At 73.1% G+C, this 54,651-nt stretch carries 60 protein-coding genes and 1 riboswitch (2 of these 61 only partly in view); of the genes, 43 read left to right on the forward strand and 17 right to left on the reverse strand.

The window, feature by feature from the left end; all coding sequences use genetic code 11:
• The 6 genes from aroC to AB0P03_RS00985 form a co-directional block, all read left to right on the forward strand.
• Window positions 1-813, forward strand: the 3' portion of a protein-coding gene (gene aroC, locus AB0P03_RS00960) for a chorismate synthase (RefSeq protein ID WP_350877858.1). 372 nt of this gene lie to the left of the window's left edge; only the last 813 of its 1,185 coding nucleotides appear in the window; the start codon falls outside the window, past its left edge; it ends in the stop codon at window positions 811-813.
• The gene (locus tag AB0P03_RS00965; RefSeq protein ID WP_063346780.1) at window positions 810-1,331 is read left to right on the forward strand and encodes a shikimate kinase; all 522 of its coding nucleotides are present in this window, start codon (window positions 810-812) and stop codon (window positions 1,329-1,331) included. The genes aroC and AB0P03_RS00965 overlap by 4 nt, the downstream gene beginning before the upstream one ends.
• On the forward strand, window positions 1,324-2,433 hold the full coding sequence (gene aroB / locus AB0P03_RS00970; protein ID WP_363583114.1) for a 3-dehydroquinate synthase: 1,110 nt from the start codon (window positions 1,324-1,326) through the stop codon (window positions 2,431-2,433). Before AB0P03_RS00965 ends, aroB begins: the two co-directional genes overlap by 8 nt.
• An 8-nt stretch (window positions 2,434-2,441) precedes the next feature.
• Window positions 2,442-2,870 carry a type II 3-dehydroquinate dehydratase gene (gene aroQ / locus AB0P03_RS00975; protein WP_063350970.1) on the forward strand — a complete coding sequence of 143 codons (429 nt, stop codon included), beginning with the start codon at window positions 2,442-2,444 and terminating at the stop codon, window positions 2,868-2,870.
• 79 nt (window positions 2,871-2,949) lie between these two features.
• Complete coding sequence (locus AB0P03_RS00980; protein WP_363627478.1) at window positions 2,950-3,804, forward strand: AAA family ATPase; 855 nt, start codon at window positions 2,950-2,952, stop codon at window positions 3,802-3,804.
• Window positions 3,805-3,884: 80 nt separating this feature from the next.
• Window positions 3,885-4,694 (forward strand): DNA-formamidopyrimidine glycosylase family protein, encoded by an 810-nt coding sequence (locus tag AB0P03_RS00985; RefSeq protein WP_363583118.1) that lies wholly within the window; start codon window positions 3,885-3,887, stop codon window positions 4,692-4,694.
• Window positions 4,695-4,748: 54 nt separating this feature from the next.
• On the opposite strand, the gene AB0P03_RS00990 is transcribed toward AB0P03_RS00985, so the two are convergent.
• Window positions 4,749-5,132 (reverse strand): metalloregulator ArsR/SmtB family transcription factor, encoded by a 384-nt coding sequence (locus tag AB0P03_RS00990; protein ID WP_363583120.1) that lies wholly within the window; start codon window positions 5,130-5,132, stop codon window positions 4,749-4,751.
• An 81-nt stretch (window positions 5,133-5,213) separates the two neighbouring features.
• Window positions 5,214-5,428, forward strand: a riboswitch (cobalamin riboswitch).
• A 29-nt stretch (window positions 5,429-5,457) separates the two neighbouring features.
• Here AB0P03_RS00990 and AB0P03_RS00995 point away from each other — a divergent pair.
• Window positions 5,458-6,570 (forward strand): HoxN/HupN/NixA family nickel/cobalt transporter, encoded by a 1,113-nt coding sequence (locus tag AB0P03_RS00995; RefSeq protein ID WP_363583272.1) that lies wholly within the window; start codon window positions 5,458-5,460, stop codon window positions 6,568-6,570.
• A 112-nt stretch (window positions 6,571-6,682) separates the two neighbouring features.
• Here AB0P03_RS00995 and rpmG read toward each other — a convergent pair whose 3' ends face one another.
• Window positions 6,683-6,847 (reverse strand): 50S ribosomal protein L33, encoded by a 165-nt coding sequence (gene rpmG, locus AB0P03_RS01000; protein ID WP_363618280.1) that lies wholly within the window; start codon window positions 6,845-6,847, stop codon window positions 6,683-6,685.
• 125 nt (window positions 6,848-6,972) lie between these two features.
• On the opposite strand from rpmG, the gene rpmB reads away from it, so the two are divergent.
• The 10 genes from rpmB (at window position 6,973) to AB0P03_RS01050 (ending at window position 13,593) form a co-directional block, all read left to right on the forward strand.
• Complete coding sequence (gene rpmB, locus AB0P03_RS01005) at window positions 6,973-7,209, forward strand: 50S ribosomal protein L28 (protein WP_363627479.1); 237 nt, start codon at window positions 6,973-6,975, stop codon at window positions 7,207-7,209.
• Window positions 7,209-7,514, forward strand: coding sequence for a 30S ribosomal protein S14 (gene rpsN, locus AB0P03_RS01010; RefSeq protein ID WP_363627480.1), 306 nt, complete (start codon window positions 7,209-7,211; stop codon window positions 7,512-7,514). Before rpmB ends, rpsN begins: the two co-directional genes overlap by 1 nt.
• Window positions 7,511-8,686: a GTP-binding protein gene (locus tag AB0P03_RS01015; protein ID WP_363627481.1), complete on the forward strand. Its 1,176-nt coding sequence runs from the start codon at window positions 7,511-7,513 to the stop codon at window positions 8,684-8,686. Before rpsN ends, AB0P03_RS01015 begins: the two co-directional genes overlap by 4 nt.
• A gap of 12 nt (window positions 8,687-8,698) precedes the next feature.
• Window positions 8,699-8,935, forward strand: a complete 237-nt coding sequence (gene rpsR, locus AB0P03_RS01020; RefSeq protein WP_363583130.1) for a 30S ribosomal protein S18 — start codon at window positions 8,699-8,701, stop codon at window positions 8,933-8,935.
• Window positions 8,936-8,988: 53 nt separating this feature from the next.
• Window positions 8,989-9,162: a 50S ribosomal protein L32 gene (gene rpmF, locus AB0P03_RS01025; RefSeq protein ID WP_063346769.1), complete on the forward strand. Its 174-nt coding sequence runs from the start codon at window positions 8,989-8,991 to the stop codon at window positions 9,160-9,162.
• A 90-nt stretch (window positions 9,163-9,252) separates the two neighbouring features.
• Window positions 9,253-10,359, forward strand: coding sequence for an aminopeptidase P family protein (locus tag AB0P03_RS01030; RefSeq protein ID WP_363627482.1), 1,107 nt, complete (start codon window positions 9,253-9,255; stop codon window positions 10,357-10,359).
• 79 nt (window positions 10,360-10,438) lie between these two features.
• Complete coding sequence (gene efp, locus AB0P03_RS01035; RefSeq protein ID WP_350877845.1) at window positions 10,439-11,002, forward strand: elongation factor P; 564 nt, start codon at window positions 10,439-10,441, stop codon at window positions 11,000-11,002.
• Between the two features lie 4 nt (window positions 11,003-11,006).
• The gene (gene nusB, locus AB0P03_RS01040) at window positions 11,007-11,444 is read left to right on the forward strand and encodes a transcription antitermination factor NusB (RefSeq protein WP_063346766.1); all 438 of its coding nucleotides are present in this window, start codon (window positions 11,007-11,009) and stop codon (window positions 11,442-11,444) included.
• 159 nt (window positions 11,445-11,603) lie between these two features.
• Window positions 11,604-12,431, forward strand: a complete 828-nt coding sequence (locus AB0P03_RS01045) for a thioesterase family protein (protein WP_363583134.1) — start codon at window positions 11,604-11,606, stop codon at window positions 12,429-12,431.
• Window positions 12,432-12,651: 220 nt separating this feature from the next.
• Window positions 12,652-13,593: a hypothetical protein gene (locus AB0P03_RS01050; protein WP_363583136.1), complete on the forward strand. Its 942-nt coding sequence runs from the start codon at window positions 12,652-12,654 to the stop codon at window positions 13,591-13,593.
• A 124-nt stretch (window positions 13,594-13,717) separates the two neighbouring features.
• On the opposite strand, the gene AB0P03_RS01055 is transcribed toward AB0P03_RS01050, so the two are convergent.
• The gene (locus AB0P03_RS01055; protein WP_031072501.1) at window positions 13,718-14,221 is read right to left on the reverse strand and encodes a transcriptional regulator; all 504 of its coding nucleotides are present in this window, start codon (window positions 14,219-14,221) and stop codon (window positions 13,718-13,720) included.
• A 330-nt stretch (window positions 14,222-14,551) separates the two neighbouring features.
• On the opposite strand from AB0P03_RS01055, the gene pyrR reads away from it, so the two are divergent.
• From pyrR to AB0P03_RS01125, 14 genes are all read left to right on the forward strand, one after another.
• Window positions 14,552-15,199 carry a bifunctional pyr operon transcriptional regulator/uracil phosphoribosyltransferase PyrR gene (gene pyrR, locus AB0P03_RS01060; protein ID WP_363583138.1) on the forward strand — a complete coding sequence of 216 codons (648 nt, stop codon included), beginning with the start codon at window positions 14,552-14,554 and terminating at the stop codon, window positions 15,197-15,199.
• Window positions 15,200-15,204: 5 nt separating this feature from the next.
• On the forward strand, window positions 15,205-16,179 hold the full coding sequence (locus tag AB0P03_RS01065; RefSeq protein ID WP_363583140.1) for an aspartate carbamoyltransferase catalytic subunit: 975 nt from the start codon (window positions 15,205-15,207) through the stop codon (window positions 16,177-16,179).
• Window positions 16,176-17,480 (forward strand): dihydroorotase, encoded by a 1,305-nt coding sequence (locus AB0P03_RS01070; RefSeq protein WP_363372726.1) that lies wholly within the window; start codon window positions 16,176-16,178, stop codon window positions 17,478-17,480. Before AB0P03_RS01065 ends, AB0P03_RS01070 begins: the two co-directional genes overlap by 4 nt.
• Complete coding sequence (locus AB0P03_RS01075) at window positions 17,477-18,043, forward strand: hypothetical protein (RefSeq protein ID WP_363583142.1); 567 nt, start codon at window positions 17,477-17,479, stop codon at window positions 18,041-18,043. Before AB0P03_RS01070 ends, AB0P03_RS01075 begins: the two co-directional genes overlap by 4 nt.
• Entirely contained in the window at window positions 18,040-19,257 is a 1,218-nt protein-coding gene (gene carA, locus AB0P03_RS01080; RefSeq protein WP_363583144.1) for a glutamine-hydrolyzing carbamoyl-phosphate synthase small subunit, read from the forward strand. Before AB0P03_RS01075 ends, carA begins: the two co-directional genes overlap by 4 nt.
• A complete protein-coding gene (gene carB / locus AB0P03_RS01085) occupies window positions 19,250-22,558 on the forward strand; it encodes a carbamoyl-phosphate synthase large subunit (protein WP_363583146.1) in 3,309 nt (1,102 codons plus the stop codon). The genes carA and carB overlap by 8 nt, the downstream gene beginning before the upstream one ends.
• A gap of 106 nt (window positions 22,559-22,664) precedes the next feature.
• A complete protein-coding gene (locus AB0P03_RS01090) occupies window positions 22,665-23,780 on the forward strand; it encodes a quinone-dependent dihydroorotate dehydrogenase (RefSeq protein WP_363583148.1) in 1,116 nt (371 codons plus the stop codon).
• A 101-nt stretch (window positions 23,781-23,881) separates the two neighbouring features.
• Complete coding sequence (gene pyrF, locus AB0P03_RS01095; RefSeq protein ID WP_350877835.1) at window positions 23,882-24,715, forward strand: orotidine-5'-phosphate decarboxylase; 834 nt, start codon at window positions 23,882-23,884, stop codon at window positions 24,713-24,715.
• A 365-nt stretch (window positions 24,716-25,080) separates the two neighbouring features.
• Window positions 25,081-25,407: an integration host factor, actinobacterial type gene (gene mihF, locus AB0P03_RS01100; RefSeq protein ID WP_063346755.1), complete on the forward strand. Its 327-nt coding sequence runs from the start codon at window positions 25,081-25,083 to the stop codon at window positions 25,405-25,407.
• Window positions 25,408-25,455: 48 nt separating this feature from the next.
• The gene (gene gmk, locus AB0P03_RS01105) at window positions 25,456-26,013 is read left to right on the forward strand and encodes a guanylate kinase (RefSeq protein WP_350877834.1); all 558 of its coding nucleotides are present in this window, start codon (window positions 25,456-25,458) and stop codon (window positions 26,011-26,013) included.
• A 37-nt stretch (window positions 26,014-26,050) separates the two neighbouring features.
• Complete coding sequence (gene rpoZ / locus AB0P03_RS01110) at window positions 26,051-26,317, forward strand: DNA-directed RNA polymerase subunit omega (RefSeq protein WP_030240625.1); 267 nt, start codon at window positions 26,051-26,053, stop codon at window positions 26,315-26,317.
• A gap of 150 nt (window positions 26,318-26,467) precedes the next feature.
• Window positions 26,468-27,715 carry a bifunctional phosphopantothenoylcysteine decarboxylase/phosphopantothenate--cysteine ligase CoaBC gene (gene coaBC, locus AB0P03_RS01115; RefSeq protein ID WP_363627483.1) on the forward strand — a complete coding sequence of 416 codons (1,248 nt, stop codon included), beginning with the start codon at window positions 26,468-26,470 and terminating at the stop codon, window positions 27,713-27,715.
• A 150-nt stretch (window positions 27,716-27,865) separates the two neighbouring features.
• Window positions 27,866-29,074 carry a methionine adenosyltransferase gene (metK, locus tag AB0P03_RS01120; RefSeq protein WP_350877833.1) on the forward strand — a complete coding sequence of 403 codons (1,209 nt, stop codon included), beginning with the start codon at window positions 27,866-27,868 and terminating at the stop codon, window positions 29,072-29,074.
• 94 nt (window positions 29,075-29,168) lie between these two features.
• Window positions 29,169-31,265, forward strand: coding sequence for a primosomal protein N' (locus AB0P03_RS01125; protein ID WP_363627484.1), 2,097 nt, complete (start codon window positions 29,169-29,171; stop codon window positions 31,263-31,265).
• A gap of 61 nt (window positions 31,266-31,326) precedes the next feature.
• Here AB0P03_RS01125 and AB0P03_RS01130 read toward each other — a convergent pair whose 3' ends face one another.
• Complete coding sequence (locus AB0P03_RS01130; protein ID WP_363627485.1) at window positions 31,327-31,968, reverse strand: hypothetical protein; 642 nt, start codon at window positions 31,966-31,968, stop codon at window positions 31,327-31,329.
• Window positions 31,969-32,256: 288 nt separating this feature from the next.
• Here AB0P03_RS01130 and def point away from each other — a divergent pair, with 288 nt between their 5' ends.
• The 3 genes from def (at window position 32,257) to AB0P03_RS01145 (ending at window position 35,310) form a co-directional block, all read left to right on the forward strand.
• Window positions 32,257-32,802, forward strand: a complete 546-nt coding sequence (gene def, locus AB0P03_RS01135; protein ID WP_363627486.1) for a peptide deformylase — start codon at window positions 32,257-32,259, stop codon at window positions 32,800-32,802.
• A 40-nt stretch (window positions 32,803-32,842) separates the two neighbouring features.
• Window positions 32,843-33,787 (forward strand): methionyl-tRNA formyltransferase, encoded by a 945-nt coding sequence (gene fmt, locus AB0P03_RS01140; RefSeq protein ID WP_363583154.1) that lies wholly within the window; start codon window positions 32,843-32,845, stop codon window positions 33,785-33,787.
• Window positions 33,788-33,876: 89 nt separating this feature from the next.
• Window positions 33,877-35,310: a transcription antitermination factor NusB gene (locus AB0P03_RS01145; protein ID WP_363618305.1), complete on the forward strand. Its 1,434-nt coding sequence runs from the start codon at window positions 33,877-33,879 to the stop codon at window positions 35,308-35,310.
• 60 nt (window positions 35,311-35,370) lie between these two features.
• Here AB0P03_RS01145 and AB0P03_RS01150 read toward each other — a convergent pair whose 3' ends face one another.
• From AB0P03_RS01150 to AB0P03_RS01175, 6 genes are all read right to left on the reverse strand, one after another.
• Window positions 35,371-35,841 (reverse strand): hypothetical protein, encoded by a 471-nt coding sequence (locus AB0P03_RS01150; RefSeq protein WP_363627487.1) that lies wholly within the window; start codon window positions 35,839-35,841, stop codon window positions 35,371-35,373.
• Window positions 35,842-35,977: 136 nt separating this feature from the next.
• A complete protein-coding gene (locus tag AB0P03_RS01155) occupies window positions 35,978-36,310 on the reverse strand; it encodes a sulfurtransferase TusA family protein (protein ID WP_363583160.1) in 333 nt (110 codons plus the stop codon).
• Between the two features lie 160 nt (window positions 36,311-36,470).
• Window positions 36,471-37,016: a MarR family winged helix-turn-helix transcriptional regulator gene (locus tag AB0P03_RS01160; RefSeq protein WP_363627488.1), complete on the reverse strand. Its 546-nt coding sequence runs from the start codon at window positions 37,014-37,016 to the stop codon at window positions 36,471-36,473.
• A gap of 72 nt (window positions 37,017-37,088) precedes the next feature.
• Window positions 37,089-37,442, reverse strand: a complete 354-nt coding sequence (locus AB0P03_RS01165) for a DUF6204 family protein (RefSeq protein ID WP_363583164.1) — start codon at window positions 37,440-37,442, stop codon at window positions 37,089-37,091.
• Window positions 37,443-37,526: 84 nt separating this feature from the next.
• Window positions 37,527-38,228, reverse strand: coding sequence for an alpha/beta hydrolase (locus tag AB0P03_RS01170; protein WP_363627489.1), 702 nt, complete (start codon window positions 38,226-38,228; stop codon window positions 37,527-37,529).
• 191 nt (window positions 38,229-38,419) lie between these two features.
• Window positions 38,420-39,889, reverse strand: a complete 1,470-nt coding sequence (locus tag AB0P03_RS01175; RefSeq protein WP_363627490.1) for a protein kinase — start codon at window positions 39,887-39,889, stop codon at window positions 38,420-38,422.
• A 171-nt stretch (window positions 39,890-40,060) separates the two neighbouring features.
• Here AB0P03_RS01175 and AB0P03_RS01180 point away from each other — a divergent pair, with 171 nt between their 5' ends.
• Both AB0P03_RS01180 and AB0P03_RS01185 read left to right on the forward strand, forming a co-directional pair.
• Window positions 40,061-41,575, forward strand: coding sequence for a PQQ-binding-like beta-propeller repeat protein (locus AB0P03_RS01180; RefSeq protein ID WP_363583170.1), 1,515 nt, complete (start codon window positions 40,061-40,063; stop codon window positions 41,573-41,575).
• Between the two features lie 145 nt (window positions 41,576-41,720).
• On the forward strand, window positions 41,721-42,530 hold the full coding sequence (locus tag AB0P03_RS01185) for an alpha/beta hydrolase (protein WP_363583172.1): 810 nt from the start codon (window positions 41,721-41,723) through the stop codon (window positions 42,528-42,530).
• 64 nt (window positions 42,531-42,594) lie between these two features.
• On the opposite strand, the gene AB0P03_RS01190 is transcribed toward AB0P03_RS01185, so the two are convergent.
• From AB0P03_RS01190 to AB0P03_RS01210, 5 genes are all read right to left on the reverse strand, one after another.
• The gene (locus AB0P03_RS01190; protein ID WP_363627491.1) at window positions 42,595-43,200 is read right to left on the reverse strand and encodes a hypothetical protein; all 606 of its coding nucleotides are present in this window, start codon (window positions 43,198-43,200) and stop codon (window positions 42,595-42,597) included.
• Entirely contained in the window at window positions 43,197-44,339 is a 1,143-nt protein-coding gene (locus tag AB0P03_RS01195; protein WP_363618321.1) for a serine hydrolase domain-containing protein, read from the reverse strand. Before AB0P03_RS01195 ends, AB0P03_RS01190 begins: the two co-directional genes overlap by 4 nt.
• Before the next feature lie 153 nt (window positions 44,340-44,492).
• Window positions 44,493-46,013 (reverse strand): glycosyl hydrolase family 18 protein, encoded by a 1,521-nt coding sequence (locus AB0P03_RS01200; protein ID WP_363627492.1) that lies wholly within the window; start codon window positions 46,011-46,013, stop codon window positions 44,493-44,495.
• A gap of 206 nt (window positions 46,014-46,219) precedes the next feature.
• Window positions 46,220-46,453 (reverse strand): DUF397 domain-containing protein, encoded by a 234-nt coding sequence (locus AB0P03_RS01205; RefSeq protein WP_363627493.1) that lies wholly within the window; start codon window positions 46,451-46,453, stop codon window positions 46,220-46,222.
• On the reverse strand, window positions 46,450-47,310 hold the full coding sequence (locus AB0P03_RS01210; RefSeq protein WP_363583182.1) for a helix-turn-helix transcriptional regulator: 861 nt from the start codon (window positions 47,308-47,310) through the stop codon (window positions 46,450-46,452). The genes AB0P03_RS01205 and AB0P03_RS01210 overlap by 4 nt, the downstream gene beginning before the upstream one ends.
• 178 nt (window positions 47,311-47,488) lie before the next feature.
• On the opposite strand from AB0P03_RS01210, the gene AB0P03_RS01215 reads away from it, so the two are divergent.
• The 4 genes from AB0P03_RS01215 (at window position 47,489) to AB0P03_RS01230 (ending at window position 50,556) form a co-directional block, all read left to right on the forward strand.
• A complete protein-coding gene (locus AB0P03_RS01215) occupies window positions 47,489-47,932 on the forward strand; it encodes an ATP-binding protein (RefSeq protein ID WP_363618340.1) in 444 nt (147 codons plus the stop codon).
• Window positions 47,929-48,120: a hypothetical protein gene (locus AB0P03_RS01220; RefSeq protein WP_350887235.1), complete on the forward strand. Its 192-nt coding sequence runs from the start codon at window positions 47,929-47,931 to the stop codon at window positions 48,118-48,120. Before AB0P03_RS01215 ends, AB0P03_RS01220 begins: the two co-directional genes overlap by 4 nt.
• Before the next feature lie 18 nt (window positions 48,121-48,138).
• Complete coding sequence (locus AB0P03_RS01225) at window positions 48,139-48,879, forward strand: hypothetical protein (protein ID WP_363627494.1); 741 nt, start codon at window positions 48,139-48,141, stop codon at window positions 48,877-48,879.
• A gap of 240 nt (window positions 48,880-49,119) precedes the next feature.
• A complete protein-coding gene (locus AB0P03_RS01230) occupies window positions 49,120-50,556 on the forward strand; it encodes a pyridoxal-phosphate dependent enzyme (protein ID WP_363627495.1) in 1,437 nt (478 codons plus the stop codon).
• A 30-nt stretch (window positions 50,557-50,586) separates the two neighbouring features.
• Here the strand turns inward: AB0P03_RS01230 and AB0P03_RS01235 are convergent, their stop codons facing one another.
• Window positions 50,587-51,321: a TetR/AcrR family transcriptional regulator C-terminal domain-containing protein gene (locus AB0P03_RS01235; protein WP_363583190.1), complete on the reverse strand. Its 735-nt coding sequence runs from the start codon at window positions 51,319-51,321 to the stop codon at window positions 50,587-50,589.
• A 99-nt stretch (window positions 51,322-51,420) separates the two neighbouring features.
• Here AB0P03_RS01235 and AB0P03_RS01240 point away from each other — a divergent pair, with 99 nt between their 5' ends.
• The 3 genes from AB0P03_RS01240 (at window position 51,421) to AB0P03_RS01250 (ending at window position 54,312) form a co-directional block, all read left to right on the forward strand.
• The gene (locus tag AB0P03_RS01240) at window positions 51,421-52,392 is read left to right on the forward strand and encodes an ATP-binding cassette domain-containing protein (protein ID WP_363627496.1); all 972 of its coding nucleotides are present in this window, start codon (window positions 51,421-51,423) and stop codon (window positions 52,390-52,392) included.
• Complete coding sequence (locus tag AB0P03_RS01245) at window positions 52,392-53,213, forward strand: ABC transporter permease (protein ID WP_363583194.1); 822 nt, start codon at window positions 52,392-52,394, stop codon at window positions 53,211-53,213. The genes AB0P03_RS01240 and AB0P03_RS01245 overlap by 1 nt, the downstream gene beginning before the upstream one ends.
• A 112-nt stretch (window positions 53,214-53,325) precedes the next feature.
• Entirely contained in the window at window positions 53,326-54,312 is a 987-nt protein-coding gene (locus AB0P03_RS01250) for an aldo/keto reductase (protein WP_363583196.1), read from the forward strand.
• 70 nt (window positions 54,313-54,382) lie between these two features.
• Here AB0P03_RS01250 and AB0P03_RS01255 read toward each other — a convergent pair whose 3' ends face one another.
• A protein-coding gene (locus AB0P03_RS01255) for a hypothetical protein (RefSeq protein WP_363627497.1) crosses the window boundary here: on the reverse strand, window positions 54,383-54,651 show its end. Its footprint extends 3,955 nt past the window's final position; 269 of the gene's 4,224 nt are visible here — the last part of the coding sequence; its start codon lies off the right edge, out of view — the gene reads right to left on this strand; its stop codon occupies window positions 54,383-54,385.

Raw genomic sequence — 54,651 nt, forward strand, 5'->3', positions numbered from 1 at the left:
AAGTACTCGATCGACGAGGCCCGTCCGATCCTGGAGCGCGCCAGCGCCCGTGAGACGGCCGCCCGGGTCGCGCTCGGTGCCGTCGCCCGCGCGTACCTGAAGGAGACCTGCGGGATCGAGATCGTCAGCCACGTGGTCGAGCTGGCCGCCGCCAAGGCCCCGGCCGGTGTGCTGCCGCTGCCCTCGGACGAGGCGCGGCTGGACGCCGACCCGGTCCGCTGCCTGGACGCCGACGCCTCGAAGGCGATGGTCGCCGAGATCGACCAGGCCCACAAGGACGGCGACACCCTCGGCGGCGTGGTCGAGGTGCTCGCGTACGGCGTGCCGGTGGGTCTGGGCTCGCACGTGCACTGGGACCGCCGGCTGGACGCCCGGCTGGCCGCCGCGCTGATGGGCATCCAGGCGATCAAGGGCGTCGAGGTCGGCGACGGCTTCGAGCTGGCCCGGGTGCCCGGCTCGCAGGCGCACGACGAGATCGTCCCGACCCCCGAGGGCGTCAAGCGCACATCCGGCCGCTCCGGCGGCACCGAGGGCGGCCTGACCACGGGCGAGGTGCTGCGGGTGCGTGCCGCCATGAAGCCGATCGCCACCGTGCCGCGGGCGTTGCAGACCCTGGACGTGCGCACCGGCGAGCCGGCCAAGGCGCACCACCAGCGCTCGGACGTCTGCGCCGTGCCGGCCGCCGGGATCGTCGCCGAGGCGATGGTCGCGCTGGTGCTGGCCGACGCGGTGAACGAGAAGTTCGGCGGTGACCACGTCTCCGAGACCCGCCGCAACGTGCAGGGCTACCTCGACAACCTGATCATCCGATGACCGTTCCGGTCGTTGTGCTGGTCGGCCCGCCCGGCAGTGGCAAGTCCACCGTCGGGCGGGCCCTGGCCGAGCGCCTGGGCGTCGGCTTCCGGGACACCGACGCCGACATCGAGGCGCTGGCCGGCAAGCCCATCCCGGAGATCTTCATCGACGAGGGCGAGCCGCACTTCCGCGAGCTGGAGGTCCGGGCCGTGCGCACGGGCGCCACGGAGCACGACGGCGTGCTGGCACTCGGCGGCGGCGCGGTGATGGCCGAGGCCACCCGCGCCCTGCTGCGCGAGCTGCCGGTCGTCTTCCTGGAGGTCCCGCTGGCGGACGCGGTCAAGCGGGTCGGCCTGGACGCCCCGCGCCCGCTGCTGGCCATCAACCCGCGGGCCCGCTGGCGCGAGCTGATGGAGGCCCGCCGGCCCCTCTACCTGGAGGTGGCCACCGCCGTCGTCGACACCGCCGGCCGCACCCCCGAGCAGGTCGCGGACGCCGTACTGGAAGCACTGGAGCTGAAGACCCCCCATGACTGACCCCATCGTCAGGATTCACGTCGGCGGCAGCGCCGGCCACGACCCGTACGACGTGCTGATCGGGCACCAGCTGCTCGGCGAGCTGTCGGCGCTGATCAGTCCCCCCAGTCTGGGGACAAGAGGCGCCAAGCGGGTCGCGATCATCCACCCCGAGGCGCTGGCCGCCACCGCCGACGCCATCCGCGAGGACCTGCTCGGCGAGGGCTACGAGGCGATCGCGCTCCAGGTGCCCAACGCCGAGGACGCCAAGAGCGCCGAGGTCGCCGCGTACTGCTGGTCGGTGCTCGGGCAGACCGGCTTCACCCGCAGCGACGTCGTCGTCGGCCTCGGCGGCGGCGCCACCACCGACCTGGCCGGCTTCGTCGCCGCGACCTGGCTGCGCGGCGTCCGCTGGATCTCCATGCCCACCACGTTGCTCGGCATGGTCGACGCGGCCGTCGGCGGCAAGACCGGCATCAACATCGCCGAGGGCAAGAACATGGTCGGCGCCTTCCACCCGCCGGTGGGCGTGCTGGCCGACCTCGACACCCTGGCGACCGTGCCCAAGCACGACTACGTCTCCGGCCTCGCCGAGGTCATCAAGTGCGGCTTCATCGCCGACCCGGCCATCCTCGACCTGATCGAGGCCGACCCGGAGGGCGCCAAGACCCCGGACGGCACGCACACCGTCGAGCTGATCCGCCGCGCCATCCAGGTCAAGGCCGACGTGGTCTCCGGGGACCTCAAGGAGTCCGGCCGGCGCGAGATCCTCAACTACGGCCACACCCTCGGCCACGCCATCGAGCGCAACGAGCGCTACAAGTGGCGGCACGGCGCCGCGATCTCCATCGGCATGGTCTTCGCCGCCGAACTCGGCCGCCTGGCGGGCCGGTTGGACGACGAGACGGCCGACCGGCACCGCACCGTGCTGGCCTCCGTCGGCCTGCCGCTGCGCTACCAGGCGGACGCCTGGCCGAAGCTGCTGGACGCCATGAAGATCGACAAGAAGTCGCGCGGCGACCTGATCCGCTTCATCGTCCTGGACGGCCTCGGCAAGACCTCCGTCCTGGAGGGCCCCGACCCGTCCCTGCTGGTCGCCGCCTACGCGGAGGTCTCGGCGTGACCAGGGTCATGGTGCTCAACGGCCCCAACCTCGGGCGGCTCGGCAGCCGCGAGCCGGACGTCTACGGCGCCACCTCCTACGCCGGGCTGGTCGAGCGCTGCACCGCGCTCGGCAAGGAGTTCGGCTTCGAGGTCGAGGTGCACGAGACCAACTCCGAGCAGCAGATGGTGGAGTGGCTGCACGAGGCGGCCGACGGCAAGGTGCCCGTGGTGATCAACCCGGGCGCGTTCACGCACTACTCGTACGCGATGCGGGACGCCGCCTCGCAGCGCACCGCGCCGCTGATCGAGGTGCACATCTCCAACCCGTACGCCCGGGAGACCTTCCGGCACACCTCGGTGATCGCCGCGGTGGCCTCCGGCACCATCGCGGGGTTCGGGCTCGGCTCGTACGAGCTGGCCCTGCGCGCCCTGGCCGAGCAACTCACCACGCGCTGACGCCTGGTCAGCGGCCCGGCGGCGGACTGTGCCCGCCGCCGGGCCGCCGTGTAGTCTCCCCGCTGAGAGGTGTCGGGAGGTGACCGTGACGCAGTACGCCGGGGGTGGGCAGGTCCCGCCGCGTCCCGTCGCTCCGCCGGGGCCGCAGCCGTCGGGGGCCGCCGCGCCGCCGCCGGTGCCGCCCGCTCCGGCTCCTGTTCCCGCCGCCGCGCCGCCGGTTCCGGCCGCTCCGGTGCCGCCCGCTCCTGTTGCCGCGCCCGCCCCGGCCGCACCCGCGCCCGGCGCGCCGGTCCCCGTCGGGTCCACCGGGCACTTCGTGCTGCCCTCCGGCACGCCCGTGCAACTCCCCGCCCACCCGCCGCAGCGGCACGCGCCCACCAGTCCGATTGCCGTCCTGCTGATCGGCCCGGCCGGGGCCGGCAAGACCACCGTCGCCCGGTACTGGGCCGAGCGCCGGCCCAGCCCGACCGCGCACATCAGCCTGGACGACGTCCGCGAGTGGGTGCAGTCCGGCTTCGCCAACCCGCAGTCCGGCTGGAACAACGCCTCCGAGGCGCAGTACCGGCTGGCCCGCCGCACCTGCGGCTTCGCCTGCCGCAACTACCTCGCCAACGGCATCTCCTGCATCATCGACGACGCCGTCTTCCCGGACCGCCCGGCCATCGGCCTCGGCGGCTGGAAGCGGCACATCGGCCCCGGCATGATCCCGGTCGTGCTGCTGCCCAGCCTGGACTCCGTGCTGCACCGCAACGCCCGGCGCGGCGGCACCCGGCGGCTCGGTGACGAGGAGGTGGCGCGGATCCACGGCCGGATGGCCGGCTGGTACAACTCCGGGCTGCCGATCATCGACAACTCGTACCTGGACGTGGCCGGCACCGCCGCCGAGCTGGACCGCGTCATCCTGGCCCGGCTGATGGGCATGCCGGTGCGCTGACCTGCGACGATCCGGCGGTGTCGGTGCCGGCTGCGATGATGTGCGGGTCCTGTCGAACCACCCCGGGGGAGCTGACGCCCGTGCCGGAAGGCCACATCATCCACCGCCTCGCCGCCGAGAACCGGAAGGCCTTCGGCGGCCGCCCGGTCGAGGTGTCCAGCCCGCAGGGCCGGTTCGCCGACGAGGCCAAGGCCATCGACGGGCAGCTGCTCACCGCGGCCGAAGCCGTCGGCAAGCACCTGTTCCTCGGCTTCGAGGAGGGCGCCTGGGTGCACGTCCACCTCGGCCTCTACGGCGGCTTCGCCTTCGGTACCGGGCCCGCGCCCGAGCCGGTCGGCCTGGTCCGGCTGCGGCTGGCCAACGACGACGGCTACGCGGACCTGCGCGGCCCCAACACCTGCGCGCTGGTCACCGGCGCGGAGAAGGACGCCGTCGCCGCCCGGCTGGGCCCCGACCCGCTGCGCGCCGACGCCGACCCGCAGGCCGCCTGGCGCCGGATATCGGCCAGCCGGACGACCGTCGCCGCGCTGCTGATGGACCAGAAGGTGCTGGCCGGGGTGGGCAACGTCTACCGGGCCGAGGTGCTGTTCCGCCACGGGATCAACCCGCACCGCGCCGGCCGCGACCTCACCCGGGGCGAGTGGGACGCGATCTGGGCCGACCTGGTCGCCCTGATGCACGAGGGCGTCGGCGCGGGCCGGATCGACACCGTCCGTCCCGAGCACACCCCCGAGGCGATGGGCCGCCCGCCGCGCGTCGACGACCACGGCGGCGAGGTGTACGTCTACCGGCGGGCCGCGATGCCCTGCCTGGTCTGTGGCACCGAGGTCCGGACGGAGCAGCACGCCGCGCGCAACCTCTTCTGGTGCCCCGCCTGCCAGGCGGCCTGACCGCGTTCGAGGGTTGCTCCGGCCGGGCCCCGGCGCGTCCTCCGGAGGAGCCGGTCAGACGACGGCCGCGCTGGGCTCGTGGTGTTCGGCGGCGGCGCACGCGTCGAGGAGGGGGCGCAGGGCCTCGTCCACGAGCCGGTAGCGCACGATCCGCCCGTCCTTGTCCCCGGTGACCACGCCCGCGGTGCGGAGCAGCCGCAGGGCCTGGGACACGGCGGGGTCGCGCATGCCGGTGGCGACGGCGAGGTCGGAGACGGCGAGCGGGCCGGCCCGGTGGAGGGCGAGCAGGAGGGCGAGCCGCCCGGGGTCGGCGAGCAGGGAGAACCGCTCGGCCCAGGTGCGGACGTGCGCGGGGTCGCCGATCGCGGCGATGGCCTCGCAGACCCGGTGTCCGTCGATGGTGCGGTGGCCCGCGCGGTCGGCCGGTACGAGATGCATGCGCACATTGTTGCAGGAGGGGGCCTGTGATCCTGGACACCTGCGCAGGTGCGCAGCCTTGCAAGGGTGGGTCCTGGCCCCTACGGTGTTCCCCGCCGTGGTGCTCGGGAAGACCGGTGACGGATCCTCAGGGGTCCCAGTCCGGAGCGGCCCTCGCCACTGTGATCGGGCCATCGTGATCGTCGACGATGGAGAGACGTCCGTACCCACGACGCCACTGGGAGCCTCGCGCACCTGGGAAGGCGGGTACGGGACCCCCGTAAGCCAGGAGACCGGCCACGGCATCTCACGAAGTGTTTCCACGAGGTGCTGGAGCGTGACCCGAATGACCCTGCCCGAAACCGCCGCCGCCGAGGCGCCGGCGACACCGTCCGTGCTGCCCACGTTCCGCTGGAAGCGCGAGGACACCGTCCGCACGGCCGGGTTGATGGGGGTGATCCTGGCCATGCACGTGGTGGCCTTCGGGACGCTCGTCTTCCTGGTCGCGCCCCACAACTACGCGGTCGGCACCCAGGTCTTCGGGGTGGGCCTCGGGATCACCGCGTACACCCTCGGCATGCGGCACGCCTTCGACGCCGACCACATCGCGGTGATCGACAACACCACCCGCAAGCTGATGGCGGACGGCAAGCGGCCGGTCTCGGTCGGCTTCTGGTTCGCCCTCGGGCACTCCTCGATGGTGGTGCTGATGGCCGCCCTGGTGGCGGGCGGCGCGCAGCTGGCCAGCACGCTGATGGACGACGACTCGGCCACCCACAAGTGGCTCGGGATGGTCGGCACGACGGCCTCCGGCGCGTTCCTCTACCTGATCGGCGCGCTCAACCTGGCCGCGCTGCTCGGCATACTCAAGGTGTTCCGGGCGATGCGGGCCGGGTCGTACGACGAGGCGCAGCTGGAGGAGCACCTCAACTCGCGCGGCTTCATGGCCCGGGTGCTGAACCGGGCGACCCGGTCGATCACCCGGCCCGGGCAGATGTTCCCGGTGGGCATGGTGCTGGGGCTGGGCTTCGACACCGCGACCGAGGTCACCCTGATGGTGATGGCCGGGTCGGGCGCGGCGGCCGGGCTGCCCTGGTACGCGATCGTCTGCCTGCCGCTGCTGTTCGCGGCCGGGATGAGCCTGTTCGACACCCTGGACGGGACGTTCATGAACTTCGCGTACCAGTGGGCCTTCGCGAACCCGGTCCGGAAGGTGTACTACAACCTGACGATCACTGGGCTGTCGATCGCGGTGGCCTTCGTCATCGGCACCATCGAACTGGTCGGCGTGCTGCACGAGAAGCTCGATCTGACCGACCCGGTCACCGGCTGGATCGCGGGCATCTCGCTGGACAACGTCGGCTACGCGATCGCCGGGCTGTTCGTGGTGGTCTGGGCCGCGGCGATCGCCTACTGGAAGCTGGCCCGGGTGGAGAAGCGCTGGGTGGCCGCCGAGTAGCGACGGCTGCGATCAGCGACGGCAGCGATCAGCGACGGCGCCTCCCCCGGGATCCCGGGGGAGGCGCCGTTTCGTCGCTGCGGGCCGGTGCCGGTCGTCGGGCGGGCGGGGTTCAGCGCTCTTCGCGGAAGTCGACGTGCCGGCGCGCGACCGGGTCGTACTTGCGCAGGACCATCCGGTCCGGGTCGTTGCGGCGGTTCTTGCGGGTCACGTACGTGTAGCCGGTGCCGGCGGTGGAGCGGAGCTTGATGACGGGGCGCAGTTCGCTGCGGGCCATGGGTGTCCTCCCGGGTTGGCGGGGTGTTCGGGGCTGGGGCGAAACCGTACACCGAAATGGAAGTCATTTTCATCTGGTGTAACGTGGGCTCCGTCCCGCCCATTCCCGGACGCCAGGGAGCACCCATGTCCGCCCACTGCCAACTCACCGGCCGCCAACCCGGATTCGGCAACGCGATCTCGCACTCGCACCGCCGCACCCGCCGCCGCTTCGACCCCAACATCCAGCACAAGCGCTACTGGCTGCCCGGTGAGGGCCGGTACGTCCGGCTCGCCCTCAGCGCCAAGGGCATCCGCACCATCGACACGATCGGCATCGAGGCCGCCGTCGCCCGCATCCGCGCCCGAGGGGGGAAGGTCTGATGGCCAAGCAGAGCAAGATCGCCAAGAACGAGCAGCGCCGCGCCGTCGTGTCCCGGTACGCCGAGCGCCGCGCCGAGCTCAAGCGGATCACCGCCCACCCCGGCACCGCCCCCGCCGAACGCGCGGACGCCCAGGCCGAACTCGCCCGCCAGCCCCGCGACGCCAGCGCCACCCGGATCCGCAACCGCGACGCCGTCGACGGCCGCCCCCGTGGCTACCTGCGCGCCTTCGGCCTCTCCCGGGTCAACCTCCGCGTCCACGCCCACGCCGGCCACCTGCCCGGCGTCCGCAAGGCCAGCTGGTGAGCGGCGTGGACGGGATCAAACTGCCCGTGGTGGTCGTCGCCGGACTGCACGCCGACGAACGCCGCGCCGCCGTCCGGGAGTTGGCGGCGGCAGCGGTGGACGCGGTGGTCCTCCACCATGACCTGCGGGAGGCCTCGCAGGGCGTCGTCCGCCGTGAACTGCGCGACGCGGGAGGCGGGTTCGACGTCGCCGACGTCCCGCTGGTGAACGACTGCCCCTGCTGCGCCCTGCGCGAGGACCTGCTGCCGCGACTGCTGCGGATCGCCGACGAAGGCCGGTACGGGCTCGCGATCGTCGAACTGTGGGGCGGTAGCGACCCGCACCCGGCCGTCGAGGTGATCGCCGGGGGAGAGGCGGACGGCCGCCACCTGGAGGACGCCGTCGAACTCGCGGGCGTGGTCACGGCCGTCGACCCGGACCGGCTGATCGGCGAACTCTCCGTCTCCGACGACCTGGTGGAGCACGGCGAGCACACCGCCGTCCAGGACCAGCGGACCCGCGCGGAGGCGCTCGCCCACCAGGTCGAGTACGCCACCACCCTCGCCGTCCCGCGGGCGACGGCGCACGCGCCCGGGCTCGCGTTGCTCCGCCAGCTCCACCCCACCGCCCGGGTCGTCCGGCTCGGCACCGGGGCGCTCACCCGGGCCGCCCTCGGCGGCTTCGACGTCGCCGCCGCCCGCGACCGGGTCAACCCGGCGATCGCGCTGCTCCCGCAGGAGAGAGACGAGGCCGGCGTCACCACGCTGGTCTGGGAGCGCCGACGCCCGCTGCACCCCGAGCGGCTGCACCGGGCGCTGGAACTGCTCGTCCCCGCCGCCCAGCGCAGCCGCGGCCGCTTCTGGCTGGCCAACCGGCCCGACCTGATGCTCGCCTGGGACGCCGCCGGGGCCAACCTCGCCGTCGAGGAGTGCGGCCCCTGGCTCACCTCCCTGCCCGACGCCGCCTGGGAGCTCTACCCGCCCGCCCGCCGGGCCGCCGCCGCCCTCGACTGGCACCCTCTGCACGGCGACCGGGTGCAGCAGCTCAGCTTCACCGCGGAGGGCCTCGACGTCGACGGCGTCACCGGGCTGCTCGACTCCTGTCTGCTCACCGACGCCGAACTCGCGGCGGGCGAACCCGGCTGGAAGGCCCTGCCGGACGCCTTCCGGGACCTGCTCGACCCCGTTCACTGAGGAGCCGTCACTGTGCGTAAGCGACCGAACCCGCCCAAGGCCCGGCCGAACCCGTTGTTCACGGCCGGCATCGAGTACATCGACTACAAGGACACCGACCTGCTGCGGCGCTTCGTCTCCGACCGCGGCAAGATCCGGAGCCGCCGCGTCACCCGGCTCACCGTCCAGCAGCAGCGCGCCGTGGCCAGGGCCGTCAAGAACGCCCGCGAGATGGCCCTCCTCCCGTACGCCGCCGGCACCACCCGGTAACCGGACCACCGCCACCACCGTCACCACCGTCACCACCCGACAAGGAGCCCCCGATGGCCGTCCCCAAGCGCAAGACGTCCCGCAGCAACACCCGGCACCGCCGGGCCCAGTGGAAGGGCAAGGCCCCGAAGCTCGTCCCGATCACCCTCAACGGCCGCGAACTGCTCGTCCCCCAGAACCTGGTCCCCGCCTACCGCCGCGGCCTGATCGACCCGGAGGGGGCGTAGCGACCACGGAGGGGGCGTGCGGGGGTGGGGGCGCGCCCTGTCGGGGGTGCTCGGCGGGCGGATCGGAGTGGGGGTTCGTAGGCTCGACGCATGTCTGATGCGTACGCGGGTCGGCGGGAGCGGGTGAGGGAGCACTGCAGTGCGGCCGGGGCCGATGCGGCGCTGATCACCCGGGCGGCGAACGTGCGGTATCTGACGGGCTGCGCGCCCTGCGGGGCGACGCTGCTGCTGACCCGGGAGCGGGTGCTGCTGGCAGTGCCGGACGATCTGCCGGCGGACGACACCGGGGAACACCTGATCGCGCCGGACGTCACCCAGGTACCGGTGGCGGCCTCGGCGGACACCGCCCTGGCGGCGGCCGCCGCCGCCGTGCGACTGGGCGTGGCGGACCTGGCGGTGGAGGAGCACGACCTGACCGTCAGCCGCCACCGCGCGGTGGCGGGCCTGGCGGAGGGGGCCCGGCTGGCCGACCTGGGGCAGGTGGTCGAGCGGCTGCGGGTGGTCAAGGACGAGCACGAGATCGCCGACCTGCGGATCGCCGCCGAGATCGCCGACCAGGCGCTCGGCGAACTGCTGGAGTCGATCCTGGTCGGCCGCACCGAACGGCACCTGGCGATGGAGCTGGAACGCCGGATGATCGACCACGGCGCGGACCGGGCGGCCTACCCGGTGTCCGTCGGCACCGGCAGCCACTCCGGCCAGCCCGCCCACCAGCCGACCGACCGCCGGGTGGAGGAGGGCGACTTCCTCACCGTGGTGATGGGCGCCCAGTACCGGGGCTACGGCGTCTCCACCGCCCGGACCTTCGTGATCGGCGCCGCCCCCGCGCCCTGGCAGGTGGAGCTGCACCGGCTGGTGTTCCGGGCCCAGCGGGCCGCCCGGGAGGCGCTCGGGCCGGGCGTGGAGCAGTGCGTGCCCGACCGGGCCGCGCGGCAGATCCTGGAGGCGGCCGGCCACACCGAGACCTCCCCGCACCCGGTGGGCCACGGCATCGGGCTGGAGATCCGGGAGGCGCCGCGCCTCGGCCTGTCGGACATGGGTAAACTGGACAGCCGCGTGCCGGTCACCGTCGGCCCAGGGGTCCACCTCCCGGGCAAGGGCGGTGTCCGGATCGAGGACACGCTCGTGGTGCGTCCCCCAGAGGAGGGCGGGCCCGAGCTGCTCACCATCACCACCAAGGAGCTCCTCGCCCTGTGACCGCGGCCGCCCGTCGGCCGTCGGCGGCAGGACGCAAGCCTTGGTTCCTTGACAGCTATATCCAGGAGTAAGTGCGCCCGTGGCTTCCACGAACGATCTCAAGAACGGCATGGTCCTCAAGCTGGAGGGCGGCAAGCTCTGGTCCGTCGTCGAGTTCCAGCACGTCAAGCCCGGCAAGGGCCCGGCCTTCGTGCGCACGAAGCTCAAGGAGGTCCTGACCGGCAAGGTCGTCGACAAGACCTTCAACGCCGGCACCAAGGTCGAGACCGCCAACGTCGACAAGCGCGGCATGCAGTTCTCGTACAAGGACGGCGAGAACTTCGTGTTCATGGACACGGACACCTACGACCAGATCGTGGTCGAGCCGGCCGTCGTCGGCGACGCCTCCAAGTACCTGCTGGAGGGCTTCGAGGCCCTGGTCGCCATGTACGAGGGCTCCCCGCTGTACATCGAGCTCCCGGCCTCCGTCGAGCTGCTGATCTCCCACACCGAGCCGGGCGTCCAGGGCGACCGCTCCACCGGCGGCTCCAAGCCGGCCACGCTGGAGACCGGTGCCGAGATCGCCGTGCCGCTCTTCATCGTCACCGGTGAGAAGATCAAGGTCGACACCCGCGACGGCAGCTACCTCGGCCGGGTGAAGTAAGTCCGTGTCGGCCGCACGTAGCAAGGCCCGCACCCGGGCCTTCCAGATCCTCTTCGAGGCCGACCACCGCGGGGTCGACCCGCAGCGGGTCCTCGCGGACTGGGTGGCCCGCGCCCGCGAGCCGAAGCCCGACGAGGGCACCCCGCAGGTCGGCGAGTACACCATGGAGCTGATCGAGGGGTACGTCCAGCACGCTCGCCGGATCGACGACCTGATCTCGCAGTACGCGGTGGGCTGGACCCTCGACCGGATGCCGATCGTGGACCGCAACGTCCTGCGGCTCGGCGCCTACGAGCTGATCTGGGAGGACGGCGTCCCGGACGCCGTCGTCCTGGACGAGGCCGTGGAGATCGCCAAGGAGTTCTCCACGGACGACTCCCCGGCCTTCGTCAACGGCCTGCTCGCCCGCTTCCTGGAGCTGAAGCCGAGCATCCGCCGGTAGGTCCCGACCACCGGCGGTGGTGAGACCCGCAGAACGGCCGCTGGACCCGGATTCCGGGTCCGGCGGCCGTCGCGCGTTTCACCCGGGCGGCGTAAGGTGGTGCCCTACTCGCCAGTAACTTGGCGTTCGGAAACCCGCAGTGAAGGGCAGGCCACCCCCATGACCACCGCGACCCGCAGCGAGTTCGACCAGGGCATCGCCCTGACCCGGCACCCTGACGAGCCCGGCCGCTACGAGGCCGAACTCGGTGCCGGCTGGCAGATCGGCGGCGGGGTCAACGGCGGGCTGCTGCTCGCCGTCGCCGGACACGCGCTGTCGCTGGAGCACGGCGACCACCCCGACCCGGTGTCGATCAGTGGTTACTACCTGTCCGCCTCCACGCCCGGCCCGGCCACCGTCCGCACCGAGGTGCTGCGCACCGGCCGCGGGCTCTCCACCGGCACCGCCTCGCTCAGCCAGGACGGCGTGGAGCGGCTGCGGGTGGTCGCCAGCCACGGCGACCTCTCCACCGCCGACGGCGAGGTGCGCACCAGCGCCGTGCCGCCGCAGCTGCCGCCGCCGGACCAGTGCGTCGGCGTCGAGCACGCGCCCCGGGAGCTGATCGCCCAGGCCGAGCTGCTGGAGCGCTTCGACCTGCGGCTGGACCCGGCCACCATCGGCTGGGCGCTCGGGCAGCCGTCCGGCAACGGGCGGATCCAGGGCTGGTTCCGGCTCGCCGACGGCCGCGATCCCGACCCGCTGCTGCTCCTGCTGGTCGCCGACGCGCTGCCGCCGGTGACCTTCGACCTGGGCCTGCCCGGGTGGGCCCCGACCGTCGAACTGACCGTCCACCTGCGGGCCAGGCCGGTCCCGGGCTGGCTGCGGGTCACCCACGCCACCCGCAACGTGGCCGGCGGGTACTTCGAGGAGGACGCCGAGGTCTGGGACGAGTCCGGCCGCCTGGTCGCGCAGTCCCGCCAGCTCGCCCGGGTGCCGCGGACGGCGTGAATCACATCGTCTTACCGTCGGTTACATTCCTGTGACACGCCGTACGTGTGCGGCGCGCGCGGATGGGGAGATAGACGGTCAGCGGCGAGCCGGCCGCTGACCGTCACCCGCCGACGGTACCCGTCGATGTCAGGAGCCATCCCGTGAGCGAGCGCAGCGAGCGAACCACCGAGAGGCGCGCAGGGGCGCAGGCCCGTGCCGAGCGCAGCGAGGTGGGCGCATGAGCCGCAACGGCCGCGCCCGCCGCAACTCCGACTGCACCGCCGGCGGCCCGCGACCCACGGTGCGGGCGCCGCACCAGCGGCGGCGGGTCGAGGGGGCCGAGCAGGCGTTCGTCATCGGGATCCTGACCAGCGCGGCCGACTTCGCCCGGGCCCGTGCCTGGGGGCTGTCGAACGCCGCCGACCACGAGCACTACCTGGCCGAGACCGCCGAGCTGCTGGCCGACGCCCTGGAGCGCTTCGACACCGTGCGGGCCCGGATGTTCCACCCGCAGGACTTCGCGGAGTTCTGCGTGCTGCACGGGCTGGACCCGGCCGAGCCGCTCGCCCGCGACCGCTACCTGGTCAATCCGCCGTTGCAGACCCAGCTGTTGGCCTATCAGGGCGAGGAACTGGCCGGGGACTTCGTGCCGCGCCTGGTCCGGGCCCGGGAGAACGGGCTGACGCTCTGCCACGCCGACCTGCTGCTGGACGGCGGCCTGTCCGGGGCCGCGGGCGAGGTCGACGAGGAGCACGCCCGCTGGGTGCGCGCCGCCCGCCAGCGCGGCGCCGAGGTGTTCCGCCGGATGCTGGTCGGCGCGGGCGCCGGGGTGTACGAGCTGCGGCTGCGGGTGGACGCGCCGGGCGGGCGGCTGACCGCGGCGGCCCGGGTGCTGCAGTGGGAGGACGGCGTGGTCCGGATCAACGACGAGGACCTGGAGCTGGTCTGCGCGGTGCTGTGCGCCGGATTGGCGCTGGAGCTGCCGGGGGTGGCGGTGCTGCACGGCTCGCAGGGCTCGGTGGCGGCGGGCGGTGCCCGTGGCGGAGCCGCCGACGAGCACTTCCTGCCGGCCTCCTGGGCCTGGTCGAGCGGCGGGCAGGACTGGGCGCCGGCTGCCGGGCCGGTGCGGCTGGACGGCGTGGCGGCGCAGCCCGGCTACAGCCTGGGGACGGTCTGCTGAGCCGGCCGTGGACGCGCGACGGCGCGGCCCCCGGGATGCGGGGTGCCGCGCCGTGACGTTTCTGCACGGCCCGGGGCGTGGCCCGGACCGCGGACCGAGCCGGCGGGAGCCGGTGCGGCGAGCGTCAGCTCGCCTCCTCCTCGCGCACCGCGCGGCGCGCGTCGGGGTTCAGCACGCCCCAGGAGATCAGCTGCTCGGTGAGGATCGACGGCGACTGGTCGTAGATGACCGCCAGGGTGCGCAGGTCGTCCTGGCGGATCGACAGCACCTTGCCGTTGTAGTCGCCGCGCTGGCTCTGGATCGTCGCCGCGTAGCGCTGCAGCGGGCCGGCCTTCTCGGACGGGACCTGGGTCAGTCTCTCCAGGTCGAGCACCAGGCGCGGCGGCGGCTCGGCCGCGCCGCCGGGGGTGCCGCCGGGCAGCAGCTCCTGCACCGGGACGCCGTAGAACTCCGCCAGCTCGGCCAGCCGCTGCACGGTGACCGCACGGTCGCCGCGCTCGTACGAGCCGACGACGACTGCCTTCCAGCGCCCCTGGGACTTCTCCTCGACACCGTGCAGGGAGAGACCCTGCTGAGTGCGGATCGCTCGGAGCTTGCCTCCGAGTTGCTTCGCGTAGTCGCTGGACATTGATCTCCCCGGACGAGATTGCTTCGCGTTCAGTGGTGGGTCACGGACGATTGCCGACGCCGTTACCGGTGGGTTCGACGTCCGTCTCGTAACTCACTGTGAGGTTACGTAGAGTAAGGTAGCTGCGTCAAGCCGAATGGGGCAGTCGTGCGAATGGCCCGCATCCGCGGCGCGTCCGGGGCGTGAACCCGGCGAAGCGGAATGGTGCGTGTCCGGTTGCCTCCCGGCCCGCTGCTAGGATGGCTCGAAGCCCGCGCCCGGTCGGCGGGGGCAGTCCCAGACATCCTTTAAGGCCCGTCCAGTGAGGCGGGGAAGGAGGTCCGCTTCGGCATGACCACACACCAAGATTCGACGCCGCGACCGCCGCACCAGGTGCTGGACGGCACGGACATCGCCCGGGTCGTCACCCGGATAGCGCACGAGATCGTCGAGCGCGCCAAGGGCGCAGAGGACGTCGTGCTGCTCGGCATCCACACCAGGGGCGTCCACCTCGCCCGCCGCCTGCACGGCCGGCTGGCCCAGATCACCGGGCGCGAGATCCCGCTCGGGGCCCTGGACATCACCATGTACCGGGACGACCTGCGGCTCAAGCCCGCCCGCGCCCTGGAGCACACCGAGATCCCGTCCGGCGGCATCGACGGCAAGCTCGTCATCCTCGTCGACGACGTGCTCTTCTCCGGCCGCACCATCCGGGCCGCGCTCGACGCGCTGAACGACATCGGCCGCCCGCGCGCCGTCCAGCTCGCCGTCCTGGTCGACCGCGGCCACCGCGAGCTGCCGATCCGGGCCGACTACGTGGGCAAGAACCTCCCCACCTCGCTGCGCGAGGCCGTGCAGGTGCGCCTGTCCGACAGCGACGGCGTGGACGCCGTGCTGGTCGGCGACCGCGACTACACCGATGCGTCGCGCTCCGCGCGCGATGAACAGGGTTCGCAGGCCCTGGCCTCCCAGCCGTCCGAACCGCACCTTTCGGAGTAACCCGCGTGAAGCGCCACCTCGTCTCCGCCGCCGATCTCACCCGCGACGACGCGCTGCTGATCCTGGACACCGCCGAGGAGCTGGCCCAGCTCTCCGGACGGGCCGTCAAGAAGCTGCCCACGCTGCGCGGCCGGACCGTCGTCAACCTCTTCTTCGAGGACTCGACCCGCACCAAGACCTCCTTCGAGGTCGCCGAGAAGCGGCTCTCCGCCGACGTCATCAACTTCTCCGCCAAGGGCTCCTCCGTCTCCAAGGGCGAGAGCCTCAAGGACACCGCGCTCACCCTCCAGGCGATGGGCGCCGACGCGGTCGTCGTCCGGCACCACGCCTCGGGCGCGCCGGCCCGTCTCGCCCAGTCCGACTGGCTGCACGGCAGTGTGATCAACGCCGGTGACGGCACCCACGAGCACCCCACCCAGGCGCTGCTCGACGCCTTCACCATGCGCCGCCACCTCAACGCCGGGCTGGGCCACGACCTCGCCGGGCGCCGGGTGACCATCGTCGGCGACATCCTGCACAGCCGGGTCGCCCGTTCCAACGTGCACCTGCTGACCACCCTCGGTGCCCAGGTGACCTTCGTCGCCCCGCCGACGCTGCTGCCGATCGGCATCGAGAACTGGCCCTGCGAGGTCAGCTACGACCTGGACCGCGTGCTCCCCAAGACGGACGCGGTGATGATGCTGCGGGTGCAGCGCGAGCGGATGAACGCCGCGTTCTTCCCGACCGAGCGCGAGTACAGCCGCCGCTACGGTCTGAACGGCACCCGGATGTCCCAGCTGCCCGAGCACGCCATCGTGATGCACCCCGGCCCGATGGTGCGCGGCATGGAGATCACCGCCGAGGTCGCCGACTCGCCGCGCTGCACCGTGGTCGAGCAGGTCGCCAACGGCGTGTCGGTCCGGATGGCCGTCCTGTACCTGCTGCTCGGGGGAGCCACCCTCAACGACGCCCGCACCGACTCCGTGGAGACCGCTCAGTGACCACCTACCTGATCCGCAACGCCCAGATCCTCGGCGGTGCCCCGCAGGACCTCCACCTCGCCGACGGTGTGATCAAGGCGATCGGCACCGACCTGGCGGTCGAGGCGGACATCGAGATCGACGCCGGCGGCCTGATCGTGCTGCCCGGTCTCGTCGACCTGCACACCCACCTGCGCGAGCCCGGCCGCGAGGACGCCGAGACCGTGCTCACCGGCACCCGGGCCGCCGCGATGGGCGGCTTCACCGCCGTGCACGCGATGGCCAACACCACCCCGGTGGCCGACACCGCCGGCGTGGTCGAGCAGGTCTGGCGGCTCGGCCAGGAGGCCGGCTACTGCGACGTGCAGCCGGTCGGCGCCGTCACCGTCGGCCTGGAGGGCAACAAGCTCGCCGAGCTGGGCGCGATGCACGAGTCCGCCGCGAACGTGCGGGTCTTCTCCGACGACGGCAAGTGCGTGGACGACGCGGTGCTGATGCGCCGCGCCCTGGAGTACGTCAAGGCCTTCGACGGCGTCGTCGCCCAGCACGCCCAGGAGCCGCGGCTCACCGAGGGCGCCCAGATGAACGAGGGCCAGGTCTCCGGCGAGCTCGGGCTCGGCGGCTGGCCGGCCGTCGCCGAGGAGTCGATCATCGCGCGGGACGTGCTGCTCGCCGCGCACGTCGGCTCCCGGCTGCACGTCTGCCACGTCTCCACCGCCGGTTCGGTCGAGATCATCCGCTGGGCCAAGGCCAAGGGCTGGGACGTCACCGCCGAGGTCACCCCGCACCACCTGCTGCTCACCGACGAGCTGGTCCGCTCCTACGACCCGGTCTACAAGGTCAACCCGCCGCTGCGCACCGCCGAGGACGTCCAGGCGCTGCGCAAGGCGCTCGCGGACGGCACCATCGACGCCGTCGCCACCGACCACGCGCCGCACCCGGACGAGGACAAGGACTGCGAGTGGGCCGTCGCCGCGATGGGCATGGTCGGCCTGGAGACCGCGCTGTCGGTCGTGCAGCAGACCATGGTGGACACCGGCCTGCTGAACTGGGAGGGCGTCGCCGACCGCATGTCGCACCGCCCGGCCCGGATCGGCCGTCTCGCCGGACAGGGCCGTCCCGTCTCGGTCGGTGAGCCGGCCAACCTGGTGCTGTTCGATCCCGCGTACCGTGGTGCCGTGAACCCGGACAGCTTCGCCACCCGTAGCCGCAACACCCCCTACAAGGGCCTTGACCTGCCCGGACGGGTGCACGCCACCTTCCTGCGCGGGCGCGCCACCGTGCTGGCCGGCGAGCTGGCCGAGCAGGGTGGGGCGGCGTGACCGGCCCGGCCGCGCTCGCCCAGGAGCAGGCCAAGGTCACCAACTGGCCCGGGTACATCGGCTGGGCCGTCGGCCTGCTGATCGTCATCGGGCTCGTCTACTGGCTGATGCGGCAGGGCTGGAACTGGCGGCGCACCCTCCAGTCCGGCATCCCGCCGCTGCCCGCCGTGCCGGCCGGCGCCGGGCGGACCATCCTGGAGACCAGCGGGCGGTACCACGGCTCCACCACCGCCGGGAACTGGCTCGACCGCGTCGTCGCGCACGGCCTGGGCACCCGCAGCCGCGCCGACCTCACCCTCGGCGAGGACGGCCTGCTGGTGCGGCGCCCCGGTGACGTCGACCTCTGGATCCCGGCCGGACACCTGACCGGTGCCCGCACGGACTCCGGGATCGCCGGCAAGGTCGTCCCGGCCGGGCTGCTCGTCGTCACCTGGACGCACGAGGGCACCGAGCTGGACTCGGGCTTCCGGGCCGACCACCCGGACGAGCACGCCGCCTGGGTCGAGGCGATCGCCCAACTCGCAACACGTACGAAGACGAAGACGGAAGAGGCCGCTCAATGACCGCACCTGCCCCCACCACGCAGCGCCGACGGCGGGAGCGCACCCCCGCCGTGCTCGTCCTGGAGGACGGCCGGACCTTCCGCGGCGAGGCCTACGGCGCGACCGGCGAGACCTTCGGCGAGGCCGTCTTCAACACCGGCATGTCCGGCTACCAGGAGACCCTCACCGACCCGTCGTACCACCGCCAGGTGGTCGTGATGACCGCCCCGCAGATCGGCAACACCGGCTGGAACGACGAGGACGACGAGTCCAAGCGGATCTGGGTCGCCGGGTACGTCGTGCGCGACCCCGCCCGGGTGGCGTCGAACTGGCGCTCCACCCGCTCGCTGGACGAGGAGCTCGTCCGCCAGGGCGTCGTCGGCATCAGCGGCATCGACACCCGGGCGCTCACCCGCCACCTGCGCGAGCGCGGCGCGATGCGCTGCGGCATCTTCTCCGGCGAGGCGCTGACCGACCAGGCCGAACTGCTCGCCCGGGTGCAGCGGTCGCCCGAGATGAAGGGCGCCGACCTGTGCGCCGAGGTGGCCACCACCGAGGCGTACGTCGTGCCCGCGATCGGTCCCGGCGGCGAAGCCCTGCCCATCGGCACTGCGGAGTTCACCGTCGCCGCGCTGGACCTCGGCATCAAGGGGATGACCCCGCAGCGGATGGCCGAGCGCGGCATCGAGGTGCACGTGCTGCCGGCCAACTCCACCCTGGAGGACCTCTACGCGGTCCAGCCGGACGGCGTGTTCTTCTCCAACGGCCCGGGCGACCCGGCCACCGCCGACCACCAGGTCGCCGTCGCGCAGGGCGTGCTGGAGCGCGGGACCCCGTTCTTCGGGATCTGCTTCGGCAACCAGATCCTCGGCCGCGCGCTGGGCTTCGGCACCTACAAGCTCAAGTACGGCCACCGCGGCATCAACCAGCCGGTGCAGGACCGCACCACCGGCAAGGTCGAGGTGACCGCGCACAACCACGGCTTCGCCGTGGACGCACCGCTGGACCGGGTGAGCGACACCCCCTTCGGGCGGGTCGAGGTCTCCCACGTCTGCCTCAACGACGACGTGGTCGAGGGCCTCCAGGCGCTCGACGTCCCCGCCTTCAGCGTGCAGTACCACCCCGAAGCGGCGGCCGGCCCGCACGACGCGGCCTACCTCTTCGACCGGTTCGTCGAGCTCATGCGAGGCGACGACAAGCACAGCGTGAAGCTCATGGAGGGCCAGCGTGCCTAAGCGCACTGACATCAAGTCCGTCCTGGTGATCGGGTCCGGCCCGATCGTGATCGGCCAGGCCGCCGAGTTCGACTACTCGGGCACGCAGGCCTGCCGCGTCCTCAAGGCCGAGGGCCTGCGGGTCGTGCTGGTCAACTCCAACCCGGCCACGATCATGACCGACCCGGAGATCGCCGACGCCACCTACGTCGAGCCGATCACCCCGGAGTTCGTCGAGCGGATCATCGCCAAGGAGCGCCCCGACGCGCTGCTGCCGACCCTCGGCGGGCAGACCGCGCTCAACACCGCGATCTCCCTGCACTCGGCCGGCACGCTGGAGAAGTACGGCGTCGAGCTGATCGGCGCCGACGTGGTGGCGATCAACAAGGGCGAGGACCGCCAGCTGTTCAAGGGCGTCGTCGAGGCGGTCAACGCCAAGATCGGCCACGGCGAGTCCGCCCGCTCGGTCATCTGCCACTCGATGGACGACGTGCTGGCCGGCGTCGACACGCTCGGCGGCTACCCGGTCGTCGTGCGCCCCTCCTTCACCATGGGCGGCGCCGGCTCCGGCTTCGCCCACGACGAGGAGGACCTGCGCCGCATCGCCGGCCAGGGCCTGGCCCTCTCGCCGACCACCGAGGTGCTCCTGGAGGAGTCCATCCTCGGCTGGAAGGAGTACGAGCTGGAGCTGATGCGCGACAAGAACGACAACGTCGTGGTCGTCTGCTCCATCGAGAACTTCGACCCGATGGGCGTGCACACCGGTGACTCGATCACCGTCGCCCCGGCGATGACCCTCACCGACCGTGAGTACCAGATCCTGCGCGACATCGGCATCGCCGTGATCCGCGAGGTCGGCGTCGACACCGGCGGCTGCAACATCCAGTTCGCCGTCAACCCCGACGACGGCCGGGTCATCGTCATCGAGATGAACCCGCGGGTGTCGCGCTCCTCCGCGCTGGCCTCGAAGGCGACCGGCTTCCCGATCGCCAAGATCGCCGCCAAGCTGGCCGTCGGCTACACGCTCGACGAGATCCCCAACGACATCACCGAGCAGACCCCGGCCTCCTTCGAGCCGGCCCTCGACTACGTCGTGGTGAAGGTTCCCCGGTTCGCGTTCGAGAAGTTCCCGAGCGCCGACGCCACGCTGACCACCACCATGAAGTCGGTCGGCGAGGCCATGGCCATGGGCCGCAACTTCCCCGAGGCGCTGCAGAAGGCGCTGCGCTCGCTGGAGAAGAAGGGCTCCCAGTTCTCCTGGACCGGCCCGGTCGGTGACAAGGCCGAGCTGCTGGTCAAGGCGGTCGTGCCGACCGACGGCCGGATCAACACCGTGATGCAGGCCATCCGGGCCGGCGCCACCCCGGAGGAGGTGTTCGAGGCCACCAAGATCGACCCGTGGTTCGTCGACCAGCTCTTCCTGCTCGACGAGATCGCCGGCGAGCTGACCGAGGCCGCCGAGCTCACCCCCGAGCTGCTGCGCCACGCCAAGCGGCACGGCTTCTCCGACCAGCAGATCGGCGAGATCCGCGGCCTGAAGCCGGACGTCGTCCGCGAGGTCCGGCACGCGCTCGGCATCCGCCCGGTGTTCAAGACCGTCGACACCTGCGCCGCCGAGTTCGCCGCCAAGACCCCGTACTTCTACTCGTCCTACGACGAGGAGAACGAGGTCGCCCCGCGCACCAAGCCGGCCGTGATCATCCTCGGCTCCGGCCCGAACCGCATCGGCCAGGGCATCGAGTTCGACTACTCCTGCGTGCACGCCTCCTTCGCGCTGGCCGACGCCGGGTACGAGACCGTGATGGTCAACTGCAACCCGGAGACCGTCTCCACCGACTACGACACCTCCGACCGGCTCTACTTCGAGCCGCTCACCCTGGAGGACGTGCTGGAGATCGTCCACGCCGAGCAGCAGGCCGGCCCGCTGGCCGGCGTGATCGTCCAGCTCGGCGGCCAGACCCCGCTCGGCCTGGCCCAGGCGCTCAAGGACAACGGCGTGCCGATCGTCGGCACCCAGCCCGAGGCGATCGACCTCGCCGAGGAGCGCGGCGCCTTCGGCCGCGTGCTGCGCGACGCCGGCCTGCCCGCCCCCAAGCACGGCACCGCCTTCTCCTTCGCCGAGGCCAAGGCCATCGCCGACGAGATCGGCTACCCGGTGCTCGCCCGCCCGTCGTACGTGCTCGGCGGCCGCGGCATGGAGATCGTCTACGACGAGGCCTCGCTCGCCTCCTACCTGGAGCGCCACGCCGGCCTGATCTCCGAGCACCCGGTGCTCATCGACCGCTTCCTCGACGACGCGGTGGAGATCGACGTCGACGCGCTCTACGACGGCACCGAGCTCTACCTCGGCGGCGTCATGGAGCACATCGAGGAGGCCGGCATCCACTCCGGCGACTCCGCCTGCGCGCTGCCCCCGATCACCCTCGGCGGCTACGACATCAAGCGCCTGCGCACCTCCACCGAGGCCATCGCGCGCGGCGTCGGCGTCCGCGGCCTGATCAACATCCAGTTCGCACTGGCCGGGGACATCCTGTACGTGCTGGAGGCCAACCCGCGCGCCTCCCGCACCGTGCCGTTCACCTCCAAGGCGACCGCCGTGCCGCTGGCCAAGGCCGCCGCCCGGATCTCGCTCGGCGCCACCATCGCCGAACTGCGGGCCGAGGGCCTGCTCCCGGCCGAGGGCGACGGCGGCACGCTGCCGGCCGACGCGCCGATCGCGGTCAAGGAGGCCGTGATGCCGTGGAGCCGCTTCCGCGACATCCACGGCCGCGGCGTGGACACCGTGCTCGGTCCGGAGATGCGCTCGACCGGCGAGGTCATGGGCATCGACAAGGTCTTCGGCACGGCCTACGCCAAGGCCCAGGCCGGCGCCTACGGCGCGCTGCCGACCAAGGGCAAGGTCTTCGTCTCGGTCGCCAACCGTGACAAGCGCAACCTGGTCTTCCCGGCCCGCGCGCTGGTCGGCCTCGGCTTCGAGGTGCTCGCCACCGCCGGCACCGCCGAGGTGCTGCACCGCGGCGGCATCCCGTCCACGCTGGTGCGCAAGCACAGCGAGGGCGAGGGCCCCAACGGCGAGCGGACCATCGTCCAGCTGATCCACGACGGTGAGGTCGACCTCATCATCAACACGCCGTACGGCACCGGCGGGCGCCTCGACGGCTACGAGATCCGCACCGCCGCCGTGTCCCGCGGCGTGCCCTGCCTGACCACGGTCCAGGCGATGGGCGCGGCCGTCCAGGGCATGGACGCGCTGCTGCGCGACGAGGTCGGGGTGATGTCGCTCCAGGAGCACGCCGCGCTGATCAACGCCGGCCGCAAGTAGCACCACCGCAGTGGGGGGCACCGAGGCCGGCCGGGTGCCCCCCACTTCCATGCCCTGATCCGGGTGCTCACGCCCAGATCCGGGCCCTGATCCGGGAGTTGGGTTTTTGTACAAGCTGCTGTTCGACCTCGTCTTCAAGAAGATGGACCCCGAGAAGGCCCACCACCTCGCCTTCTTCTGGATCCGGCTCGCCTCCTCGGTGCCCGGCCTGCGCACGCTGGTGCGGCTGGTGCTCGCCCCGCGTGACCGGGCGCTGCACACCACCGCCCTCGGCCTCGACCTGCCGGGGCCGTTCGGCCTGGCGGCCGGCTTCGACAAGAACGGCGTCGGCATCGACGGCCTGGCGATGCTCGGCTTCGACTACGTCGAGATCGGCACCATCACCGGCGAGCCCCAGCCGGGCAACCCGACGCCCCGGCTGTTCCGCCTGGTCGAGGACCGCGCGCTGATCAACCGGATGGGCTTCAACAACCAGGGCTCGGCCCGGGTCGCCGCGCGCCTCGCCGCCCGCCCGCACACCAGCTCCACCCCGGTGATCGGCGTCAACATCGGCAAGACCAAGGTGGTCGAGGAGGCCGACGCCGTCGCCGACTACGTCAAGTCCACCGAGCGGCTGGCCAAGTACGCCGACTACCTGGTCGTCAACGTCAGTTCGCCGAACACCCCCGGGCTGCGCAACCTCCAGGCCGTGGACCACCTGCGCCCGCTGCTCTCCGCCGTCCGCGAGGCCGCCGACCGCACCACCGCGCACCACGTCCCGCTGCTGGTCAAGATCGCCCCCGACCTGGCCGACGAGGACGTCGACGCGGTCGCCGACCTCGCCCTGGAACTGGGCCTGGACGGCATCATCGCCACCAACACCACGATCGGCCGCGAGGGCCTGCGCGCCGACGCCGCCCGGGTCGAGGAGATCGGCATGGGCGGCCTGTCCGGCGCCCCGCTCAAGGCCCGCGCCCTGGAGGTGCTCCAGCGCCTGCGCGCCCGGACCGGGGGCCGGCTGACGCTGGTCTCGGTCGGCGGCGTCGAGACCGCCGAGGACGCCTGGCAGCGGATCGTCCACGGCGCGGACCTCGTCCAGGGCTACAGCGCCTTCATCTACGAGGGCCCGTTCTGGTGCCGCCGGATCCACCGGGGCCTCTCCGCCCGGATCCGGGCCGCGGGCTTCCGCGACCTGGCCGCCGCCGTCGGCAGTGCCGTCGACGGCACCAGGGCCGCCTCCTGAACCACCGTGCGGCCCCGGCTCGTACGACGCCCCGTACGAGCCGCGCACGACCTCCCGTACGGCCTCCGTGCGGCCTCCCCACGACCTTCCGGAAGGACGACATGACCCTCGCCCCGTTCGGCGCCCGGCTGCGCCAGGCCCTCGACACCCGCGGCCAGCTCTGCGTCGGCATCGACCCGCACGCCTCCCTGCTCGCCGCCTGGGGGCTCGGCGACGACCTTGCCGGCCTGGAGACCTTCAGCCGCACCGTCGTCGAGGCGCTGGCCGACCGGGTGGCCGTGCTCAAGCCGCAGGCCGCCTTCTTCGAGCGCTTCGGCAGCAAGGGTGTCGCGGTGCTGGAGAAGTCCGTCGAGGAGGCCAGGGCGGCCGGCGCGCTGGTCCTGATGGACGCCAAGCGCGGCGACATCGGTTCCACCATGGCCGCCTACGCGGAGGCCTTCCTGTCGCCCGGCAGCCCGCTGTTCTCGGACGCCGTCACGGTCAGCCCGTACCTGGGCTTCGGCTCGCTGCGCCCGGCCCTCGACCTGGCCCGCGCGCAGGGCTGCGGCGTGTTCGCGCTGGCGCTCACCTCCAACCCGGAGGGCCACGAGGTGCAGCGGGCGGTCGGCGCGGACGGCGAGTCGGTCGCGGCCTCGGTGCTGCGGCAGCTGGCGGCGGAGAACGGCGACGCCGCCCCGCTGGGCTCCTTCGGCGCGGTCGTCGGCGCGACGCTCGCCGACGCGGGCGTGGAACTGGCCATCAACGGCCCGCTGCTGGCCCCCGGGATCGGCGCCCAGGGCGCGACGATGGCCGACCTGCCGCGGGTGTTCGGCGCCGCGGTGATCAACGTGGTGCCGAGCGTCAGCCGGGACGTGCTCAAGCACGGTCCGTCGGTGGCGGCCCTGCGCTCGGCGGCCGAGCGGTTCGTCGGCGAGTACGCGGACGCGGTGAAGTAGCGGCGATCGAGGGCGCGAGCGCGTAGCGGGGCGATGACCCTGCGCAGTGTGCGCAGCCCGGCGAGGGTCCCCGGACCTCCCCGGAGTTGACGTGAGCGCCGTCACATTGGCGGTGTCAAAGTTTCGCAATCGCGGTCATTTTGCCCTGGAAAGTCCTGGTCGGCCTTGGCTGACCAGGACTTTTCGTGTTCTTTTCCTGACGTGGCGCCGCAATCCGGGTAGTGTCCGGCGATAGGTCATCGGCGAGCCGCGAAACCCGTAGCTCCCGCAGGTCAAGGGCCCTCTGGTTCCCCTTGCGGACGGTGTCCTGGGATCCAAACCAGTCATAGCTCAATCCCTTCCTTCCACACCCTGAGGTGAACGGCGTGGCTCTTCCGCCCCTTACCCCTGAACAGCGCACCGCCGCGCTCGCCAAGGCCGCCGAGGCTCGCCGGGAGCGCGCCGAGGTCAAGAACCGGCTCAAGCACTCCGGCGCCTCCCTGCACGAGGTGATCAAGGCCGGAAAGGCCGAGAACGACGTCATCGGCAAGATGAAGGTCTCCGCACTGCTGGAGTCCCTTCCCGGCGTCGGCAAGGTCCGTGCCAAGCAGATCATGGAACGCCTCGGCATCAGCGAGAGCCGGCGCGTCCGCGGCCTCGGTACGAACCAGATCGCCTCCCTGGAGCGGGAGTTCGGCGGCGGTGCCGCCTGACCGTGCCCCGTGGTCCCGGGACCGTCCGCGATCCGGGATAATCGGTGCATGAGTGAGCGTCCGCGGCTGACCGTGCTCTCCGGCCCTTCGGGGGTCGGCAAGAGCACGGTCGTCGCTCATATGAGGAAGCAGCACCCCGAGGTCTGGCTCTCGGTGTCGGCGACGACCCGGCACCCGAGGCCGGGCGAGCAGAACGGGGTCCAGTACCACTTCGTCGACAACGACGAGTTCGACAAGCTGATCGCCAACGGCGAGCTGCTGGAGTGGGCCGTCTTCGCCGGCAACCGCTACGGCACCCCGCGCTCGGCGGTGCTGGAGAAGCTGGAGCGCGGCGAGCCCGTCCTGCTGGAGATCGACCTCCAGGGCGCCCGCCAGGTGCGCGAGTCGATGCCCGAGGCGCAGCTGGTCTTCCTGGCCCCGCCGAGCTGGGACGAGCTGGTCCGACGGCTGACCGGTCGGGGCACGGAGTCGCAGGACGTGATCGCGAAGCGGCTGGAGGCGGCCAAGGTCGAGCTCGCGGCCGAGCCCGAGTTCGACACGACCCTTGTCAACACCTCCGTCGAGCAGGTAGCGGCCGAACTGCTAGCCTTGCTCGGTGTAGCCTGACCTGTCTGTCTTTTCCACCCTTTCGGAAGGTTTTCGCGTGTCCTCTTCCATGACCGCGCCCGAGGGCATCATCAACCCGCCGATCGACGAGCTGCTTGAGGCCACCGACTCCAAGTACAGCCTCGTGATCTACGCCGCCAAGCGCGCGCGCCAGATCAACGCGTACTACTCCCAGCTCGGTGAGGGCCTGCTCGAGTACGTCGGCCCGCTGGTCGACACCCACGTGCACGAGAAGCCGCTGTCGATCGCGCTGCGCGAGATCAACGCGGGCATGCTGACCGCCGAGGCGATCGAAGCCGCCTGAGGCGGTCTCCGAAGCTTGTGGAAGGGCCCGGCGGAATCGTTTCCGCCGGGCCCTTCGGCGTTCCCGGGGGCTGTGGGATCGACCACGGTGCGCGCGGTGGCTGAGGGGCCGTAGGGTGTGCACGTCCCAGGAGTGGAGGAGAGCGGGAGTATGAGCGCGACTTCGGACCGGAGCGGGTCGGCGGACGCGCCGCGCGTCGCCCTCGGCGTCAGCGGCGGCATCGCCGCCTACAAGGCGTGCGAGCTGCTCCGCCGGTTCACCGAGTCCGGCCACCAGGTCACCGTGGTGCCCACCGAGGCCGCGCTGCACTTCGTCGGCGAGGCCACCTGGGCCGCGCTCTCCGGCCGCCCGGCCGCCACCGAGACCTGGGAGCGCGTGCACGAGGTGCCGCACGTGCGGATCGGCCAGCAGGCCGACCTGGTCGTGGTCGCCCCCGCCACCGCCGACCTGATCGCCAAGGCCGCCCACGGCCTCGCCGACGACCTGCTCACCAACACCCTGCTCACCGCCCGCTGTCCGGTCGTCCTGGCGCCCGCCATGCACACCGAGATGTGGGAGCACCCCGCCACCCGGGACAACGTCGCCACGCTGCGCCGCCGGGGCGTGATCGTGCTGGAGCCGGCCGTCGGGCGGCTCACCGGCAAGGACACCGGCAAGGGACGGCTGCCCGAGCCGTCCGTGATCTTCGACGCCTGCCGGGCCGTGCTGCGCCGGGGCGGGGCCGCCCCGACCGACCTGGCGGGCCGACACGTGGTGGTCTCGGCCGGCGGCACCCGCGAGCCGCTGGACCCGGTGCGCTTCCTGGGCAACCGCTCCTCCGGCAAGCAGGGCTACGCGCTCGCCGTGACGGCCGCGGCCCGTGGGGCGCGCGTGACGTTGGTCTCGGCCAACGCGGAGCTCGCCGACCCGGCCGGGGTCGACGTGGTGCACGTCTCGACCGCGCTGGAGCTGCGCGAGGCGGCGCTGAAGGCGGCCGCGTCGGCCGACGCCGTGGTCATGGCCGCGGCCGTGGCGGACTTCCGGCCCGCCGAGTACGCCAGCGGCAAGATCAAGAAGGTCGAGGGGGTCGAGCCGGCGCCGGTCGCCCTCGTCCGCAACCCCGACGTCCTGGCCGAGCTGGCGGCGCACCGCGCCCGTTCGGGCCAACTCGTGGTGGGTTTCGCGGCGGAGACCGACGACGTGCTCGCCAACGGCCGCGCCAAGCTCGCCCGCAAGGGCTGCGACCTGTTGGTCGTCAACGAGGTGGGCAACGGCAAGGCCTTCGGGACGGACGTCAACGAGGCCGTGGTACTGGGCTCGGACGGCAGTGAGACGGCCGTTCCGGTGGGCCCGAAGGAGGCGTTGGCGGACGTGGTCTGGGACCTGGTCGTGAAGCGGCTGGAAACGATCGGCGGCTGATCAAGCCCTGCTGGAGATCGGTCGCGATTTCCGGAAGCGGGTGACGTTCGGCGGAGGCATCCCGTTAGACTCCAGGAATCAAGTCTTTCCGGATGTCCCCGGTTCGCCGGGGGCCTTCAGTCAGCAGCCGCTGCAACCCCAGGGAGCGCTGTGTCTCGCCGCCTGTTCACCTCGGAGTCCGTCACCGAGGGACACCCCGACAAGATCGCTGACCAGATCAGCGACACCATCCTTGACGCTCTCCTCCGGGAGGACCCGACCTCCCGGGTCGCCGTGGAGACGCTCATCACCACCGGCCAGGTGCACGTGGCCGGCGAGGTGACCACCAAGGCGTACGCGCCGATCGCCCAGCTCGTCCGGGACAAGATCCTGGAGATCGGCTACGACAGCTCCAAGAAGGGCTTCGACGGCGCCTCCTGCGGCGTGTCGGTGTCCATCGGCGCGCAGTCGCCCGACATCGCCCAGGGCGTCGACACCGCGTACGAGGCTCGGGTCGAAGGCGACGAGGACGACCTGGACAAGCAGGGCGCCGGCGACCAGGGCCTGATGTTCGGCTACGCGTCCGACGAGACGCCCGAGCTGATGCCGCTGCCGATCACCCTCGCGCACCGCCTCTCGCGCCGCCTGACCGAGGTCCGCAAGAACGGGACCATCCCGTACCTGCGCCCCGACGGCAAGACCCAGGTCACCATCGAGTACGACGGCGACAAGGCCGTCCGCCTCGACACCGTGGTGGTCTCCACCCAGCACGCCAGTGACATCGACCTGGAGTCGCTGCTCACCCCGGACATCCGCGAGTTCGTGGTCGAGCCCGAGCTGAAGGCGCTCGCCGAGCAGGGCATCAAGCTGGTCACCGAGGGCTACCGCCTGCTGGTGAACCCGACCGGCCGCTTCGAGATCGGCGGCCCGATGGGCGACGCCGGCCTCACCGGCCGCAAGATCATCATCGACACCTACGGCGGCATGGCCCGCCACGGTGGCGGCGCCTTCTCCGGCAAGGACCCGTCCAAGGTCGACCGCTCGGCCGCGTACGCGATGCGCTGGGTGGCGAAGAACATCGTCGCCGCCGGCCTCGCCCGCCGCGCCGAGGTGCAGGTCGCGTACGCGATCGGCAAGGCCGAGCCCGTGGGCCTGTTCGTCGAGACCTTCGGCACCGAGACCGTGCCGGTGCTGACCATCCAGAAGGCCGTCACCGACGTCTTCGACCTGCGCCCGGCCGCGATCATCCGCGACCTGGACCTGCTGCGCCCGATCTACTCCCAGACCGCGGCGTACGGCCACTTCGGCCGTGAGCTGCCCGAGTTCACCTGGGAGCGCACCGACCGGGTGGAGCAGCTGAAGGCGGCCGTGAAGGACTGAACGGCCTGATCGTCCGGAAGCGGCGCCTACCCCCGGGCGGGGTGGGCGCCGCTTCTGTGCGTTCTGTCGGTGTGACCTGGTAGTACTGGGAGCGATGAGCAGCACAGGGGAGACGGAGAACACGGAGAACGGGGCCGAGCCGGAGCAGCTGGCGTTCATCCGGGAGACGGTCAAGCGGGCCAAACCCCGGACGTGGCGCGGCGCCAAGCGGGCCGAGCACCTGCCGGTGGCCCGGGTCGTGGTGGACAAGGGCGTGCTCACCATCGACAAGTTCTTCGACTACGAGGTGCCGGCCGCGATGGCCGAGGAGGCCCGCCCGGGCGCCCGGGTGCGGGTGCGCTTCGGCGCGCGCGTGGTGAAGGGCCAGCGCGAGGGCGGGGAGCTGCACGACGGGTTCATCGTCGCCCGGCTGGAGAAGAGCGACTTCCCCGGCCCGCTCGCCCCGCTCGCCCAGGTGCTGTCGCCCGAGCCCGTGCTCACCCCCCAGCTGCTCCGGCTCTGCCGGACCGTCGCCGACCGCTACGCCGGCACCCTCGCCGACGTCCTCCAACTGGCCGTCCCGCCCCGCCACGCCAAGGCCGAGGCCGAGGCCTCGCCGCCGGCGCTCCCGCGCCCCCCGGCCCCCGCCCCCGGGGGCTGGCAGCGCTACCCGGCCGGGCCCGACTTCCTCGCCGCGCTGGCCGACGGCGGCTCGCCGCGCGCCGTCTGGGCGGCGCTGCCCGGCCCCGGCTGGCCGTACGAGATCGCGCGCGCCGTCGCCGCCACGCTGGCGGGCGGGCGCGGCGCGCTCGTCGTGCTGCCCGAGGGGCGGTCGGTGGCCCGGGTCGACCAGGCGCTCACCGAACTGCTCGGCGCGGGGCGGCACGTGGCCCTGGAGGCCGACCTCGGCCCGCGCGAGCGCTACCGGCGCTGGCTGGCGGTGAGCCGCGGCTCGGTGCACGCCGTGATCGGCACCCGCGCCACCATGTTCGCGCCGGTGCGCGACCTCGGGCTGGTCGTCGTCTGGTCCGACGGCGACAACAGCCACAGCGACCCGCGCGCCCCGCACCCGCACGTGCGCGAGGTCGCGCTGCTGCGCGCCGCCGACGAGGGCGCGGCCGTGCTGCTCGGCGGCCACGCCGTCACGGTGGAGGGCGCGCAGCTGGTCAGCACCGGGTGGGCCCGCCCGCTGACCGCCGACCGGGAGACCGTGCGCCGGATCGCGCCGCGGGTGCGGACCGTCACCGACCAGGACCAGCACCGCGATGGCGCCGCCCAGGCCGCCCGGCTGCCCTCGGTGGCCTGGGAGGCCGCCCGGGAGTCGCTGGCCGCCGGGCGCCCGGTGCTCATCCAGGTGCCCCGGCGCGGCTACGTGCCCCGGCTGTCCTGCGGGCGCTGCCGCACCCCCGCCCGGTGCCGGCGGTGCGAGGGCCCGCTGGAGGCGCCCGCGGCCGACGCCGCGCTGAACTGCGGCTGGTGCGGGGAGGCGGAGACGGACTGGCACTGCCCCGAGTGCGGCTCGTTCCGGCTGCGAGCCCAGGTGGTCGGCGCCCGGCGCACGGCGGAGGAACTGGGCAAGGCGTTCCCGCGCATCCCGGTGCGCACCTCCGGGCGGGACGCGGTGCTGGCCACCGTCCCGGACGAGCCGTCGCTGGTGATCTCCACGCCCGGTGCGGAGCCGGTGGTGGACGGTGGTACCGGGTACGGGGCCGCGCTGCTGCTGGACGGCTGGGCGCTGCTCGGCCGGCCCGACCTGCGGGCCGGGGAGGAGACGCTGCGGCTCTGGTTGACGGCCGCCTCGCTGGTCCGGTCCGCCGAGGAGGGCGGCTCGGTGGTCGTGGTCGCCGAGCCGTCGGCGCGGCCGGTGCAGGCCCTGGTCCGCTGGGACCCGCTGGGCCACGCCGGGCTGGAACGCGACGAGCGGGCGCAGCTGCACTTCCCGCCGGTGTCGCGGATGGCGTCGGTCAGCGGCAGCCCGGCGGCCGTGGCCGACCTGCTGGGGCTGATCCGGCTGCCCTCGGAGGCGGACGTGCTCGGGCCGGTACCGGCCCCGGCCCTGCGCGGGGAGGAACAGGAGCGCGCGCTGCTGAGGGTGCCGCCCGGGCAGGGGGCGGCGCTGGCGGCGGCCCTCAAGGCGGCGCAGATCGCGCGGATCGCGCTGCGGACGCCGGAGGCGGTACGGGTGCGGGTGGATCCGACCGACATCGGGTGAGGCCGGCGGGGGCGGGGTGAGTGGCCACCCCGCCCCGGATGGCGCTGGTCGGACGGCGGCGTCAGCCGCGCAGCGGGATGCCGGTGCGGTCGACCGGGGTGCGCTCGGGGGTGGTGCGGTCGACCGGGGGGCGGTCGAGGTTGCCGCGCTCCGGGGTGGTGCGGTCGAGCGCGGTGCGCTCCAGGGTGCCGCGCTCCAGGGCGGTGCGGTCGAGGCTGCTGCGGTCCAGGCCGCCCTGGCGGGCCGCCGGGACGGTCGCCGCCAGGCCGCCGGACGGCGCGGCGGGCAGCTCCTCCGAGCGGTCCGGGCGGCTCTGGCCCGGGACGGCGCCGCTGGCGGCGAGGAGTTCGCTGGTCGGGCGGCGCATCCCGTACCGGCGGTGCACGGCCTGCTTGGTGACCCCGAGGGCCGAGCCCACCGAGTCCCAGGAGAAGCCCAGCGCCCGGTCGAACTCGACCGCCGCCGCGACCAGGGTCTCCACGCTCTCCCTCAGCTCCTGCGCCAGGCGCACGGTCGGCGCGGGCGCCCGCCCGTACACGACGAAGCCGGCCGACGTGCTGGGCCGGCGCGGACGGTAGACGTTGCCCAACTGGGCGGTGAGCGTCCGCAGCGCGTCGACCTGCCGCCTCACCCGCTCGATGTCCCGCACCAGCAGGTGCAGGCTCGCCCGCGCCCGGGCGTCGTGGTTGATCTGCTCGGCCATGGCCTACGTGCCACCTTCCGTACGGTTCGGCTCGGCCGGGGCGCGGTGTCCCGTGCGCCCGGCCCCGGTCAATCTCACTTGACCAACGCCGAAGCGGGGGCCGGGGTAACGCCGCCGGGCACACTCGGGATATGCCAGAAGCCGGTGCCGGGGTGGGGGAGGGGCGTTCGGGGCGGTGTGAGGAGCCGGGTGAGGGCATGGGCGGCGGGCGCGGTGCGTTGCATAGACTTGCCGGGAACCCGTAGTTGCCCGCAGCCCCGCACCCTCGACGGACAGGAGCCCGTACCCGTGGCGATCCAGCCGATCCGGCTCTTCGGAGACCCCGTCCTGCGGGCCACCGCCCAGCCGGTGACCACGTTCGACAAGGAACTGCGCACCCTGGTCGGCGACCTCACCGAAACCATGCTCGACGCCCCCGGCGCCGGCCTCGCCGCGCCCCAACTCGGCGTCTCCCTGCGGGTGTTCACCTACCACGTGGACGGTGTCACCGGGCACCTGATCAACCCGGACCTGTCGCTGACCGAGGAGGAGCAGGACGGCCCCGAGGGCTGCCTCTCGCTGCCCGGACTGCGCTACGACACCAAGCGCGCCTACGGCGTGGTCGCCAAGGGCTTCACCATGTACGGGGATCCGGTCACCCTGGAGGGCACCCAGCTGCTCGCCCGCTGCATCCAGCACGAGACCGACCACCTCGACGGCATCATCTTCATCGACCGGCTCGACCGCGAGCAGCGCAAGGCCGCGCTGAAGGCGATCCGTGACACCGACTGGGGCGGCGCGCCCGCGCCGGTCGTCAAGGTCTCCCCGCACAGCACGTTCGGCGCCGCGCGCTGAACCCTCTGATCTCCAACGTTCTTTTGCAGAAAGGCACTTGATGCGTCTCGTCTTCGCCGGCACCCCCGAGGTCGCCGTTCCCGCCCTGGACGCCCTGCTCGCCTCCGACCGGCACGAGGTCGTCGCGGTGGTCACCCGCCCCGACGCCCCCGCCGGGCGAGGGCGCAAGCTGGTCGCCAGCCCCGTCGCCCAGCGCGCCGAGGAGGCCGGGATCGAGGTCCTCAAGCCGGCGAAGCCCAGCGACCCGGAGTTCGTCGCCCGGCTCACCGAACTCGCCCCCGACTGCTGCCCGGTGGTCGCCTACGGCGCGCTCCTGCGCCCCGGCACCCTGGAGATCCCCAAGCACGGCTGGGTCAACCTGCACTTCTCGCTGCTGCCCGCCTGGCGCGGCGCGGCCCCCGTCCAGCACGCCGTGCTGGCCGGCGACGAGGTCACCGGCGCGGCCACCTTCCTGATCGAGCAGGGCCTGGACTCCGGTCCGGTCTACGGCGTGATCACCGAGGAGATCCGCCCGACCGACACCAGCGGCGAACTGCTCACCCGCCTCTCGGTGTCCGGCGCGCGCCTGCTCACCGCCACCATGGACGGCATCGAGGACGGCTCCCTGCACGCCCTCCCGCAGCCGGCCGAGGGCGTCACGCTCGCCCCGAAGATCACCGTCGAGGACGCGCGCGTCGAGTGGAGCCACCCCGCCCTGCGGATCGACCGCGTGGTGCGCGGCTGCGCCCCGGCGCCCGGCGCCTGGACGGAGTTCCGCGGCGAGCGGCTGAAGATCACCGGGCCGGTGAAGCTGCTGACCGACTCGTCCGCCCTGGCGCCCGGGGAGCTGGCCGTGGTCGGCAAGAACAGCGTGCGGGTCGGGACGGGCAGCCACGAGGTCGAACTCGGGGAGGTCCGCCCGCAGGGGAAGAAGGAGATGCGGGCGGCGGACTGGGCGCGCGGGGCGCGGCTGGAGTCCGGGGAGCGCTTCGGCTCCGAGGGCTGAGGCTCAGGTTTAGCGTTACTGTTCGTCCAATAACCACTGATAATCCTCTGATAACCACCGATAACCACCGCAGCACCTTGAGGCATCCTGTGACCACCCCCAGCGCCCAGCGCGCCCCCCGCCCGCACCGCCGCCCGAAGAAGGACCCGGCCCGGATCGTCGCGTTCCGCGCGCTGCGCGCCGTCGACGAGCGCGACGCGTACGCCAACCTGATCCTGCCGTCGCTGCTCCGCGAAGCCGAGCAGAAGGGCATGGACCGGCGCGACGCCGCCCTCGCCACCGAGCTCGTCTACGGCACCCTGCGCCTTCAGGGCACCTACGACGCGATCATCGCCGCCTGCATCGACCGGCCGCTCGGCAAGGTCGACCCGCCGGTCCTGGACGTGCTCTCGCTCGGCGCCCACCAGCTGCTCACCACCCGCATCCCCAGCCACGCGGCGGTCTCGGCCACCGTCGAGCTGGCCCGGGTGGTGCTCGGCGACGGCAAGGCCAAGTTCGTCAACGCCGTCCTGCGCCGGATCAGCGCCCACGACCTGGACGCCTGGATCGAGAAGGTCGCCCCGCCGTACGAGAAGGACGCCGAGGACCACCTCGCCGTCGTCCACTCGCACCCGCGCTGGGTCGTCTCCGCGCTCTGGGACTCGCTCGGCCGCTGGCAGCCCGACGCCTCCGGGCGCAGCGCCCTGGAGGACCTGCTGCGCGCCGACAACGCCCGGCCCGAGGTGACCCTTGTCGCCCGCCCCGGCCGGGTCGACGTCGGCGAACTCGCCGACGCGCTGCCCGAGGCCGAGCCCGGCCGCTGGTCCCCGTTCGCGCTGCGGCTCGCCGAAGGCGGCGACCCGGGCTCGCTGGAGGCCGTCCGGGACAACCGGGCGGGCGTCCAGGACGAAGGCAGCCAGCTGGTCGCCCTCGCCCTGGCCAACGCCCCGCTGGACGGCCCGGACCGGCTCTGGCTGGACGGCTGTGCCGGCCCCGGCGGCAAGGCCGCGCTGCTCGCGGCGCTGGCCGCCGAACGCGGCGCCGGGCTGGTCGCGAGCGAGAAGCAGCCGCACCGCGCGCGGCTGGTCGCCCGGGCGCTGGAGGGCAACCCCGGCCCGTACACGGTGATCACCGCGGACGGCACCCGCCCGGCCTGGCGCTCCGGAGGCTTCGACCGGGTGCTGGTCGACGTGCCGTGCTCCGGCCTGGGCGCCCTGCGCCGCCGCCCGGAGGCGCGCTGGCGCCGCCGCCCCGCCGACGTCGCGGCCTTCGGCCCGCTCCAGCGGGACCTGCTGCGCTCGGCGATCGACGCCACCCGGGTCGGCGGGGTGGTCGGGTACGCGACCTGCTCGCCGCACCTCGCGGAGACCCGGGCCGTCGTGGACGACGTGCTGCGGGCCGAGGGCGGCCGGGTCGAGTGGATCGACGCGCGCCCGCTGCTGCCGGGCGTCCCCGCGCTCGGGGACGGGCCGGACGTGCAGCTCTGGCCGCACCTGCACGGGACGGACGCGATGTACCTGGCGCTGCTGCGGCGGACGGCGTGATCCGGTGATCCGGTGATCCCGTGATCCGGTGATCCGGGGGGACTGGGGAGGGCGGTGCGCTCAGCCGGGTGAGGGGGGCTGCGGCCGGGCGGGCGTGGGCCCGGGGAGGTCGGTGAGGAGGGCGTGGGCCTGGGCGCGGAGGCGGTCGACCGGGGGGTCCTCGCAGATCACCTCCAGGCCGAGCCCGCTCGCCTGCCCGAAGTGGTAGTACGACTGGTAGGCGAGGTAGGGGCGGTGGCCGTCGGTGGGGTCCAGCCCGACGGCGAGCGTCGCGAAGTGGGTGCGCTCGTTCTCGGTGCGCTCGAACTCCGTCCGGGAGAGCCGCCATTCGAACTCGTACGGCTCCGGATCGGACGGCAGGTCCAGCAGCGCCTGGGCGAGCCGGCGGACGTCGTCCGGCCCGGCGAACGGGAGCGACTCGGACCCGCGGGGCGCGGCGGCGAGCAGCTCCCAGCCGTCGCCGTTGCGGCTGACGGACAGTGCCCACTCGCCGTCCTGGTCGTGCCAGTGGCAGCTGAGGATCGGATCCATGGTGGTCAACCTCCCTGTGAGGCTTGGCCGTTCGGCTCTCCCCATCGTGGCACACCGGACCGCCGAAGGGAGCCGGGCGGCCGGCGGTGGGCGGGGGCGCGCGGGGCTTTCGGGCCGAGGGCGGGGGCCGGGGTGGTCAGTCGGTGGCCGGGGTCGGCGCGGGGTGCCAGGGGCGGTCGGCGCGGGTCGGGCGGGCCGCGGCGGTGAGGCGCAGGGCGTACACCTCGCGGTCGGTGGCCGGGTGCGGGACGGGGCCGAGGTAGTCGTGGCCGGTCAGGTGGCACCAGGCGGGCAGGTCGAGGGGGGCGGCGGGGTCGGTGGTGTGGATGTGCACCACCGCGCCGGCGGGCAGGTCGGCGATCCGGGCGCGCAGTCGCAGCAGCAGTTGGACGCAGAGCAGGCCGGTGCCGTCGACGGTCAGGTCGGGGGCGGGTTCCTGGCCGGGCTGCTGTCCGGGGGTGTGGGTCATGGGGTTGCTGCCCTTCGCGGTGGTGCGGCGGTGCCGGGGTGCAGGGGTGCAGGGGTGCAGGGGTGCCGGGCTCAGCCTAGGCGCCGGGACGGTGCGGTACGCGGCGCCGTTCGGGATCTGGCGGTTTCGTAGTCCGACAGTCCGACAGTTCAACGGTCCGTTAGTCGCGGGCTGTGGCCGCCCCCGGCCGCTGGTCGGGGGCGGTGCCGCCGAGGCGGGTGAGCAGGACGGCGAGGCGGTCGAGGTCGTCGGGGCTCCACTGGTCGGCCGCGAAGAGGTCGGCGGCGACCTTCCGGGCCGTGTACAGCATCTCGGCGAGCCGGTCGCGGCCGGTCGGCGTCAGGGCCGCGTAGGCGACCCGGGCGTCGCGGGCTGCCGCCTCCCGGCTCACCAGGCCGATCCGCTCCAGCGGTGCCAGCCCGCGGGTGACGCCCGAGGCGGTGAGGCCGAGGGCCTCGGCGAGGTCGACCCGGCGCATCCGGCCGCCGGGGGCGTGGCCGAGGTGGAGCAGCAGGGTGAAGTCGGACAGGCTCACGCCGTGCAGGCCGCCGAGGCTCGCGTCGAAGCGCTTGGCCACGGCTGCCTGGGCGCGGACCAGCCGCAGGGCGGTGTCCAGCGGGTCGGGCCGGGTGCCCGGGTCGGCCTGCGGGTCGGCCGGTGGGTCGGCCGGTGGGTTCGTGTGCGGGTCGGCGTGCGGATCTGTCATTGCTACCTCCTTGACTACTCAAGCATACCGGTGCGGCGAGCCGTCAAGGAGGTAGCGGGAGGGGGGAGGGGGCTAGCCGGCGTTGGCGGCGCGGCGCTGCCGCTTGCCGAGCGGTGCCTGCGAGAGGTCCTCGGCCTGGGACCGCAGGTTCTTGTAGCCGTAGCCGCGCTCGGCCAGCCAGGCCCGTGCCGCCTGCTCGGCCCGCTCGGCCGCCGCCAGGATGTCCTCCTCCGCCTCGCCCGAGTCGAGGAAGCGGAAGGTGAAGGCGGCCCGCGCGCCGAGGTCGTAGCTGAGGTGTCCCTCGCGGGTGAAGGCCGCGCGCAGCACGTCGTGTTCGGGCGCGCGGGCGAGGAGTTCGGCGTGCTGCTCGACGCTGAGGTCGTCGAAGACGCCGCGCACCATGATGCGGAAGGTTCGAGTGGTCATCCCCCGACCATAGGCAGGACGGACGGCCGACCGCCAACCCGATTTCGTGCCGCTCGCTGGTCGACAGTGGGTTCCCGGGCGGACCTAGGCGCGTCTGCCGGGCAGGCGGGTGCAGACGGTGCCGGAGGCGAGCGGGGCCGGTTCGGCCTTGAGGGCGTCGAGGGTGAAGTCCGTGGTGAGGGCGCTGATGTCGGCGGTCTGCCGGATGAGGTAGTGGTTGGCGCCGGGGGCTTCGTAGCGGGCGAGGTCGGGGACGACCGGGCGGGCCCGCAGGGCGTATTCGAGGGACTGGTTGGCGTTGGCGGCGCTGTGGTCGCCGGTGCCGTGGACGATCAGGACGCGTCGGCCGGCGAGGTGGTCGACGGGGTCGCCGCTGGGCAGCCAGGGCGCGATGCCGGCGACGCCGACGACGTTCGGGTGCCCGGCGCACCAGAAGGCGGCGCGCCCGCCGAGGGAGTTGCCGATGAGGACGACGGGTACGTCGCCGTAGCGGCGGGCGAGTTCTTCGAGGGCCCAGCGGGTGTCGACGGCGGTGTCGGCGTCGGCGCCGTTCCAGCCGCTGTAGCGGTAGCGCAGCAGGTGGACGGCGAGGCCGTGCGGGCGGCCGCGGTCGGCGAGTTCGGCGGTGAGGTCGCGCAGGCCCAGTTCGGCGACCTTCAGCGGTCCGCGCCGGCTGCGCAGGAACCCGCCGGGCAGTAGCAGGGCGACGCCGTCGACCCGCCCCGTCCCGTCGTCGCCGAGTCGTGGGGTCAGTTGTGCGGTGCGCGGCCGCTGCGCCTGGAACACGCGAAATCCCTCCCTGGTGTCTACCCGCGGATTCTACGGTTCCGTGGGCGGGTCGCGGTGCGGGTGCAGGGGCCGCAGGGCCCAGCCGGTGGCGCAGGGGTGGTGCCCCCGTGGGCCCGGCCTGGCGGGCGGGGGGAGGGCGTTGGGTGGGCGGGCCAACTCGCCTGCGGGTGCGAGGCGTTGGGGCGAGGTCAGGAGCGGCGGCCCGGCTGGTCGCCGCCGCCGGTGGAGCGGCTCCGGCCGGAGAGCAGTTCCTGCATGCTCGGGAGCTTCCGGCGCTGCGAGCCGGTCTGCGAGCCGGTCTGCGGGCCGCTCTGAGAGCCGGCCGGCGCGCCGGCGGGCTGGGCGATCGAGCGGCGGGGTTCGGGGGCCGGGCCGAGGCCGGCCTTGGCGGCCGCGTCGGCGAGGAAGTCGGAGGCCTGGCGGCGGGCGTTGTCGACCGTGCGGCGCAGGCTCTCGGCGTCGTTGCGCAGCTTGTCGGTCTGCCGGCGCAGCAGGTCGGTGCGCTGTTCGGCCTCGGTGAGCTGCTTGAGGCTGGCCGCCGCCCGGGCGGCGGCCTCCCGTTCGAGCTCCTCGCCACGTTGCTGGGCTTCGGCGACGATCTGTTGTGCCCGGGCCTCGGCGCGGGCCCGCTGGTCGGCGAGGTCCTGATCGAGCCGGCGGCGCCGCTGGGCGATGCTGGTCTCGAATTGCAGCGCGACCTGGGCGGCCTGGTCGCGGGTGCGCTGGAACAGCGCGTCCGCTTCCTGCCGGCGGGCGAGGACGTACGGGTCCTCCTCGGCGGCGGGGACGTCCCGGACGGTGGCGTGGTAGCCGGCCGGGGGCCGTTCGGCCTGCTCGGCGAGGTGGAGCAGGCGTTCGGCGACCTGGTCGGCGTGCGGCGGCCGTCGGTCGGGGTCCTTGGCGAGCAGTTCGAGGACGAGGGTGTCGACGTCGGCGGGCAGACCGGGCCGCAGGGTGCCGGGGGCGGCCGGGTGGACCTCGCCGTGCTGGCGGATGAGTTCGTAGAGGGTGCCGCGGAACGGCGTGCGGCCGGTGAGGAGTTCGTACAGGAGGCAGCCGAAGGCGTAGAGGTCGGAGCGGGCGTCGAGGCCGCCGCTGTCGAAGCGTTCGGGGGCCATGTAGGCGGGTGTGCCGACGATGACGTTGGTGCTGGTGATGCCGTCGTCGGCGGTGCCGACCCGGGCGATGCCGAAGTCGACGACCTTGACCTCCCCGGACGACTGGATCATCACGTTGGCCGGCTTGACGTCCCGGTGGACGACGCCGGCCCGGTGGGCGGTGGCGAGGGCCTGGGAGATCTGGACGGCCCAGGTGAGGGCCTGGCGCAGGGGCAGCGGTCCGTCGCCGAGGTGGCGGCTGAGCGGGGCGCCGTCGAGCAGTTCCATGACCAGGAAGTAGAGCGGCCGGCCGGCCTCGTCGTGCCGGCCGAAGTCGTGCACGGTGACGATGGACGGGTGGTTGAGCGCGCCGGCGGTGGCCACCTCGCGGACGAACCGGGCCGCGTCCTTGGGGGTGTTGTTGCTGCCAGGGAGCATCACCTTGACGGCGACGAGCCGTTGGATCCGCGCGTCGCGGGCCTTCCAGACCGCGCCGAAGGCGCCCTCGCCGATCTGCTCGACCAGCTCGTACCGCCCGTCGAGTACGTCGCCCGGCTGCATCCCCGCCCCTTTCACGCCCCCGGTGCCGCGCCCCGGCCCCCGGGTCAACCTACCGTCCGTCGCCGGGGCCGGGAGTTTTCCGTTGTCTTTGTTCAGGATCGAGCCAGGCTCTGCGATCATCCGATGATCGTCGTTCGTGCGTGGGCGGCGCTTGACGGGGGAGTGACCGACATGGCCGAGGGGCCCGTGGACAGTGCCGCCGGGGCCGGGCGGGCCCGCAGGTCCGTCCGCCTCGCCAGGGGCGGGTTCGCCATGGACAAGGAGGCCTGGATGGTGGTCTCCGGCGGGGTGCTGGGGGCCATGTTCGCGAGCATGGGCCTGGCCGTGCTGATCGGGCCGTCCCAGGGGTACGGCGGCGAGAGCCTCGACATCATGGGCATCGTCAGCATCCTCGGCCTGATGCCCTGCGGGGCCGGCCTGCTGTGGGCGCTGCTCCACCCCCGGCGCGGCTTCCCCGCGGTCGCCGTCGGGATCCTGTTCGGGCTTGCCGCGTTCGTCTCCTTCGCCGGGACCGGCCTCAACGACGCCTGGGAGGCGCCGCTGGACCGGCCGTCGTCGATCCGCGCCGTCGGCAGCTGGACCAGCGGGGACGTGGTGGTGCGGGTCCGGCCCGACCAGGTGGTGGCCTACCGCGGCACCACCGGGCAGGTCGCGTGGCGGTGGACGCCGCCGGGCGAGGACTCCGTCTGCGCCATGAGCCGCGGGACGGGCCACGGCCTCGGACTGCTCGGCCACTCCCCGCACGACCGGCCGTGCGCGGCGGTGACGGCGCTCAACCTCGCCGACGGCAAGGCCGCCTGGACCGCCGCGGCGGACGCGCCCGGCCGCGTCGGGGACACGGCGGCGCCCGATCTGCTCGCCGTCGCCGGGGACGAGGCCGTCCTCCAGGAGCGGACCGGCTGGCGCGCGGTGCACCTGGCCGACGGGCGCGCTTCCTGGCGCGGCGACGCGGACGCCGGCTGCTCGCCGTTGCAGGTGGCGGGCGGGGCGGCGGAGGTGGTGACGGTCGCGCAGTGCGGCGACGCCGCGCCGGTGCTGCGGTCGCTGGCCCCGGCGGACGGGCGGGAGCGGACCCGGGTCGCCCTGCCGGTCACGGGCGGGCTGAAGGACGTCGCGGTGGTCTCCACCGAGCCCCTCGCGGTCTGGGTCGACGCGCAGGGCGAGCGCGGGACGCACGCCGTGCTCAGCTTCGACGGGGCGGGGCGGCAGCGGGCGTCGATCCCGGTCGCGGGGGACGAGTACGACCTCGACGTCATGCTGGGCGGCGCCCACGCGTACGACGCGTTCGCCGCCCGCCCGCTGTTCGGCGGGGTGGTCGTCGGCGACCAGCTGATCGTCCCCGGCGAGAAGCCGGACGACGTCCGGATCAGCGGGGGGAAGAACCCCAGCCGCATCGCCACCGGGCGCCTGGTCGCCTACTCGCTCGCCGACGGCGGTAAGCGCTGGACGTCCGGGCTGGACGACCAGGTGACGGGGCTGCTGGTGGACGGCGCGTCGGTGTGGGCGCTGACCCGGGACAAGCTGACCCGGGTCGACGCCGCGACCGGGCGGAAGAGCAGTGAACTGGACGTCAACGACTCCAAGTCCGTCCACCCGGTGGACCTGTCGGTCTCCGGGCCCGGCCGGTTCACGGTGGTGGCGGAGGACGGCACGCGGGACGAGCCGCCGGCTCGGGGCATGGGCTGAGCCGGCTCGGGGCATGGGCTGAGCCTGCGGGGCGCTTGATCGCCCGTTGTTCGTCACGCTCGGTCACGGCCACGGCCCGGGGGTGCCGCCCCGAGCGGCTGTGTCAGGCTGGTGGGGGAGCACCGCCGAGATCGGGAGGCTCGTGATGGCCGAGATCAGGGTGAACGGGGTGTCGCTGCACTACGAGGCCCGTGGCGAGGGGCCCGGCGTCGTCCTGGTGCACGGCTCGTGGAGCGACGCCGACAGCTGGGCGCGCGTGATGCCGGGCCTGGCCGAGTCGACCACCGTCGTCGCCTACGACCGGCGGGGCCACAGCCGCAGTGAGGACCCGCTCACCCAGGGTTCGGTCCACGAGGACGCGGCCGACCTGGCCGGGCTGATCGACGGGCTCGGACTCGCGCCGGCGTTCGTCTGCGGGAACTCGTACGGTTCGCTGATCACGCTGCGGCTCGCCGCCGCCCGGCCCGACCTGCTGCGGGGGATCGCCGTGCACGAGCCGCCCGGCGCCGGCATCCTGCTCGCCGACCCCGAGCTGAGGCCGGTCGCCACCGCGCTCGCCGACCGGATCACCGCCGTCCGGGAGCTGCTGGAGCAGGCCGAGTCGGCCGCGGCGGCGGAGCTGTTCGTGGAGACGGTCACCTTCGGGCCGGGGGCCTGGGCACAGCTGCCCGCGCCGGTGCGGCACACGTACGTGCGCAACGCGCCGACCTACCTGGACGAGCTGCGGGACCCGGACGCCCTGGACCTCGACCTGAACGCGTTGGCCCGCTTCACGGAACCGGCTCTACTCACGCAGAGTGACAACAGTCCGCCGATGTACGGCGAGGTGCTGGACATCATCGACCTCACCCTGTCGAAGGTGGAACGACACCTGTACCGGGGTGCCGGTCACGCACCGCACCTGTCGCAGCCGGAGGAATGGGTGCGGGTGGTGCTGCCGCGCGCCCTGGCGTGAGCCCCCACTCCGGGAGCGCGCCCGGCCCGTTGCGCGCTGGGGCGTAACGGGCCGACCGCACGCGTCAGTTGGGCGAGGCGCCCCAGCCGTCGTCCGGGAGGGTGCGGTCCGGCTCGGGGCAGTCGGTGTGGTCGTAGCCCCACAGCAGGGCCTTGTTCAGCACCCAGTCGTCTGGCGGCGGCGCGTCATCATGGCCCTCGGGGGCCGCGTGGCCGTCGCGGGCCTGGTGACCGTCGCGGTCGGTGAGGACGAACGCCACCCGGACCTCCTCGGCCACCGCCACCTCCAGGGTGCGCTGGTCGGGGACGTTCTCGTACGTCACGGTCTCCCAGCGGCAGCCGGCGGCGGTCAGCGCGGCGATCAGGGCCGACTCGGTGACGTGCGTGTCGAGCGTCAGCAACCCGCCACCGGCCAGCGGGAGTTCGAGTTCGCCGTGCCACACGGGCAGGGACAGCGACTGGAGCCGGCGGCAGTGGCAGAACACCGTCTGCACGTCGCCCCAGCTGAAGCCGTGCGGCCAGCGGGACTCGCGGTGGATCCGCCCGCCGTCCCAGGGATCGCCGTAGTGGGCGGCGAGTTCGGGCAGCGAGGCGTTGTAGCGCAGCCCGTCCGGACCGTCCAGGCCGCCGGTGGTCGCCAGCGCGGTGAGCCGCGCGAGGAAGTCCGTCACCCCAGGCACCCGCGCACCGCCTCGATCAGCCGGTTGGCGCGGGCGTCGCCGTGGCCGATCATCCGGTTGGCGACGTAGCCGAAGCCGACGCCGAACTCGTCGTCCCCGAAGGCGAACTGGCCGCCCGCGCCGTCGTTGCCGAAGCTGCGCGCGCCCAGCAGCGGGCGGAAGGCGGGGGAGTCGAGCAGCAGGCCGGAACCCCAGCGGGCGCCCATGTCGAAGCCCAGGAAGCCCGCGCCGGAGGAGACTTCGCGCACCGCGTCGGTGACGGTCTCGTGCGAGAGCAGGCGCGGGCCGCCGTCCAGGCCGGTGGCGGCGGCCGCGTACAGCCCCGCCAGCCCGGTGGCGGAGGCGACCGCGCCCGCGCCGGGCAGCTCGATCGCGTGCAGGGCCGGGTCGTTCCAGCCGTGCGGCACGTCCAGACCGGGGAAGACCAGGGCGCCGTTCATCGTCACGATCCGGGTCAGCAGGTGCTCCGGGCCGGGCATCGGACGGCGGCCCTCCGCCTCCACCAGCCGGGCCAGGCGCGGGAGTTCGCTCTCCGGCAGGCCGATCCGGACCGGCAGGCCGAGCGGTTCGGCGATCTCCTTGCGGAGGAACTCGCCCGGCGTGAGCCCGGTGATCCGGCGGATCACCTCGCCGACCGCGAAGCCCAGGACGTGGCCGTGGTACTCGTAGGCCGTGCCGGGCTCCCAGAGCGGCTCCTGGGCCTCGATCGCGCGGACGACGGGAGCCCAGCCGGCGATCTCCTCGAAGGAGAGCACCGCGTCCAGGGCCGGGATGCCCGCGCGGTGGCCGAGGACCATGCGGGTGGTGATGTCCTGCTTGCCGTGGCGGGCGAACTCGGGCCAGTAGCGGGCGATCGGCGCGTCGAGGTCGAGGCGGCCCTGCTGGGCGAGCAGGTGGGCGCTGATGCTCACCGCGCCCTTGGCGCAGGAGAAGACCGGGACGAGGGTGTCCTGCGTCCAGGCCCGGCCGGTGCGTTCGTCGGCCGTCCCGCCCCACAGCTCGACCACCTTGCGGCCGCCGGAGAACACCGTGACGGCGGCGCCGAGTTCGGGGAACTCGTCGAAGTTGCGGGCGAAGACGTCCGCCACGGCGCCGAACCGTTCGTCGGTCCAGCCCTGGTACTGCTGCATGGTGTTCCGCCCCGTTCCTTCGTTCACGTGGAGCCGCTGGCCCCAAGATCGTCGACCGGACCACGGTACGGCGTCGGGGCGGTCGGCACGACCGGTTTCCCACCCGGGCGGCGGTGGGGAGCCGGCGCCCGGGCGGTGGTCCGTCGCCCGCCGTCAGCTGCGGCCGGTGACGTAGAGGGGCTTCATGTCGACGACCGTCGCGGTGACGGTGTGCCCCAGGCCCTCGCGGGCGGCGTTGGTGAGCACGCCGGGGTCGGCCTCGGCGTGCTCGGCGAACAGGCCGCCGAGGCCCCGGGCGCGGGCGTACTCGGCCTTGGCGCGGACGGAGCGCGGGGTGTCGAGGGAGAGGAAGACGCCGGTGCTCGGGTTGTGGAGGTAGTCGGCGTCGGCGGAGATGTCCGTGTACAGCTCGAAGCCGTTGCGGCCCTCGCCCTGCTCCAGGTCGAGGTAGTTGCGCAGCACGTCGGCGTAGGTGCTCGTGCCGGGGGCGAAGGAGCCGACCGTCTGGCCCGACGCGGTGTCGTACGTGCCGCGCAGGGGCGAGCTGCGGGTGAGCCGGGCCCGCTTGGCGTTGCGGGTGGTGGTGGCGTAGCCGAGGTGGATGCGGTGCGGGGCCACGCCGGCGTGCTCGATCAGGTGGGTGACGGCGTTGTCGACGCAGTCCGTCTGGCTGCTGCTCGGGTCGCGGCGAAGCGAGGTGTGGTGCCCGAGCCCGGCGGACCAGGGGCTGCCGAAGAAGTCGAAGGACATCAGGTCCAGCCGGTCGGCGCCGGCCTCGACCAGGAGCGGGACGTTCATCGCGTCCAGTTGGGCGGCGGAGGCCGGCACCGCGACGGCGATCGTCGCGTTCCGGTCGGCGGCGGACAGCGCGGCCCTGGTCTCGCGGATGAGCTCGGCGAAGTTCCCGGCGTCCTCCGGGCCGTACCCGGCCTCCGGGGCGCCGGCCGAGCCGGGCCAGCGCCAGTCCAGGTGGAGGGTGGAGAACATCGGGAAGGCGCGGAAGATCCGTACCACGGACTGGGCGAACCGCCGCCGGGAGGCGGGCTCCTGGGCGATGGCGTGGAAGGCCTCGCTCAGGTCCCAGCCGCCGATGTGCAGTCCGACCGCGAGGTCCGGGTTGCGCTCCTTGAGGCGACGGGCGGCGCCCAGCAGGCCCTGGGCCTGCTGCTGGGTGAACAGGTCCTGGTAGTCGTTGGAGACCCAGCCGTCGAACCCGTAGCCGAGGTAGGCGGCCGCCGCGCTCCAGGCGTCGATGAAGGTCACGGCGCCGCGCTCGGAGGAGGCGATGCCGAAGTCCTGGGCGGCCTGGGTGGTGGCGGGCCCCAGGCTGCCCCGGCCGCCGACGAGGCCGACCAGGCCGAGGACGATCTCGTCGAAGGCGCCGTTCGCGGCCTCCAGCCGGGTCAGGTCCGCGCCCGGCCCGCCGGTGGGGCCTCCGCTGTCGTCGGTCAGGCGGCTGTCGTAGGCCCAGGTGGTGTCCAGGAAGCCGGACACGGTCTGCTCGCCGCTGCGCCGGTAGGTGTTGAAGGCGGGCTTGGCGACCCGGCAGGGGGTGAAGGAGAGCTTCGAGTCCTCCCGCGCCGGGTCGAAGCCGTTCATCTCGTACGTGCGCTCGGCCGCGTCCACCGCCTGGCCGTTGAGGCCGGGGTCGGACGGGTACACCAGCTCGCTCATGGCATGCGCTCCCTGTGGTGGGGATGACGGAATGCGCCCGGATCGACGCCGGGCGTGATCACGCTTGGGAGCGTAATGGCGGGAGCTGTGCGTGTGGGGCGGTTCGGACGAACTGGTTGACGGTCGATCAGATGAGCGGTAATGCCGACGCCGCTCACCGCAGGGCATGCGGTGAGCGGCGCAGGGTGGTGCGGGGCGGTGGGTGGTCAGGCGGTGAAGCGGGGGTCGCGGGCTTCGATGGCCTGGATGAAGGCGGCCCATTCGGCCTGGTCGAAGGCGAGGTGGGGGCGGCCGGGGTTCTTGTCGTCGCCGAGCCAGACGTCGCCGTTGGGGAAGCGGGCGATGATCACGCAGTTGCCATTGGAGTCGCCGGAGAAGGGGGACTTGGCCCAGTCGGCGTCGGCGGGGTTGTGGTTGTACGGGTCGCGCTTCTCGCTCACGTGATCTCTTCCAACTTGCGTTCAAGGGCGGCAATGGTGGCGGTCGGCGAAAGCGCGCACCGCTTCAGCCGAGCGAAGGCCCGCTCGGCCCGACGGACTTCACGTCCCGATTTACGCGGGAGCATACCGCCGACGGCTTCGACGAATGCGAAGCTCTCACCTGGCTCCCCAGGGAAGCGAAGAAGCGTAAGCCCCGACGCCAGAATCCCAGGTCGCCCAGCGCTGAGCGGAACCATGCGAAGGATGACGTTGGGGTACTGAGCCACCTTGAGAACGTGCCGGATCTGACCGGCAAGAACCTCTTCGTCGCCGCCGACGAGTAGGGCCACCTCGCCAAAGTAGGCGTCGAGATTGAGTAGTGGCGCTTTGGTGAGCCTGCGTTGGCGAAGAATGCGGATCTCGGCAGCAGCCTCGTTCTGGTCCTCGCTGAGACCGTCGAGACCGGCGGCGATCACCTCGCGTGCGTAATCCTCGGTCTGCAGCAGTCCAGGGAAGGCCGACAGGTAGTAGTCGAGCATCTGAGTGGCATCGGCCTCAAGACTGAGGTACTCGGCGAAAGCGGAGCTGATCGTGTCGGCAAACTCGTGATCCTGCCACCAGTGCCGTGAAGGGCCGTCAGTGGCCAACGCCTCGATCTCTGCCCTTTCCGGGCCGGTGATCCCGCAGTGGTCCATGAACGCGGCCAAGTCAGCTGCGGTCACCGGCAGCAGCGCCCTCTCGACCTTGCTGAGTCGAGCCGGGTTCCAGCCCTTCAGGCCGGCGGTCACGTCGGCGAGCGTCTTGTTGTTCTCTGTGCGCCATGCTCGTAGCTCGTCTCCGAGCCGGATCTGCCTGATCGCTGACGGGTCCTTGCTCAACGCGCCCCTCCCTTGGTCTGCGGCCCCAGTCTTGCTGGCCGTGCTACAGGGCTCAAGCCAAGTCCAAGATCAAATAATTTATTTTTCTCTTGGCATTGTTCGGGTTGCAAATTCGATTTTCGATGCCCCACACTCACTGTGACCGCACGAACACGCCACTGAAGGTGTGGGGTGACTCATGTCCACCTTGCGTAACCCGGTCCTCCGAACCTGGGAGACCACCCTCACCGAGCACGAGACCTCGGTCCGTACCGCCCGCCGCCTGGTCCGTGACCAGCTCACCTCCTGGGGCTGGGTCGGTGACCCGGTCGACGACCTCGTCCTCATCGCCTCCGAGTTCGTGACCAACGCCGTCGTCCACGCCTGTCACGGCGACGGCGAAGTCCGGCTCTACCTCCAGGAGTTCGACGGCGACTGCCGCCTCGAAGTCTGGGACCCCCGCAGCGACCTCCCGCTCCTGGAGCGGCGTCCGGGCCGTTTCAACGAGTGCGGCCGCGGGATCGAACTCGCCCGCCGGCTCGCCGTCGACTTCGGGGTGGTCGCGCGGTGCGGCACGGGCAAGCGCGTCTGGGCGCGCGTCCTCCGCACCGCGAACAGCAACGTTCCCTCGCCCGAAAGTTGAGCGTCATCAAGCTCGCCACCACGGCTGCGATCACCGCCGCCAGCCTCGCCCTCGCCTGCTTCGCCTCGGACCTCGTTCCGCCGCGCGAGCCGGCCACCGCCGACGTCGTCTGGTGGACCACCCTGGCCGCCGCCCTGATGACCGGCATCAACCGCCACAGCGACAACTCCGACGACGACAACGACTGAACCGAGGCCGCTCACCCCATGACGACCATGCACCCCGCCGCCATCGCCTTCCGCGACCAGGCGGCCCTCCGCGCCCGCTGCGACATCGGCAACGTCCACAGAGTCCACGGCGAGCCCGACTACGAGAACGGAGCCGTCGTCCCCGCCGGCGACTGGTCCCCGCTTCCCGAGGACCACCCCGAGCGCTACGCGCCGGGCTCCTTCACCAAGGACAGCGGCCTGGTCGAGTTCTTCCGCCTCCCCGGGACCGTCACCGACGTCCACACCGTCGCCGCGCTCGTCGGCCTCCTCGGCGATCCGCTGCACGTCGCCCTGGACGAGGCCGACGACCCGCCCGGCGAGTTGGTCACCCACCGGTTGCCCGAGAACGGCCTGTGCCTCGGCCTGCATGTCGACAACCACCAGAACCTGCCGTACCCGGACCGCGACACCGCCCGCCGCCGCCTCTGCGTCAACCTCGGCCCCGGCAGCCGCTACCTCCTGCTCGCGGACACCGACATCAAGTCCATCTGCCGTACCGTCCGCGACCGTTACGAGACCCACTGCCCCCACACCGACGACCTGCGGATGTTCGTCGCCCTGCGCAAACCGCTCAAGCTGCTGCGGGTCCGCATCGACCCGGGGGAGGGCTGGCTCGCCCCGACCGCCGTGCTGCCGTACGACGAGTCCATGGAAGGTGTGGAAGGTCAGGGCCGGTGGTCCACCACCGCGTCCTGGCTCGGCCACTGGGGGCGCGACCTCTTCGACCCGCTGATCTGATCGCGCGCCGATCACTCTCCGCACACACCCCGATCGGTGGGGCGGGCGCGGGCCGCACCGTTGCGCACTTTGGAGCGCGGCAAATCCGAGGGGCGCGCAAGAGGTGCCACACGCCTTTGTTCGCGCCCCTTTACGGTCGAGATCCCTCGCGTGCCCGGCCTCGACGATCCGGGGCTGCCAGCGACTATCTGACCGCGCGTTCGGGCAGGCTCGGGCGGACACCGATCGAAGGAGGCCGTGATGGCCGCAGTGCACGAATCCGTACTCGACGCGATCGGCGGGACGCCCCTGTTCCGCCTCGCCCGGCTCGGCGCCGGGCTGCCCGCGCCGATCTACGCCAAGGCCGAGTTCCTCAACATCGGAGGCAGCGTCAAGGACCGCGCCGCGCTGTCCATGGTGCTGGCCGCCGAGCGGGACGGCCTGCTGCGGCCGGGCGGGACGATCGTCGAGGCGACCTCCGGCAACACCGGCATCGGGCTGGCCATCGTCGGGCGGCAGCGCGGCTACCGGGTGATCGCCGGGGTGTCCGACAAGTCGGCGCCCGAGAAGTCCGACATCCTGCGGGCGTACGGCGCCGAGGTGGTGCTCGCCCCGACGGCCGTGCCCGCCGAGGACCCGGCGCACCTGTTCAACGTCGTGCAGCGGCTGGTGGAGGAGATCCCCGGCGCCTGGCTCGCCAACCAGTACGACAACCTGGCCAATCCTGACGCCCATGTGCGCACCACCGGTCCCGAGATCTGGGAGCAGACCGGCGGCCGGGTGACCCACTTCGTCGCGGGCGTCGGCACCGGCGGGACCGTCACCGGCACCGGCGGGTACCTCCAGCAGGTGTCCGGCGGCTCCGTGACCGTGGTCGGCGCGGACCCGGAGTCCTCGATGTACGGGGGCGGGGACGGCAGCCCGTGGTTCGTCGAGAGCATCGGACACTTCCTCCACCCCGGCACCGTCGAGGACCGCTGGCCGCAGGCCTACCGGTCGGAGGTGGTGGACGCCTTCGAACGCATCCCGGACCGCGAGTCGTTGCTGACGGCCCGTCGGCTCGCCCGCGAGGAGGGCATCCTGGCCGGTCCTTCCTCGGGCACGGCGGTGGCGGCGGCGCTGCGGGTCGCGCGGCGGCTCGGGCCGGACGACCTGGTGGTGGTGCTGCTGCCGGACTCCGGGCGCTCGTACCTGTCCAAGGTGCACAGCGACGACTGGATGCGGCAGTGGGGCTTCCTGGAGGCGGAATCGGGGTCGGAGGCGGCGAACAGCCTTCGGTCGCTGCTCGCCGGGGCCGGCCCGCTGGTCGCGGTCGACGCCGGCGCGACGGTCGGCGAGGCACTGGAGACGCTGCGCGCCGTGCCCGACGGGGTGGCGCCGGTGGTGCTGGCGCGGGCGGCGAGGCCGTACGGGGTGAGCGCGACGGAGGTGGTCGGCTCGGTGTCGCGGGCGGTGCTGGCGGCTGCGCTAGCGGACGGCGGCGCCAAGCCGGGCGATCCGTTGGGCGGTCCGTCGGGTGAATCGCCGGGTGGTCCGTTGGGCGCACTGCTCGGGCCGGCGCTGCCGGCGGTGGGCGTCGGGCAGTCGCCGGCCGAGGCGCGGGCGGCGCTGGGGGGCGCGCACGAGGCCGTGTTGGTGCTGGTCGACGGGCGGGCGGTGGCGGTGCTGTCGCGGGCGCGGCTTGGGGGCGGGGTCTGAGGGCGGGGCCGTTCGGCGGGCTCAGCGGGCTCAGCGGGGCGTCGGCGGGGCCAGGATGGCCGTGATCACCCGGTCCAGCGAGCGGTCGAAGGCGGCGTCCGGATCGGAGGGTGGTCCGGACGCCGCGAACGCCTGGGCCAGGTGCGGGTATTCGCCGCTCATGGCGGCCCGGGTGAGGTAGCCGACCAGCTCTGCCTGCCACTTGGCGCCTGAGGCCGCCGTCTGCTCGTACTGGGCGTACTGGCAGACGAAGCCGTTGAACAGGGCCATGGCCTCCATCCGGGCGCCGCCGTCCAGGCCGGTGGAGGCGGTGACGGCGAGGAAGTGGTCGGTGTAGCGCAGGGCGTTGGGGCCGATGCCCGGGCGGGCGAGCACCAGGGCCGGCAGCCAGGGGTGGCGGCGGAAGATGGCGAGTTGCTGGCGGGCGAGCGCCGCCAGGTCGGCGCGGACGTCGCCGCTCGGCGCGGCCGGCAGCTCGTACTCGGCGGTGACGGCGTCGAGCATGAGGTCGAGCAGGTGCTCCTTCTTCGGCACGTAGTTGTAGAGCGACATGGTGCCCGCCCCGAGGGCGGCCGCGACCCGGCGCATGGAGGCGGCGTCCAGGCCCTCCGCGTCGGCGATCTCGACGGCCGCGGCGGCGATGGACGTCCGGCTGTGGGCCGGTTTCGGTCCGCGGCCGGTGCGTTCGGGGCGCAGCCAGATCAGTTCGGGCGCCTCGGGGGCGGCCGGGCGCTCGCTGGTGCTGGGGGGTTCGTTGGACGGCACTGGGTGATCACCTCGCCCCCATCTTAGATACGTACGACGTACGTAGTAGCATCTGACCCACGCTTCTACGTGCGCTGTACCTAGAGAAGGGGCAGAGCCATGTCCGACACCGCCCGACCCGCCATCGAGATGGCAGGCGTGGAGAAACGATTCGGGACCACCGAGGCCCTCCGCGGCCTCGACCTCGCCGTTCCCGCCGGCACCGTCTGCGGGCTGCTCGGCCCCAACGGCGCCGGCAAGACCACCGCCGTCCGCGTCCTCGCCACCCTCGTCGCCCCCGACCGGGGCACCGTCCGCGTCGCCGGCCACGACGTCGTCAGCGCCGCCGAGGACGTCCGCCGGGCCATCGGCCTCGCCGGGCAGTACGCCGCCGTCGACGAGGGCATCACCGGGCGCGACAACCTCCACCTGTTCGGCCGGCTGCACCGCCTCGGCGCCCGCCGCGCCCGTGCCCGCGCCGACGAACTGCTCGAACGCTTCGACCTCACCGAGGCCGGCGACCGGCTCGTCCGCACCTACTCCGGCGGCATGCGCCGACGCCTCGACCTCATCGCCAGCCTGGTCACCAGCCCCCCGGTGCTCTTCCTCGACGAGCCGACCACCGGGCTCGACCCGCGCAGCCGTCAGGAAATCTGGGACACCGTCAAGGAGTTGGCCGACGGGGGCACCACCGTGCTGCTCACCACCCAGTACCTGGAGGAGGCCGACCGGCTCGCCGACGACATCGTCGTCGTCGATCACGGCGCCGCCATCGCCACCGGCCCACCGGCCCGGCTCAAGGCCGCGATCGGCAGTCAGCTGTCCGTCACCCTCGCCGACCCGGCCCAACTCGCTGCCGCCGCCGTGGTGCTGTCCACCCTCTCGGGCGGCGACGCGCACGTGGACGCGGCCGAACGGACCGTGACGGTGCTGACCCAGCCCGGCGTGTCCGTCCTGCTGCCCTCGCTGGTACGGGAGTTGGACACCGTCGGGATCACCGCCGAGGACGCCGCCGTACGGGCCCCCTCGCTGGACGACGTGTTCCTCGCGCTCACCCGCGAATCCGCCGAAACCCTGAGGAGGGCCGCCTGATGGCCGCCGTGTACGCCCCTGCGCCGATGCCGTCCCGCCCCGCCCGGCTGGCCGTCGACACCTGGACGTCGATGCTCCGCATCCTCCTCAACTACCGCCACTCGCCCGGCCTGTTGGCCGCCTCGCTGGGCGTCCCCGTGATCATGGTGGTGGTCTTCGGGTACGTCTTCGGCAGCGCCATGCGGATCCCGGGCGGCGGCGACTACCGCGAGTTCCTGATGCCCGGCCTGTTTGCCATGGTCGCCACCAACGGCGTCATGGTGACCATGGTCGGCGCCGCCCGCGACGTCGGCCGCGGCATCACCGACCGGCTGCGCTCCATGCCCGTCTCCCGCACCGGACTGCTGCTCGGGCAGACCCTCGCCGACCTGCTGGTCAGCGTCGTCGTCCTGACCCTCCTCGCGCTCGTCGGCCTCGCCGCCGGCTGGCGCGTGCGCGAGGGCGCCGGGGACGCGGCGGGCGCGTTCGCCCTGCTGCTGCTCTTCCGCTTCGTGATGACCTGGGTCGGCACCTGCCTCGGCCTGGCCATCGGCAAGGAGGACGCCGCCGGCCAACTCTCCGTCGCGGTCTTCCCGATCGCGATGGTCACCAACGCCTACGTCCCCACCGGCGGCATGCCCGGGTGGCTGCGGGTCGTCGCCGACTGGAACCCGGTCAGCGCCGTCGTCCAGGCCTGCCGCGAACTCTTCGGCAACCCCTCGGCGGCCGGCGACGCCTGGCCCATGCAGCACGCCGTCCTCGCCTCGGTGCTCTGGAGCGGTCTGCTGCTCGCGCTCTGCATGCCGCTCGCCGTACGGAAGTTCGCGACGCACGGGCGCTGATCGGGGCGGTCGGTCGTTAATCCGTCCGTCCGTCCGTAAGTCCGTCCGCTCACCCGTTTCGTCTGACGGAATGTGCTGGACACCGCTGCCGGTACGGTCGAAGGTGGGCGCCATGGAGTACACCCACCTCGGCCGCACCGGCCTGACCGTCTCCCGACTCTGCCTGGGCACCATGAACTTCGGCCCCCACACCGAGGAGTCCGAGGCCCACCGCATCATGGACACCGCCCACGAGCGGGGCATCAACTTCTTCGACACCGCCAACGCCTACGGCCGCGACAGCGAGGGCAACCTCAGGGGCCGGACCGAGGAGATCATCGGCCGCTGGTTCGCCCAGGGCGGCGGCCGCCGCGAACGCACCGTCCTCGCCACCAAGGTGTACGGGCCGATGGGTGACTGGCCCAACGAGGGCAAGCTCTCCGCCCTCGCCATCCGCCGCGCCGTCGAGGCCAGCCTGCGGCGCCTGAACACCGACCACATCGACCTCTACCAGATGCACCACATCGACCGGGACACGCCCTGGGAGGAGATCTGGCAGGCGATGGAGGTCCTGGTCGCCCAGGGCAAGATCATCTACGTCGGCTCCAGCAACTTCGCCGGCTGGCACCTCGCCCAGGCCCAGGAGGCCGCCCGCTCCCGGCACTTCCTCGGCCTGGTGAGCGAACAGTCGCTCTACAACCTCCTCGACCGCACCATCGAACTGGAGGTCATCCCCGCCCTCCAGCACTACGGCCTCGGCCTGCTGCCCTGGTCCCCGCTGCGCAGCGGCCTCCTCGGCGGCATCCTCCGCAAGGAACGCGAAGGCACCCGCGTCCGCGGCGCCCTGCCCCAGGCCGACGCACTCCTCGCCACCCACCGCGACCGCCTCCAGGCCTACGAGGACCTCGCCGCCGACCTCGGCACCGAGCCCGCCGACCTCGCCCTCGCCTGGCTCCTCACCCGCCCCGCCGTCACCGCCCCCATCATCGGCCCCCGCACCCCCGCCCACCTCGACGCCGCCGTCGCCGCCCTCGACCTGAAGCTCGACCAGAAGACCCTCGACCGCCTCGACGAACTCTTCCCCGGCCACCAGCCGGCCCCGGAGGACTACGCCTGGTAGCCGCGCACGGGCGCTGTCCTGCCCCGGCGGTACGGCCGGGGCAGGACAGCGGGGCAGGACATCGGCGAGGTCAACCGGCGCCGTTCGAGGAGGCGTCGGGCCAGTCGGTCAGGCCCAGCTGCGGCCATCTCGTCGCCGGTACCCTCCGGTTAGTCGATGGCCCGGGGCACGGCAGTGTGTGGACCGAACCCGAGTCGAGGACGCAGTACGACGACCAGCTCGCTGCCCGCGCCTCACCTGGGTCGACCAGCGTCACGGCCCAGAGCAGCACGCTGTCGTCCCCGGGCAGGCGGTCGACGGCGGATCCTGCGAGGAGGATGGCATTGGGCCCTCCGCCGG

Source organism: Kitasatospora sp. NPDC088779, from assembly GCF_040685395.1.
Classification (GTDB): Bacteria; Actinomycetota; Actinomycetes; order Streptomycetales; family Streptomycetaceae; genus Kitasatospora.

What these genes read in the sequence shown, in the direction of transcription:
- AB0P03_RS00965 (WP_063346780.1), top strand. Translation starts at nt 810, where the DNA reads ATGACCGTTCCGGTCGTTGTGCTGGTCGGCCCGCCCGGCAGTGGCAAG.
- aroB (WP_363583114.1), top strand. Translation starts at nt 1,324, where the DNA reads ATGACTGACCCCATCGTCAGGATTCACGTCGGCGGCAGCGCCGGCCAC.
- aroQ (WP_063350970.1), top strand. Translation starts at nt 2,442, where the DNA reads ATGGTGCTCAACGGCCCCAACCTCGGGCGGCTCGGCAGCCGCGAGCCG.
- AB0P03_RS00990 (WP_363583120.1), bottom strand. Translation starts at nt 5,132, where the DNA reads ATGCATCTCGTACCGGCCGACCGCGCGGGCCACCGCACCATCGACGGA.
- AB0P03_RS00995 (WP_363583272.1), top strand. Translation starts at nt 5,458, where the DNA reads ATGACCCTGCCCGAAACCGCCGCCGCCGAGGCGCCGGCGACACCGTCC.
- rpmG (WP_363618280.1), bottom strand. Translation starts at nt 6,847, where the DNA reads ATGGCCCGCAGCGAACTGCGCCCCGTCATCAAGCTCCGCTCCACCGCC.
- rpmB (WP_363627479.1), top strand. Translation starts at nt 6,973, where the DNA reads ATGTCCGCCCACTGCCAACTCACCGGCCGCCAACCCGGATTCGGCAAC.
- rpsN (WP_363627480.1), top strand. Translation starts at nt 7,209, where the DNA reads ATGGCCAAGCAGAGCAAGATCGCCAAGAACGAGCAGCGCCGCGCCGTC.
- rpmF (WP_063346769.1), top strand. Translation starts at nt 8,989, where the DNA reads ATGGCCGTCCCCAAGCGCAAGACGTCCCGCAGCAACACCCGGCACCGC.
- AB0P03_RS01030 (WP_363627482.1), top strand. Translation starts at nt 9,253, where the DNA reads ATGTCTGATGCGTACGCGGGTCGGCGGGAGCGGGTGAGGGAGCACTGC.
- AB0P03_RS01045 (WP_363583134.1), top strand. Translation starts at nt 11,604, where the DNA reads ATGACCACCGCGACCCGCAGCGAGTTCGACCAGGGCATCGCCCTGACC.
- AB0P03_RS01050 (WP_363583136.1), top strand. Translation starts at nt 12,652, where the DNA reads ATGAGCCGCAACGGCCGCGCCCGCCGCAACTCCGACTGCACCGCCGGC.
- AB0P03_RS01055 (WP_031072501.1), bottom strand. Translation starts at nt 14,221, where the DNA reads ATGTCCAGCGACTACGCGAAGCAACTCGGAGGCAAGCTCCGAGCGATC.
- pyrR (WP_363583138.1), top strand. Translation starts at nt 14,552, where the DNA reads ATGACCACACACCAAGATTCGACGCCGCGACCGCCGCACCAGGTGCTG.
- carA (WP_363583144.1), top strand. Translation starts at nt 18,040, where the DNA reads ATGACCGCACCTGCCCCCACCACGCAGCGCCGACGGCGGGAGCGCACC.
- pyrF (WP_350877835.1), top strand. Translation starts at nt 23,882, where the DNA reads ATGACCCTCGCCCCGTTCGGCGCCCGGCTGCGCCAGGCCCTCGACACC.
- gmk (WP_350877834.1), top strand. Translation starts at nt 25,456, where the DNA reads ATGAGTGAGCGTCCGCGGCTGACCGTGCTCTCCGGCCCTTCGGGGGTC.
- coaBC (WP_363627483.1), top strand. Translation starts at nt 26,468, where the DNA reads ATGAGCGCGACTTCGGACCGGAGCGGGTCGGCGGACGCGCCGCGCGTC.
- AB0P03_RS01125 (WP_363627484.1), top strand. Translation starts at nt 29,169, where the DNA reads ATGAGCAGCACAGGGGAGACGGAGAACACGGAGAACGGGGCCGAGCCG.
- AB0P03_RS01130 (WP_363627485.1), bottom strand. Translation starts at nt 31,968, where the DNA reads ATGGCCGAGCAGATCAACCACGACGCCCGGGCGCGGGCGAGCCTGCAC.
- fmt (WP_363583154.1), top strand. Translation starts at nt 32,843, where the DNA reads ATGCGTCTCGTCTTCGCCGGCACCCCCGAGGTCGCCGTTCCCGCCCTG.
- AB0P03_RS01150 (WP_363627487.1), bottom strand. Translation starts at nt 35,841, where the DNA reads ATGGATCCGATCCTCAGCTGCCACTGGCACGACCAGGACGGCGAGTGG.
- AB0P03_RS01155 (WP_363583160.1), bottom strand. Translation starts at nt 36,310, where the DNA reads ATGACCCACACCCCCGGACAGCAGCCCGGCCAGGAACCCGCCCCCGAC.
- AB0P03_RS01160 (WP_363627488.1), bottom strand. Translation starts at nt 37,016, where the DNA reads ATGACAGATCCGCACGCCGACCCGCACACGAACCCACCGGCCGACCCA.
- AB0P03_RS01165 (WP_363583164.1), bottom strand. Translation starts at nt 37,442, where the DNA reads ATGACCACTCGAACCTTCCGCATCATGGTGCGCGGCGTCTTCGACGAC.
- AB0P03_RS01175 (WP_363627490.1), bottom strand. Translation starts at nt 39,889, where the DNA reads ATGCAGCCGGGCGACGTACTCGACGGGCGGTACGAGCTGGTCGAGCAG.
- AB0P03_RS01180 (WP_363583170.1), top strand. Translation starts at nt 40,061, where the DNA reads ATGGCCGAGGGGCCCGTGGACAGTGCCGCCGGGGCCGGGCGGGCCCGC.
- AB0P03_RS01185 (WP_363583172.1), top strand. Translation starts at nt 41,721, where the DNA reads ATGGCCGAGATCAGGGTGAACGGGGTGTCGCTGCACTACGAGGCCCGT.
- AB0P03_RS01195 (WP_363618321.1), bottom strand. Translation starts at nt 44,339, where the DNA reads ATGCAGCAGTACCAGGGCTGGACCGACGAACGGTTCGGCGCCGTGGCG.
- AB0P03_RS01200 (WP_363627492.1), bottom strand. Translation starts at nt 46,013, where the DNA reads ATGAGCGAGCTGGTGTACCCGTCCGACCCCGGCCTCAACGGCCAGGCG.
- AB0P03_RS01215 (WP_363618340.1), top strand. Translation starts at nt 47,489, where the DNA reads ATGTCCACCTTGCGTAACCCGGTCCTCCGAACCTGGGAGACCACCCTC.
- AB0P03_RS01225 (WP_363627494.1), top strand. Translation starts at nt 48,139, where the DNA reads ATGACGACCATGCACCCCGCCGCCATCGCCTTCCGCGACCAGGCGGCC.
- AB0P03_RS01230 (WP_363627495.1), top strand. Translation starts at nt 49,120, where the DNA reads ATGGCCGCAGTGCACGAATCCGTACTCGACGCGATCGGCGGGACGCCC.
- AB0P03_RS01240 (WP_363627496.1), top strand. Translation starts at nt 51,421, where the DNA reads ATGTCCGACACCGCCCGACCCGCCATCGAGATGGCAGGCGTGGAGAAA.
- AB0P03_RS01245 (WP_363583194.1), top strand. Translation starts at nt 52,392, where the DNA reads ATGGCCGCCGTGTACGCCCCTGCGCCGATGCCGTCCCGCCCCGCCCGG.
- AB0P03_RS01250 (WP_363583196.1), top strand. Translation starts at nt 53,326, where the DNA reads ATGGAGTACACCCACCTCGGCCGCACCGGCCTGACCGTCTCCCGACTC.